56 protein-coding genes and 2 pseudogenes (1 of these 58 only partly in view) are annotated in these 56811 nt (G+C 65.6%); 39 read left to right on the top strand and 19 right to left on the bottom strand.

Going from position 1 to position 56811, the window contains the following annotated elements; genetic code table 11:
• Positions 1-383 carry the 5' portion of a MerR family transcriptional regulator gene (locus PX554_RS24750; protein ID WP_004212867.1) on the bottom strand. It extends 34 nt beyond the left edge of the window, so 383 of the gene's 417 nt are visible here — the first part of the coding sequence; its start codon is at positions 381-383; the stop codon falls past the left edge of the window.
• Positions 384-461: 78 nt separating this feature from the next.
• Here PX554_RS24750 and PX554_RS24745 point away from each other — a divergent pair, with 78 nt between their 5' ends.
• From PX554_RS24745 to PX554_RS24685, 13 genes are all read left to right on the top strand, one after another.
• The gene (locus tag PX554_RS24745) at positions 462-1088 is read left to right on the top strand and encodes a cation efflux transmembrane domain-containing protein (RefSeq protein WP_004212870.1); all 627 of its coding nucleotides are present in this window, start codon (positions 462-464) and stop codon (positions 1086-1088) included.
• On the top strand, positions 1088-3055 hold the full coding sequence (locus PX554_RS24740) for a cytochrome c/FTR1 family iron permease (RefSeq protein ID WP_004212871.1): 1968 nt from the start codon (positions 1088-1090) through the stop codon (positions 3053-3055). Before PX554_RS24745 ends, PX554_RS24740 begins: the two co-directional genes overlap by 1 nt.
• A gap of 73 nt (positions 3056-3128) precedes the next feature.
• On the top strand, positions 3129-3425 hold the full coding sequence (locus tag PX554_RS24735) for a hypothetical protein (protein ID WP_275504797.1): 297 nt from the start codon (positions 3129-3131) through the stop codon (positions 3423-3425).
• 60 nt (positions 3426-3485) lie between these two features.
• Positions 3486-4763, top strand: a complete 1278-nt coding sequence (locus PX554_RS24730) for a TolC family protein (RefSeq protein WP_013039111.1) — start codon at positions 3486-3488, stop codon at positions 4761-4763.
• Positions 4763-5941: an efflux RND transporter periplasmic adaptor subunit gene (locus PX554_RS24725; protein WP_004212877.1), complete on the top strand. Its 1179-nt coding sequence runs from the start codon at positions 4763-4765 to the stop codon at positions 5939-5941. Before PX554_RS24730 ends, PX554_RS24725 begins: the two co-directional genes overlap by 1 nt.
• 3 nt (positions 5942-5944) lie before the next feature.
• Positions 5945-9190: an efflux RND transporter permease subunit gene (locus PX554_RS24720; protein ID WP_004212878.1), complete on the top strand. Its 3246-nt coding sequence runs from the start codon at positions 5945-5947 to the stop codon at positions 9188-9190.
• Between the two features lie 53 nt (positions 9191-9243).
• The gene (locus PX554_RS24715; RefSeq protein ID WP_013849881.1) at positions 9244-9732 is read left to right on the top strand and encodes an SRPBCC domain-containing protein; all 489 of its coding nucleotides are present in this window, start codon (positions 9244-9246) and stop codon (positions 9730-9732) included.
• Entirely contained in the window at positions 9729-10106 is a 378-nt protein-coding gene (locus PX554_RS24710; RefSeq protein ID WP_009824022.1) for a hypothetical protein, read from the top strand. The genes PX554_RS24715 and PX554_RS24710 overlap by 4 nt, the downstream gene beginning before the upstream one ends.
• 47 nt (positions 10107-10153) lie before the next feature.
• The gene (locus tag PX554_RS24705) at positions 10154-10567 is read left to right on the top strand and encodes a hypothetical protein (RefSeq protein WP_004212881.1); all 414 of its coding nucleotides are present in this window, start codon (positions 10154-10156) and stop codon (positions 10565-10567) included.
• A 3-nt stretch (positions 10568-10570) separates the two neighbouring features.
• The gene (locus PX554_RS24700) at positions 10571-11257 is read left to right on the top strand and encodes a ZIP family metal transporter (protein WP_004212882.1); all 687 of its coding nucleotides are present in this window, start codon (positions 10571-10573) and stop codon (positions 11255-11257) included.
• Entirely contained in the window at positions 11254-11862 is a 609-nt protein-coding gene (locus PX554_RS24695; protein WP_004212885.1) for a cation efflux transmembrane domain-containing protein, read from the top strand. Before PX554_RS24700 ends, PX554_RS24695 begins: the two co-directional genes overlap by 4 nt.
• Complete coding sequence (locus tag PX554_RS24690) at positions 11859-14360, top strand: heavy metal translocating P-type ATPase (protein WP_004212886.1); 2502 nt, start codon at positions 11859-11861, stop codon at positions 14358-14360. The genes PX554_RS24695 and PX554_RS24690 overlap by 4 nt, the downstream gene beginning before the upstream one ends.
• On the top strand, positions 14357-15106 hold the full coding sequence (locus PX554_RS24685) for an HAD-IIB family hydrolase (RefSeq protein ID WP_004212890.1): 750 nt from the start codon (positions 14357-14359) through the stop codon (positions 15104-15106). Before PX554_RS24690 ends, PX554_RS24685 begins: the two co-directional genes overlap by 4 nt.
• A 196-nt stretch (positions 15107-15302) precedes the next feature.
• Here the strand turns inward: PX554_RS24685 and PX554_RS24680 are convergent.
• Positions 15303-17588 (bottom strand): annotated as a pseudogene (locus PX554_RS24680) (Tn3 family transposase); the annotation flags it as partial.
• On the opposite strand from PX554_RS24680, the gene PX554_RS24675 reads away from it, so the two are divergent.
• Positions 17538-17897 carry a GNAT family N-acetyltransferase gene (locus PX554_RS24675; RefSeq protein WP_338061624.1) on the top strand — a complete coding sequence of 120 codons (360 nt, stop codon included), beginning with the start codon at positions 17538-17540 and terminating at the stop codon, positions 17895-17897. The pseudogene PX554_RS24680 and the gene PX554_RS24675 sit on opposite strands and share 51 nt — an antisense overlap.
• Before the next feature lie 66 nt (positions 17898-17963).
• On the opposite strand, the gene PX554_RS24670 is transcribed toward PX554_RS24675, so the two are convergent.
• The 7 genes from PX554_RS24670 to PX554_RS24640 form a co-directional block, all read right to left on the bottom strand.
• Complete coding sequence (locus tag PX554_RS24670) at positions 17964-19259, bottom strand: hypothetical protein (RefSeq protein ID WP_013039108.1); 1296 nt, start codon at positions 19257-19259, stop codon at positions 17964-17966.
• Between the two features lie 248 nt (positions 19260-19507).
• Positions 19508-19912: a copper-binding protein gene (locus PX554_RS24665; protein ID WP_007406376.1), complete on the bottom strand. Its 405-nt coding sequence runs from the start codon at positions 19910-19912 to the stop codon at positions 19508-19510.
• Entirely contained in the window at positions 19909-23052 is a 3144-nt protein-coding gene (locus tag PX554_RS24660) for an efflux RND transporter permease subunit (RefSeq protein ID WP_007406408.1), read from the bottom strand. Before PX554_RS24660 ends, PX554_RS24665 begins: the two co-directional genes overlap by 4 nt.
• The gene (locus tag PX554_RS24655) at positions 23049-24539 is read right to left on the bottom strand and encodes an efflux RND transporter periplasmic adaptor subunit (RefSeq protein WP_007406384.1); all 1491 of its coding nucleotides are present in this window, start codon (positions 24537-24539) and stop codon (positions 23049-23051) included. Before PX554_RS24655 ends, PX554_RS24660 begins: the two co-directional genes overlap by 4 nt.
• Positions 24536-25798: a TolC family protein gene (locus PX554_RS24650; RefSeq protein WP_013039107.1), complete on the bottom strand. Its 1263-nt coding sequence runs from the start codon at positions 25796-25798 to the stop codon at positions 24536-24538. Before PX554_RS24650 ends, PX554_RS24655 begins: the two co-directional genes overlap by 4 nt.
• A 63-nt stretch (positions 25799-25861) precedes the next feature.
• A complete protein-coding gene (locus tag PX554_RS24645) occupies positions 25862-26119 on the bottom strand; it encodes a hypothetical protein (protein WP_007683334.1) in 258 nt (85 codons plus the stop codon).
• A 77-nt stretch (positions 26120-26196) separates the two neighbouring features.
• Positions 26197-26559: a hypothetical protein gene (locus PX554_RS24640; protein ID WP_007406428.1), complete on the bottom strand. Its 363-nt coding sequence runs from the start codon at positions 26557-26559 to the stop codon at positions 26197-26199.
• Positions 26560-26820: 261 nt separating this feature from the next.
• Here PX554_RS24640 and PX554_RS24635 point away from each other — a divergent pair, with 261 nt between their 5' ends.
• The 20 genes and pseudogenes from PX554_RS24635 to PX554_RS24540 form a co-directional block, all read left to right on the top strand.
• Positions 26821-27159, top strand: coding sequence for a hypothetical protein (locus PX554_RS24635; RefSeq protein ID WP_007406371.1), 339 nt, complete (start codon positions 26821-26823; stop codon positions 27157-27159).
• Positions 27160-27299: 140 nt separating this feature from the next.
• A complete protein-coding gene (locus PX554_RS24630) occupies positions 27300-27779 on the top strand; it encodes a heavy metal-responsive transcriptional regulator (RefSeq protein WP_007406417.1) in 480 nt (159 codons plus the stop codon).
• Positions 27776-27997: a hypothetical protein gene (locus tag PX554_RS24625; protein ID WP_007406426.1), complete on the top strand. Its 222-nt coding sequence runs from the start codon at positions 27776-27778 to the stop codon at positions 27995-27997. Before PX554_RS24630 ends, PX554_RS24625 begins: the two co-directional genes overlap by 4 nt.
• 59 nt (positions 27998-28056) lie before the next feature.
• A complete protein-coding gene (locus PX554_RS24620) occupies positions 28057-28377 on the top strand; it encodes a hypothetical protein (protein ID WP_007406382.1) in 321 nt (106 codons plus the stop codon).
• A 23-nt stretch (positions 28378-28400) separates the two neighbouring features.
• Positions 28401-30311 carry a 2Fe-2S iron-sulfur cluster-binding protein gene (locus PX554_RS24615; protein WP_013039106.1) on the top strand — a complete coding sequence of 637 codons (1911 nt, stop codon included), beginning with the start codon at positions 28401-28403 and terminating at the stop codon, positions 30309-30311.
• On the top strand, positions 30311-31039 hold the full coding sequence (locus PX554_RS24610) for a hypothetical protein (RefSeq protein ID WP_007406424.1): 729 nt from the start codon (positions 30311-30313) through the stop codon (positions 31037-31039). Before PX554_RS24615 ends, PX554_RS24610 begins: the two co-directional genes overlap by 1 nt.
• On the top strand, positions 31036-31758 hold the full coding sequence (locus PX554_RS24605; RefSeq protein WP_007406380.1) for a hypothetical protein: 723 nt from the start codon (positions 31036-31038) through the stop codon (positions 31756-31758). The genes PX554_RS24610 and PX554_RS24605 overlap by 4 nt, the downstream gene beginning before the upstream one ends.
• Positions 31745-32188 carry a DUF1622 domain-containing protein gene (locus PX554_RS24600; RefSeq protein ID WP_007683337.1) on the top strand — a complete coding sequence of 148 codons (444 nt, stop codon included), beginning with the start codon at positions 31745-31747 and terminating at the stop codon, positions 32186-32188. Before PX554_RS24605 ends, PX554_RS24600 begins: the two co-directional genes overlap by 14 nt.
• Before the next feature lie 14 nt (positions 32189-32202).
• Complete coding sequence (locus PX554_RS24595) at positions 32203-32643, top strand: four-helix bundle copper-binding protein (RefSeq protein ID WP_007683338.1); 441 nt, start codon at positions 32203-32205, stop codon at positions 32641-32643.
• A complete protein-coding gene (locus tag PX554_RS24590; protein WP_275504791.1) occupies positions 32580-33065 on the top strand; it encodes a hypothetical protein in 486 nt (161 codons plus the stop codon). The genes PX554_RS24595 and PX554_RS24590 overlap by 64 nt, the downstream gene beginning before the upstream one ends.
• A gap of 333 nt (positions 33066-33398) precedes the next feature.
• Positions 33399-33800, top strand: a complete 402-nt coding sequence (locus PX554_RS24585) for a hypothetical protein (protein WP_013849877.1) — start codon at positions 33399-33401, stop codon at positions 33798-33800.
• A gap of 442 nt (positions 33801-34242) precedes the next feature.
• Positions 34243-35763, top strand: a complete 1521-nt coding sequence (locus tag PX554_RS24580; protein WP_007683341.1) for an aldehyde dehydrogenase family protein — start codon at positions 34243-34245, stop codon at positions 35761-35763.
• Positions 35764-35789: 26 nt separating this feature from the next.
• The gene (gene adhP / locus PX554_RS24575; RefSeq protein WP_275504790.1) at positions 35790-36815 is read left to right on the top strand and encodes an alcohol dehydrogenase AdhP; all 1026 of its coding nucleotides are present in this window, start codon (positions 35790-35792) and stop codon (positions 36813-36815) included.
• 25 nt (positions 36816-36840) lie between these two features.
• A complete protein-coding gene (locus PX554_RS24570) occupies positions 36841-38547 on the top strand; it encodes a copper resistance system multicopper oxidase (protein ID WP_007683343.1) in 1707 nt (568 codons plus the stop codon).
• Complete coding sequence (locus PX554_RS24565) at positions 38544-39530, top strand: copper resistance protein B (RefSeq protein ID WP_009823975.1); 987 nt, start codon at positions 38544-38546, stop codon at positions 39528-39530. The genes PX554_RS24570 and PX554_RS24565 overlap by 4 nt, the downstream gene beginning before the upstream one ends.
• Positions 39524-40765, top strand: a complete 1242-nt coding sequence (locus PX554_RS24560) for an MFS transporter (protein ID WP_007683345.1) — start codon at positions 39524-39526, stop codon at positions 40763-40765. The genes PX554_RS24565 and PX554_RS24560 overlap by 7 nt, the downstream gene beginning before the upstream one ends.
• Before the next feature lie 79 nt (positions 40766-40844).
• Positions 40845-41282 (top strand): DUF411 domain-containing protein, encoded by a 438-nt coding sequence (locus PX554_RS24555; protein WP_007683347.1) that lies wholly within the window; start codon positions 40845-40847, stop codon positions 41280-41282.
• Between the two features lie 384 nt (positions 41283-41666).
• Complete coding sequence (locus PX554_RS24550; RefSeq protein ID WP_004212689.1) at positions 41667-41930, top strand: type II toxin-antitoxin system RelB/DinJ family antitoxin; 264 nt, start codon at positions 41667-41669, stop codon at positions 41928-41930.
• The gene (locus PX554_RS24545; RefSeq protein WP_004212690.1) at positions 41917-42198 is read left to right on the top strand and encodes a type II toxin-antitoxin system YafQ family toxin; all 282 of its coding nucleotides are present in this window, start codon (positions 41917-41919) and stop codon (positions 42196-42198) included. The genes PX554_RS24550 and PX554_RS24545 overlap by 14 nt, the downstream gene beginning before the upstream one ends.
• A gap of 401 nt (positions 42199-42599) precedes the next feature.
• Positions 42600-42914: pseudogene (locus tag PX554_RS24540) on the top strand (CorA family divalent cation transporter); the annotation flags it as partial.
• 62 nt (positions 42915-42976) lie between these two features.
• On the opposite strand, the gene PX554_RS24535 reads toward PX554_RS24540, so the two are convergent.
• From PX554_RS24535 to PX554_RS24495, 9 genes are all read right to left on the bottom strand, one after another.
• Positions 42977-43384 (bottom strand): response regulator, encoded by a 408-nt coding sequence (locus PX554_RS24535; RefSeq protein ID WP_007683354.1) that lies wholly within the window; start codon positions 43382-43384, stop codon positions 42977-42979.
• Between the two features lie 81 nt (positions 43385-43465).
• The gene (locus tag PX554_RS24530) at positions 43466-44089 is read right to left on the bottom strand and encodes a response regulator transcription factor (protein WP_007683357.1); all 624 of its coding nucleotides are present in this window, start codon (positions 44087-44089) and stop codon (positions 43466-43468) included.
• Complete coding sequence (locus PX554_RS24525) at positions 44079-45614, bottom strand: two-component system sensor histidine kinase NtrB (protein ID WP_007683359.1); 1536 nt, start codon at positions 45612-45614, stop codon at positions 44079-44081. Before PX554_RS24525 ends, PX554_RS24530 begins: the two co-directional genes overlap by 11 nt.
• Before the next feature lie 58 nt (positions 45615-45672).
• A complete protein-coding gene (locus tag PX554_RS24520; RefSeq protein WP_007683361.1) occupies positions 45673-46146 on the bottom strand; it encodes a DUF305 domain-containing protein in 474 nt (157 codons plus the stop codon).
• A 90-nt stretch (positions 46147-46236) separates the two neighbouring features.
• On the bottom strand, positions 46237-47385 hold the full coding sequence (locus PX554_RS24515; protein WP_007683363.1) for a copper resistance protein B: 1149 nt from the start codon (positions 47383-47385) through the stop codon (positions 46237-46239).
• Entirely contained in the window at positions 47385-49310 is a 1926-nt protein-coding gene (locus tag PX554_RS24510; protein WP_007683365.1) for a copper resistance system multicopper oxidase, read from the bottom strand. Before PX554_RS24510 ends, PX554_RS24515 begins: the two co-directional genes overlap by 1 nt.
• Before the next feature lie 66 nt (positions 49311-49376).
• Positions 49377-49943, bottom strand: coding sequence for an RNA polymerase sigma factor (locus tag PX554_RS24505; protein WP_007683367.1), 567 nt, complete (start codon positions 49941-49943; stop codon positions 49377-49379).
• Complete coding sequence (locus PX554_RS24500; protein ID WP_007683368.1) at positions 49940-50380, bottom strand: periplasmic heavy metal sensor; 441 nt, start codon at positions 50378-50380, stop codon at positions 49940-49942. Before PX554_RS24500 ends, PX554_RS24505 begins: the two co-directional genes overlap by 4 nt.
• On the bottom strand, positions 50380-50652 hold the full coding sequence (locus PX554_RS24495) for a hypothetical protein (protein ID WP_007683370.1): 273 nt from the start codon (positions 50650-50652) through the stop codon (positions 50380-50382). Before PX554_RS24495 ends, PX554_RS24500 begins: the two co-directional genes overlap by 1 nt.
• A gap of 133 nt (positions 50653-50785) precedes the next feature.
• Between PX554_RS24495 and copC the strand changes: the two genes are divergently transcribed.
• The 5 genes from copC to cueR all read left to right on the top strand — a co-directional run bounded on the left by copC (position 50786) and on the right by cueR (position 55683).
• On the top strand, positions 50786-51163 hold the full coding sequence (gene copC / locus PX554_RS24490) for a copper homeostasis periplasmic binding protein CopC (RefSeq protein WP_007683372.1): 378 nt from the start codon (positions 50786-50788) through the stop codon (positions 51161-51163).
• 4 nt (positions 51164-51167) lie between these two features.
• A complete protein-coding gene (copD, locus tag PX554_RS24485) occupies positions 51168-52112 on the top strand; it encodes a copper homeostasis membrane protein CopD (RefSeq protein WP_020820523.1) in 945 nt (314 codons plus the stop codon).
• A 36-nt stretch (positions 52113-52148) separates the two neighbouring features.
• Positions 52149-52823 carry a class I SAM-dependent methyltransferase gene (locus PX554_RS24480; RefSeq protein WP_020820524.1) on the top strand — a complete coding sequence of 225 codons (675 nt, stop codon included), beginning with the start codon at positions 52149-52151 and terminating at the stop codon, positions 52821-52823.
• A 107-nt stretch (positions 52824-52930) separates the two neighbouring features.
• A complete protein-coding gene (locus PX554_RS24475) occupies positions 52931-55288 on the top strand; it encodes a heavy metal translocating P-type ATPase (RefSeq protein ID WP_020820525.1) in 2358 nt (785 codons plus the stop codon).
• On the top strand, positions 55285-55683 hold the full coding sequence (gene cueR / locus PX554_RS24470; RefSeq protein ID WP_020820526.1) for a Cu(I)-responsive transcriptional regulator: 399 nt from the start codon (positions 55285-55287) through the stop codon (positions 55681-55683). The genes PX554_RS24475 and cueR overlap by 4 nt, the downstream gene beginning before the upstream one ends.
• Before the next feature lie 26 nt (positions 55684-55709).
• Here the strand turns inward: cueR and PX554_RS24465 are convergent, their stop codons facing one another.
• Positions 55710-56345 carry a response regulator transcription factor gene (locus tag PX554_RS24465; protein WP_020820527.1) on the bottom strand — a complete coding sequence of 212 codons (636 nt, stop codon included), beginning with the start codon at positions 56343-56345 and terminating at the stop codon, positions 55710-55712.
• Positions 56346-56811 lie beyond the last annotated feature (466 nt).

The raw sequence follows: 56811 nt of genomic DNA, 5'->3' as shown, positions 1-56811 counted from the left end.
GCCTTCATGATCCGACAATCGGCCATGCGCGCCTTGGTGCAGCTCTGGCTGAGCATTGCCAACTCATCCCGCAACACCGCGAGTTGCGCCAGTCTCTCCTCCACATCCTTGAGGTGCTGAGCAGCGATAGCTGAGGCGGCACCACAATCCTGGTCCGGGTTCTGCGCCAGCCCCATCAACGAACGGATCTCGTCGACGGAGAAGCCAAGCCGGCGACCGTTGCGGATGAAGTGCAAACGCTCAATGTCACTGGCATCGTAGGTTCTGCGACCCGACGCCGTGCGAGGGGCGGATCGGAGCAACCCGATCGACTCATAAAAGCGGATCGTCGTCACCTTCGTCGAGGTCTCGCTGGCGAGCTGCCCAATCATCACCGGCTTCATCATGCCATCCTTGCTTATGCGAACGTGTCGCACATTTCGCTTGCTTCTACAGCGACTGGAGGTGGTAAGGAAGGCCGCATGAATGCTTCTACCGAAAGCTGCGGGTGCCACGGGGAGCCCGCGCGCGCGCAAACCGATCCGGCCTATCGCCGTGCGCTGCTGACCGTCGTGGTGCTCAACCTCGGCTTCGGAGTCGCCGAGCTGTTCGGCGGGTTCATCGCCGATAGCCAAGCGCTGAAAGCGGATTCCCTCGATTTTCTCGGGGACGGGTCGATCAGCCTTATCGGTCTTCTCGCGCTTGCCTGGTCCGCACGGGCGAGGGCAAAGGTCGCGCTGACGCAGGGGTTGTTTCTCGGTGCGCTTGGCGTGGGCGTAATCGGTTTCGCGATTTGGCGCGCCCTGAACGCAACCGCGCCCGATGCCGAACTGATGGGCACAATCGGCGTTGTCGCGCTCGCGATCAATGTCGTGTCCGCCTTGGTGCTTGCGCGTTTCCGGGAAGGGGACGCCAATGTTCGCGCGATCTGGCTGTTCAGCCGCAACGACGCGCTCGCCAACGTGGCGGTGATCGCCGCGGCCGGTCTGGTGGCGTGGACAGGAAGCGCCTGGCCGGACCTCGCCGTCGCCGGCCTCATCGCCCTCCTGTTCCTCCACTCCGCTTATGAAATCGTCACTGGCGCTCGGCGCGAATTGGGAGAGCGGTAGTGCGTCTGCTCGCGTTGATCCGGGCAATGCTCTCGTTGCGGCTGCTCTCCGCGCTCGCGGCGCTGCTGATCCCTGCTGCGGCAATCGCCGAACCCGGCGACGTGCAAACCGCATGGCGGCTGCTCGACTATATGGCCGTCGATTATGGCGGCGCGGTCGCCAACGGTCGGATCAAGAGCACGTCGGAATATGCCGAGATGACGGAGTTCGCCGCGTCGGTCTCGACACGGCTTCAGGGCCTGCCGGCGAAGCCGGAGCGTCAAGCCCTCATCCAGCGGGCTGCCAACCTCCAGGCGGTGATCGCGGAAAAGGGACCGACTGAACAGGTGGCAACATTGGCGCACGGGCTCGCGGCCGATCTGTTGCGCGCCTACCCGGTGCCGCTCGCGCCCGATAAGGCTCCGAACCTCGTCTCCAGCGATGCACTGTTCCGACAATCCTGCGCGTCCTGCCACGGGATGACGGGCAACGGCCGTGGCCCTGACGCCGCCAAGCTCGCTACGCCCCCGATTGCTTTCACCGATGCCGAGCGCGCGCGCCAGCGCAGCGTGTTCGCGCTCTATCAGGTGGTGACGCAAGGCATCGACGGGACCGCGATGCAGAGCTTCGCCGATCTGCCCAACGATCAGCGCTGGGCGTTAGCATTCCGAGCCGGGAGCTTCGCCTTCACGGATGCGCAGGCGCGCGAAGGCGAGCGGCTTTGGAAATCCGACCCGACCCTTCGCCGGCGCATTCCGGACCTGAAAACCCTGGTCGCGCTCACCCCGGCCGCGCTCGGCGCGGCGATCGGCGACGCCAAGGCTGACCCAGTGCTCGCGTTCCTGCGTCGTCATCCCGAACAGGTGATACAACAGGCTCCCGGCTCGCTCGCGGTCGCCCGCGCCAAACTCGCCGAAAGCGTGGCGGCTGCGCGGCGCGGCGATGCGCGCATGGCGAAAGAGCTGGCGCTGTCGGCCTATCTCGATGGGTTCGAGCCGATCGAGCCAACACTCACCGCGCGCGACGCGACGCTGATGGGTCGAATCGAGGGCGCGATGGGGGAGTTCCGCGCCTCGATCGACCGGGGCGCGTCGCCCGATGATCTCGCGGAGAAGGTCGCAGTACTGGGCGGCCTTTTCGACGATGCGGAAGCGGCGCTCGCGCCTGATGCCGCCACCGAAGCGTCCACGTTCCTGGGCGCGTTCACGATCCTGCTGCGTGAAGGGCTCGAAGCCCTGCTCATCGTTGTCGCCATGATCGCGTTCCTGCGTAAAGCCGAGCGCGGCGAGGCGCTGCGGTACGTGCATGGCGGCTGGGTCAGCGCGATCATCGCGGGCGGGATCACCTGGGCGGTCGCCACCTATGCGATCGGGATCAGCGGTGCGAGCCGGGAGCTGACGGAAGGGTTTGGCTCGCTGTTCGCCGCGGTCGTGCTGCTCTCGGTCGGGATTTGGATGCACGGCAAGGCGCAGGCCGATCAGTGGCAGCGCTATATTCGCGAGAAGATGTCGCGGGCGCTCTCGGGCGGGTCGGGCTGGTTCCTGTTCGGGCTGGCGTTCGTCGTAGTTTATCGCGAGGTCTTCGAGACGATCCTGTTCTATGCCGCGCTTTCGGCGCAAGGTGACAACGGGATGCTTCTCGCGGGGGCCGGGTCGGCGATTGGACTGCTCAGCCTGATCGCTTGGGCCATGCTTCGCTACAGTCGCAAGCTGCCGATCGCGCAGTTCTTCCGCTATAGCTCCTGGCTCATGGCGGTCCTGACCGTCGTGCTGGCGGGTAAAGGCGTCGCCGCGCTCCAGGAAGCCGGCCTTATCAACATCGCACCGCTCGCGGACGTGCCACGGCTGTCGATGCTCGGCGTGTTTCCCACTTGGCAATCGGTGCTGGCGCAACTCCTGATGGCGGTCGCCATTGCGGTCGGGTTCGCCTGGAACGGGCGCGACCGATCCCGCTCGGGTTCCGGCTCAGTGACCCTTGGTTCGAATTAGTGCAATGACATGAAAACCCTTCCGTGATAGAGGCAAGCTAGTGCGAGCCTTTTTGCCTTTCCTGACATGCCTGATGCTGGTCCTGACCAGCTTCTCCGGCATGGCCCATGCCGCCGATCTGGCGGGGGGAAGCATCGCGGGCGTTGAGTTCACGGTCCATACCGCCGGTGACATCGATCAGGTGCCATCGGACTCGGACAAGAATGTCCCGCATCATCACAATTATTGTCACGGACACGACGTCGGCGCGCCTGCGCGCACGACGATGGAATATACCCCCGTCCTCACAGTGCCCAAGCCGACAATCTCCGCCTCTGCGTCGCTCGACGGCCGCACCGGCATGGTCGATTTGAGGCCCCCCCAAGCCTGACGTCCGATTTGGGCGTGCGTTGGCGCGCCCCTGTCGATCATCGTCAGGAGTCCTATTTTCATGAATCGTATCCTCGCGGCCATGCTGGCCGCAGCGTCTTGCGCCACGATGGCGCAGGCGCAGGTCGGACCGTCCGCGCCTGTTGCGCAGGATGCGCCGGTCTACACGCTTGACCAAGCGGTCAGTGCAGCGGGCGGTTCGGCCCCTGCTGCGGAAGCGGCGACAGCTGGAATCGACGCGGCCCGTGCAGGTCGCACAGTCGCCGGCTTGCGGCCCAATCCGGTGGTTCAAGGCCAAGTCGAGAATGTCATCGGCTCCGGGCCGTATCGGGGGGTCCGCAGCGCGGAAACCACGGTCGGCTTTGCGATCCCGATCGAGCTAGGCGGCAAGCGCGGCGCCCGCGTCGCGGTCGCCAATGCGCAATTGTCCCGGGCCGAGATCCAGGCCGCGATCATCGCGGCGGATGTCCGGCTTCAGGTAACGCAGCTCTATGTCGAAGCGGTCGCGGCCGATCGCCGGGTAATGACAGCCCGCGATCAGGCCCGGATCGCCAGCGATGCGCTGCGGGCCGCGAGCGTTCGCGTGCAGGCAGGGCGGGCATCGCCACTCGAGCAACAGCGCGCGGATGTCGCGCGTATCAATGCCGACGCCAATGTGGAGCGGCAGCTTCGCTTGGCCGAGGCGGCCCGCGCCAATCTGGCGCGTCGGATCGGACGGCCGATCGACGGCCTGCTCGATGACACGCTGCTCGATCGCCTTCCCGATGTGAACGTCTATGGGCCGTTGGCACCGGTCAACACGACCGGCACACTCGCGCTGGCGGCAGCCAACGCGGATTTCTCCATTGCCGAAGCCGGCGTGCGGCTCGCGCGCGCCAATCGCGTGCCTGACCTGAACGTCGGGCCGTCGATCCGCCGCCTGGAAGCGACCAACGACATGGCGGCGGTGTTCAGCGTGTCGATCCCGATCCCGGTGTTCAACAATGGTCGCGCCGCGATTGCGCAGGCGACCGCGCAGCGGACCCAGGCGGATGCGCAGCGCCGCGTGACCGCGCTCGACATCGAACAGGCGATCACGGACGCGCAGGCGCAGGCGGCCAATGCCGCAACGACGGCTCGTGCGGCGTCGGGGCCGGCGCTGGCGGCTGCACAGGAGGCCGCCCGCATCGCGCGGATCGGCTATCGCGAGGGCAAGTTCGGCCAGCTCGAATTGCTCGATGCTGAACGCACGCTCGCCGAAACGCGGGTCGCCGCGATCGACGCGCTTGCCAATTACCAGAATGCCCGCGCGCAAGTGGAGCGACTGACCGCTCGTGCGCCCAATGGGGGGAATCAGTGATGAAGAGCTTTTATCTCGCGGGCGCGGCGTCGCTCGCCCTGCTCTTGGCTGCCTGCGGCGGCAAGGATGGCGGAAACGAGGCAACTGCCGAAGGCGCAGCTGCCAATGAGACGGCAGCGGGCACGGAAAAGGGCGGTGCTGAAGGCGGTCATGCCGGTGAAGGCGTCGTCACATTGGGTGCCGACCAGATCGCCACAGCGGGCGTCCAGGTCGGACGGCCGATCATCGGCGGGGCCGGGACGATCGAGCTGCCCGCGATCATCGAGGGCGACCCACAGGGAACGCAGGTCGTCTCGGCCGCAATTGCGGGACGCGTGGTCGCGCTCACCCGTAACCTCGGCCAATCGGTCGGACGCGGCCAGACCATTGCGGTCATCGAAAGCCGCGAGGCGGCGCAGATCAAGGGCGAGGTCGAGGCGGCGCGGGCGCGGCTTCAGCTCGCTAATTCGAACCTCGCGCGCGAACAGCGGCTGTTCGCGCAGAGAGTCTCCCCTGAACAGGATCTGATCGCCGCCCGCACAGCGGCGACGGAGGCGCGGATCGCCCTGACGCAGGCGCAGAGCATGGTTTCGGCGGCGGGTGTCGGCGGCGGCGGGCTCAACCGGCTCGGCATTGCCGCGCCGATCTCGGGCCAGATCATTGCGCGCCCCGTGACGCTGGGACAAACGGTCGCGGCGGATGCCGAACTCTATCGCATCGCCAACCTGAGCCAGGTGTCGATCGCGCTTAATCTCAAGCCCGAGGATGCGGGCCGGGTGCGTCCCGGCAATACGGTGCTGGTGAAGGCGGCAGGCCGTCAGGCGACCGCCCGCGTGACCTTCGTGTCGCCGGCGCTTGATCCGCAGACGCGGCTCGTGCCTGCGCTCGCCACCCTCGACAATCGCGGTGGCGAATGGCGGGTCGGCGAGCCTGTGACGGCAGCCGTGCAGCTCACGGGCAGCGGCGGGAGCGGGGCGGTCCGCGTGCCGACGACGGCGGTCCAGAGTTTCGAGGGCAAGTCGGTCGTGTTCGTGCGCACGCCCACCGGCTTCAAGGCGACCCCGGTCCAGCTCGGCGATGCGTCGGGCGACACGGTGATCGTCCGGTCGGGCCTGACCGGCAACGAACAGATCGCCACCACCGGAAGTTTCACGCTCAAGGCCGAGATCGGCAAGGGCGAAGCGAGCCACGAGGATTAAGCCATGATCGCCCGTATCGTAACCTGGGCGGTCGAGAAGCGCTGGCTAGTCCTGCTCCTCACCGTCATCGTCGCCGCCATCGGCGCCTTTTCCCTCTACCGGCTACCGATCGACGCGGTGCCGGACATCACCAACAATCAGGTCCAGATCAACGTCCGCGCGCCTGCCCTCTCGCCCGAGCTGGTCGAGAAGCAGGTGTCGTTTCCAATCGAAACCGCGCTCGCCGGCACCCCCGGCCTGGAATATACGCGCTCGTTGAGCCGCAACGGCTTCGCGCAGATCACGGCGGTCTTTTCGGACGCGACGGACATCTATTTCGCCCGCCAGCAGGTGGGCGAGCGTCTGCGGGGCGTGCAAGAGAATCTGCCCGACGGCGTGAACCCTGAAATGGGTCCGATCGCGACAGGCCTGGGCGAGGTGTACATGTACACCGTTCGTCTCGATCATCGCGAGGACGACAAGCACAAGCCCGGTGAACCGGGCCAACAGCCCGATGGCAGCTACATCACGCCAGAGGGCGAGCGACTGACGACCGAAGAGGACAAGGCGACCTACCTGCGCACCGCGCAGGACTGGATCGTGACGCCGCTTCTGAAGACCACACCGGGCCTCGCCGGTGTCGACTCGATTGGCGGTTACGCCAAGCAGTTCCTCGTCGTGCCCGACGTGCAGAAGCTGGCCTCGCTCGGCATCACGCTGACGGACCTGGGAAATGCGCTGGAGCGCAATAACACCAGCGTCGGCGGTGGCTTCGTCAATCGCAATGGCGAAGGTCTGGCTGTTCGCTCGGATGCGCTCGTTCGCAATGCCAGCGAGTTGGCCAGGACCGTGATCGCGACACGTAACGGCGTGCCGATCACGGTCGAACAAGTTGCGACTGTGAAGACGGGTCAGGCGATCCGCATGGGTTCGGCATCGGAGAACGGTACCGAAGTCGTCGTCGGCACGGCGATCATGCGGATCGGCGAGAACAGCCGCATCGTGTCGACCGCGGTCGCTGAGAAACTGAAGACGATCAACGCTTCGCTGCCTCCTGACGTCGTAATTCAGCCGGTGCTGAACCGCACCGAGCTGGTCAATTCGACGATCAAGACGGTCGCGAAAAACCTGTCCGAAGGCGCGGTGCTGGTCATCGTCGTGCTCTTCCTGCTGCTCGGCAACTTCCGTGCGGCCCTGATCGCGGCGTTGGTCATCCCGATCACCATGATGCTGACAGGCTTTGGTATGCTGCGCGCTGGGGTCTCGGCCAATCTGATGAGCCTTGGGGCTTTGGACTTCGGTCTGATCGTCGACGGCGCCGTCATCATTGTCGAAAACGCGCTGCGCCGGCTTGCCGAGCAACAGCATCATGAAGGCCGATTGCTCAGCGTCAAGGAACGGCTCGCGACCGTGGCAGCCGCTGCGCGTGAGATGATCCGTCCCTCTGTGTACGGGCAGGCAATCATCATCCTCGTCTACGTACCGCTGCTCACGCTGACCGGCGTGGAGGGTAAAACGTTCGGACCGATGGCGCTGACCGTCATCATCGCGCTCGCCTTCGCCTTCATCCTCTCTCTCACCTTCGTGCCGGCGATGATTGCGATCTGGCTGTCGAAGAAGGTCGAGGAGAAGGACGGCCGCATCATCACGTGGCTGAAGAAGCGCTACGAACCCGGTCTCGACCGGGCCATGAAGCGCCCGACGCTGACGATCGGTGCGGGTGTGGGAAGCCTTGTGGTGGCGGCGCTTGCTTTCACTACGCTCGGCTCGGTGTTCCTGCCGCAGCTCGACGAAGGCGATTTGCTGATCCAGTCGCTCCGCATTCCGGCAACGTCGGTCCAGCAGAGCCAGGCGATGCAGGTGCCGATCGAGCGGATGATGTCGAAGCAGCCGGAGGTGCAATTCGTCTATTCCAAGACGGGCACCGCCGAGCTGGCGGCCGACCCGATGCCGCCGAACGCGACCGACATGTTCGTCATCCTGAAGCCGCGCAAGGATTGGCCGGATCCTGAGCTTCCCAAGGAGGAGCTGGTCAGCCGGATCGAGGGTAATCTCGCGAAGATTCCGGGAAATGCCTACGAGATCACCCAGCCCATCCAGATGCGCTTCAACGAGCTGATCGCCGGCGTGCGCGGCGACATCGCGGTGAAGGTGTTCGGGGACGACTTCAACCAGATGAACCGGACGGCCGAGCAAATCGCGGCGGTGCTGCGCAGAACGCAAGGCGCAGCGGACGTGAAGGTGGAGCAGACGACCGGTCTTCCCATGCTCGACATTCGCGTCAACCGCGACGCGATGGCGCGGTTGGGCGTTACGGCTCAGGATGTGCAGGACACCGTGACTGCGACGATCGGCGGGCGAACATCGGGCCAGATCTTCGAGGGCGACCGTCGCTTCCCCGTGGTGATCCGCCTGTCGGAGGCGCAGCGTGCCGACATCGGCCTGCTCCAACAGGTGCAGGTGCCGGTGGCAGGCGGCGGCTATGTACCGCTGTCCAGCGTCGCCGAGATCAAGGTGGTCGATGGTCCGAACCAGATCAGCCGCGAGAACGGCAAGCGGCGCGTGGTGGTGCAAGCCAACGTGCGTGGCCGCGACGTCGGATCCGTCGTGGCGGATGCGCAGGCGGCGATCGGCAGCCAACTCCGGCTGCCTGCCGGCACCTATCTCGAATGGGGCGGCCAGTTCGAGAACCTCCAATCGGCAAGCGAACGGCTGAAGCTGGTCATTCCGGCTTGCTTCATTTTGATCCTGCTGCTCCTCTACGGGGCGTTGGGATCGGTCCGCGACGCCGCGATCGTGTTCACCGGCGTGCCTTTCGCGCTGGTGGGCGGCGTCCTGTTGCTGTTCCTGCGGGGCATGGACTTCTCGATCTCGGCGGCAGTGGGCTTCATCGCCCTCTCGGGCATCGCGGTCCTCAACGGCCTCGTCATGGTCAGCTCGATCCAAGATCTGATCCGATCAGGGATGAGCCGCGAGGAAGCCGCGCATGTTGGCGCGATGCAGCGTCTGCGACCCGTCATCATGACCGCGCTAGTCGCCAGCCTCGGCTTCGTGCCGATGGCGCTGGGCGAAGGCGCCGGCGCAGAGGTTCAAAAGCCTTTGGCGACGGTCGTCATCGGCGGTCTGATCTCGGCGACGCTTCTTACGCTGTTCGTGCTGCCGACACTCTATGCCCGGTTCGGGCAGAAAGTGATCGAGAAACCCGAGCACTACAATGAGGAGCATGAAGGGGACGACCACGGTCAGACCTTCGTGAACAACTTGGCCTGATGGATGGGCGGGGCGATCCGCGATCGCCCCGCCCATCTCTGGGAGATGGGGATATGCCTCGCACCATAACCAGCTCGATGCTTCACGGCGGGCCACTGCGCATCTGGTCGGCACTCACCGATCCGGATCATCGCCGGGCGTGGAGTCCGCTCGTATTTCTCGATGATCCGTCCCGGCTCGGCGACACAGAATGCACCTTTGCGATCCAGGGCATCACCCGGCCAATTCGGACGCCAGCACGGATTGATCGATTCGATAAACCGCACGCCTTCGCTTGGTCCTGCGGCATCCCCTATCTGTTCACGCTCGAAGAGCGGTACGAGCTGGCGGGGGACGATGGCGGCACCAGGCTAACGCATAGCTGCACGCTGCGCGGGGCGCTCTCCCTGCCGTTCGCGGCGATGATGTTGCGCCGCCTGCGATCCCTGATGGTCGAATCTGACGATCGCCTCGCAACCTATCTCCGCTGGCGGGTAGGTCAGCCTGCCCGGGCTATCAATCGTCAGCGCGTCCCCTTCCGCTGCAGGAGGAAGGCGCGATGATGATGCACTGTAAGCGGGTGCTGCCCGCCGTCATCCTCGTTGTCGGGCTCGCGGCGTGCTCGGAAAGAAAGCCGCCAGCCCCGCCAACGGAGCAGCAGATCCATTCGTCCGACAGCGCCGTGGCGACCGGGGAAATGGGGCGGCATAGATATCGCTGTTCCGACGGGGAACCGCTGTTCGTCGATTACAAGGACAACGGCCTGCAGATCGATTTGCGGCGCTCCAACGGGGGACCGCCGATGATGCTGACCGCGCCAGCGCAGGGCCTGCAATATGTCGGCGAAACAGCCACCGCGACCTTCAAGGGGTCGCAGCTCACCATCGTGGAAGGCGATGGCCGTACCCGGATCTGCGAGCAGGAAGGCACGCGATGAACTGCCCTGCCTTCGAACGCCACAGGGCGCTTCGTCGGAAGAGACCGATGTCTGACACGTCGATTTCAAATGTGACAACCTTGTGCGGCCTGAATCGGGCCGGTCTGGCGATCGCGCGCCTCGGCGTCGTTCTCGTCTCCGGGGCGGTTATAGGGGCGTGTAATCCAGCGCCGACCCAGCCTACCGAGCCGGCGCATGAAAAGCATCTGACGTCGAAACTAATCGCGCAGCGCATCATGTACTGCGACGACGGCACACGCGCCGATGTCGACTTCATCGATGACGGCTTGAAAATGGCCGTCACCTGGCTGCCGAAGGGCAGGACCGAGATCCTGCGCGCGCAGCGAACCGGTGACGAGTTTCGCGGCGACCATTCGCGGGCTGTCGTGGCGGGCGGATCGATCGCGTTCACGCGACGCGGGAAGATCCGCGTCTGCCACCGAACCCCGGAGGAGTCCTAGGAAATGCAGGCACTGCTCTATACGCTTGCGCCTGTGCTGGCGGTCGTGCTCGGCGCGATTGTCGCGAGCCGCACCAAGTTGAAACCTGGCCTCGTGGCGGGCCTACAGCATCTCGCTGCCGGCGTCGTGTTCGCGGCGGCAGCGACCGAAATCCTGCCGCAGGTCAAGCATGAGGCATCGCCCAGCGCGACGTTGATCGGCGGGGCGGCGGGCGTCGCGACCATGCTGGGGCTCAAGGCTCTTGAGGCCCGCTTCAAGGGGCCGATGGCGCTACTCGCCGCGATCGGCATCGACATTCTGGTCGACGGCCTGGTGCTCGGCCTCGCTTTCGTGGCGGGCGAGAAGGCAGGTCTCCTGCTGACGATCGCGCTCACTCTGGAAGTGTTATTTCTGGGACTGACGCTGACCGACGAGCTGGCGGAAACCTATCGCTCGCGCTTGCGCATCATCGTGATCGTCTCGGCATTGGCCCTGCTGCTGCCGATCGGCGCGCTCGCTGCCGTGCCGGTCGCCGCGCTGTCGCCGGTGATGATCGCCGGCTTCCTCAGCTTCGGGCTGATGGCGCTGCTCTACCTCGTCACGGAGGAGTTGCTGGTCGAGGCGCACGAGAAACCCGACACCCCGCTCATCAGCTCGATGTTTTTCGTCGGCTTCCTGGCCCTGCTGACACTTGAGGAGATGATGGGATGATCCCGGGCAACGACAACAATGGCGGGCAGGAGCGCCGCACACTGTGGATCGTCCTGCTGCTGAACGCGGCGATCGCTGCGGGCTTCTTCGTTTCCGGCTTCTTCGCGGACTCGAGCGCGCTGATCGCCAACGGCGTCGACAACCTGTCCGATACGGCTGTGTATGCGCTGAGCCTTGTGGCGCTCACCCGGGGCCAGACATGGAAGACACGCGCCGCGGTCGCTTCGGGCGTCATGCTGCTGATCTTCGCGGGCGGCATCTTGATCGATGTCGGACGGCGCTACGTGCAGGGCAGCGAGCCCATCGGACCTACCATGATGGTCATGTCCGCGATCGCCGGCGTCGTGAATTACCTCTGCCTGCGGCTGCTCCAGCGCCTCAAGGATCCGGACGTCAATCTCCGGGCCGCAACCACCTTCAGCTTCAACGACTTCATTTCCAACGGCGGCATCCTGATCGCCGGCGTGCTGGTGCTGTGGTTGGGTACCAATTGGCCGGACCTGCTGGTCGGCTTCGCCACCGCCATCATCGCCATCAAGGGCGGTGTCGAAATCCTGCGCGACGCGCGCGCCGAAACCAAGAAAAGCGAAAGGAGGTCGTCATGAACGACAAGCTCGAACTCGACATTCCAGTGTTGTTGCCGGACCTTCCTGACGCGGCCGATGCCTGCCTGGACCGTCTCGTATCAACCCTGTCAAAGCGCGAAGGTGTCGAGCGGGCGCATGTGATCTGTCTCGACGGCAACACGCCAGCGGCGCTGTGCATCCATTTCGATGCCGCCAAGCTGCCGCTGCCACGGTTGCGCGAAATGGTGCGCGCCGCAGGTGCCGAAATCACCGAGCGCTACGGCCATGCGATCTGGCAGGTGACGGGGATCAACCACGAACGTCGGGCGCGCACGGTCAGCGATGCGCTGTGCGCCTTGCCCGGCGTGGTCCAGGCAAGCGCCAGCACCAGCGGGTCTGTCCGGGTCGAATATGATCGCCGCGAAACCACCGAAGAGGAGGTGCGCGCTGCGCTTCGCAAGCTGAAGGTGAGGGTGGGCAAGCGGGTCGCTGCCGATGAACATGCCGGCCACGACCACGGCCCCGGGGGCCACGGCGCGGGCGAAGAGAAGCACGGCCCCGGCGATGGCCACGACCATAGCCACGCCGAATTTCTCGGCCCCAATACCGAGCTGATCTTCGCGCTCGCCTGTGGCGCGCTGCTGGGGATCGGCTACGCGATCGAGAGGCTGGTCGCTGGCGCGCCCGAATGGCTGCCGACCGCCTGCTATATCGCAGCCTATTTCTTCGGCGGATTCTTCACGCTGCGCGAGGCGATCGACAACCTCCGGATGAAGAAGTTCGAGATCGACACGCTGATGTTGGTCGCTGCGGCCGGCGCCGCTGCGCTGGGCGCATGGGCCGAAGGTGCGCTGCTGCTGTTCCTGTTCAGCCTCGGCCATGCGCTTGAGCATTATGCAATGGGCCGCGCCAAGAAGGCGATCGAGGCGCTGGCGAAGCTCGCGCCCGAAACCGCGACCGTGCGACGCGGCGGGCAGACCAGCGAAATCCCGGTCGAGCAGATGGTCGTCGGGGACATTGCCATCGTCCGCCCGAACGAGCGCCTGCCTGCCGACGGCTTCGTCATCAAGGGCACCAGCGCGATCAACCAGGCCCCGGTCACGGGTGAAAGCATCCCGGTCGACAAGGTGCCGGTCGCAGATGCCGCAGCGGCACGCGCCAAGCCCGATGCAGTCGACGCGGAAAGCCGGGTTTTTGCTGGTACGATCAACGGCGGCGGCGCGATCGAGATCGAGGTGACACGCCGTTCCAATGAAAGCGCGCTTGCCAAGGTCGTGAAGATGGTGAGCGAAGCGGAGACGCAGAAGTCGCCGACGCAGCGCTTCACCGACCGGTTCGAACGGATCTTCGTGCCCGCCGTCCTGGTCCTGTCAGTGCTCCTGCTGTTCGCATGGGTGGTCGTCGACGAGCCGTTCCGCGACAGCTTCTATCGCGCGATGGCGGTGCTGGTGGCGGCAAGCCCGTGCGCGCTCGCGATCGCAACGCCGAGCGCGGTCCTGTCGGGCGTTGCCCGTGCAGCGCGGGGCGGCGTGCTCGTGAAGGGCGGTGCACCGCTCGAAAACCTCGGGTCGCTCAAAGCGATCGCTTTCGACAAGACGGGCACGCTGACCGAAGGTCGTCCGCGCATCACTGATGTCGTGCCCGTCGATGGCGCCGATGAAGGCGAGTTGCTGGCGCTGGCTGTCGCCGTCGAAGCGTTGAGCGACCATCCCCTGGCCCAAGCGATCGTCAAGGACGGCCGCGAACGTCTGAACGATCGTGCCGTGCCGACTGCCGGCGACCTCAAGAGCCTGACCGGTCGGGGCGTCACCGCGAGCGTGGATGGCGAGACGGTGTGGATCGGCAAGGCCGAGATGTTCGGAAGTGAGGGCATTCCGGCGCTGGGGCAGGGCGCGCAGGACGCAATCGCGAAGCTGCGCGAGAACGGCCGCACGACAATGGTGGTCCGCAAGGGGGACCGCGACCTGGGCGCGATCGGCCTGATGGACACGCCTCGCGAAGCTGCCAAGACCGCGTTGCGTCGGCTGCACGAGATGGGCGTGTCGCGGATGATAATGATCTCCGGCGATCACCAGAAAGTCGCCGAAGCGATCGCCGACGAAGTCGGGATCGACGAAGCGTGGGGCGACCTCATGCCCGAAGACAAGGTTGCCGCGATCAAGAAGCTCGCCGGCGAAGACAAGGTCGCGATGGTGGGCGACGGCGTGAACGATGCGCCGGCGATGGCAAGCGCCACGGTCGGCATCGCGATGGGCGCGGCGGGGTCGGACGTTGCGCTGGAGACAGCCGACGTGGCGCTGATGGCCGACGATCTGGCGCACCTGCCATTCGCAGTCGGTCTTAGCCGCCATACCCGTGGAATCATCCGGCAGAACGTCTTCGTCAGCCTGGGTGTCGTCGCCTTCCTGGTGCCTGCTACCATCCTCGGCCTCGGCATTGGGCCAGCGGTGGCGGTTCATGAGGGATCGACGCTGCTCGTCGTCATCAATGCGCTCAGGCTGCTCGCCTACCGCGATCCGGCAGGGAAGGCGGCATGAAGTGGCTGATCGCCTTCGACCTCGACGGCACGCTTGCCGAGAGCAAGCGGCCGTTATCGGAGGATATGGCCGCAATCCTCGCCCGATTGCTCGCCATCACGGATGTGGCGGTGATCTCGGGCGGGGACTGGCCGCAGTTCGAAAAGCAGATCGCCTCGCGCCTTCCTGCCGGCGTCGCGCTCGACCGTCTCTGGTTGATGCCGACCACAGGCACGAAACTCTATCGGTTCATCAATGGCGCTTGGCGCGCGGTCTATGCCGAACTGTTCGACGACGCGGAGAAGGCGAAGATCCGCACGGCCTTCGATCAGGCGCTGACCGATGCCGGTCTCGCCGACGAACGTATCTGGGGCGAACGGATCGAGGACCGGGGCAGCCAGATCACCTTTTCGGGCCTGGGGCAGGCAGCGCCGCTGAAGGAAAAGGAAGCGTGGGATCCTGACCGAAAGAAGAGGACCGCGTTGCAGGCCACGTTGCGCGCGAAGCTGCCGGAGCTCTCGATCAATCTCGGTGGCACGACATCGATCGACGTGACCAGAGCAGGGATCGACAAGGGCTATGGCCTGAAGCGCCTGAGTGCCGAGAGCGGTGTCCCGCTCGACGGGATGCTGTTCATTGGGGATGCGATATTCCCCGGTGGGAATGACTATCCCGCTGCTGAAATCGGCCTCGACACAGTGAGGGTGCGCGACGTCGCGGAAACCACCGCCGTCGTGACCGCCATCATCGCGTGTCTGCACCGATAGGATCAAGATACATGGTCGGCTCCATCGCGGAATGCCGCATTGTCAAAGCTCTGGCTTCTGTCGCTTAGGGCAGCGCTTCCTAAAACGAAAAGAAGGCAATGTGCGCGTCTCCGCGAACAAAGCCTCCAGCGATCAATCTAAGAGATTCCGCCGCGCTTCTCAATCGTAGGGGGCGTTTGCGGGAGGGGGCGGAATCCTACGCTAAGGATTTGGGCCAGCGATATTCCCCGGTTAGATTGATGTGTTCCCATCCCAACGGCGAGACGTGGGCGAGTAGATCAGGCGCGATATGGGTACCGCTGGCGGCCCGGGTATTGACGACCTCGCCGAGCTTCATGGTGTTCCAGAATATGATGATGGCGGCGAGCAGGTTCATTCCGGCGATGCGATAGTGCTGGCCTTCGCCGGATCGATCCCGGATTTCACCTCGGCGGTGGAAGCTGATGGCGCGCTTTAGGGCGTGGTGGGCCTCACCCTTGTTGAGGCCGATCTGAGCCTGGCGCTGGAGGCCGGCATCAAGAATCCAGTCGATCATGAACAGGGTTCGCTCGATGCGGCCCACCTCTCGCAATGCGAGGGCCAGCTCATTCTGGCGCGGGTAAGAGGCGAGCTTGCGAAGAATCTGGCTGGGGGCGACGATCCCCGCTGCGATCGTCGCCATGATGCGCAGGATGTCGGGCCAGTTGCGCTCGATGAGCGGTTCATTGATCTTACCTCCGACCAGCGCTCGCACATTGGCCGGCGTCGCGTTGGGCGTGAAGGCATAGAGTCTTTTCTGAGGGAGATCGCGGATACGGGGGGCGAACCTGTAGCCGAGCAAGGCGCAGGCGGCGAACACATGATCGGTGAAGCCGCCCGTGTCGGCAAAATGCTGGCGAACGCGGCGGCCCGCGTCATTCATGAGCAGCCCGTCCAGGATATAGGGAGCCTCGCTGACCGTTGCCGGGATCACCTGGGTTGCGAACGGCGCATATTGATCGGACACATGGCTGTATCCCTTGAGGCCCGGGACGTTGCCATATTTCGCGTTGATCAGATTCATCGCCTCGCCCTGCTCGGTAGCAAGGAAGAACTGCCCGTCGCTGGATGCCGATTGCCCTTGTCCCCAGAAGGCGGCCATGGGCAGGGCGGCGTGGGCCTCCACGATCATGGCGAGCGCCCGATCATAGGCGCTGCCTTCGACATGCCAGCGCGCGATCCGCAGCAATTCCCAGAAGCTGTGCGTGTTGGTCGCCGCCGCCATCTTGCGCAAACCGAGATTGACGCCTTCCGCCAGCAACACGTTCATCAGGCCGATCCGGTCGCTGCAGGGCGCGCCGGTGCGCAGATGCGTGAACGCCTCGGAAAATCCGGTTCGCTCATCGACTTCCAGCAACAGATCGGTGATCCTCGCGGGCGGGAGCTGTTGATAGAGATCGAGCACGAGATCCTCGGCCCCTTCGGGCGTGTCGGCCCTCAGCTTGTCGATGTGCAGCTTGCCGTTCTCGATGATGCCGCCTGGGATCGTGCCGGTTCGCGCCGCGCGGCCAAACTCCTTCAGCCGTGTATCCAGTCGAGCCCTGCGCTCGGCCAGCCATTCGCCGGGTCGCAGCGGCACGGCGAGCCGCGCGGTCTGCTCTATCGCCTGTGGCGGGACCAGAAGCTGCTTGAGGTCGCCATAGCGGCGCGATCCCGCCAACCATATGTCACCGGACCGGAAGGCGTCGCGGATGTGGAACAGCACCGCGATTTCCCAAAGCCGGTGGTCGCCGCTGGGCTCAGCGCAAAGATGACGATGCCATTTCGAGTTGGGACGTAGAAAATCCACCGGCGGATCGACCTTGATCCCGTTACGCAGCATCGCAACGGCCGCCAGAAGAGGCGTGGCGATCGGCGCCGCCTGCATGTCGAGCAGGCGCAGCATCCTGGGCGCGTAGAGGCGGAAACGGTGATAGCCGTCCAGCACACGGCTGAGCGGGTCGGCCGCGAGCACGTTGGTCAGCGCGGAGGCCGTGGCGACAAGGGTTCTGAACCGTTCCCAGCCAGGCCCGGTGGCGATTATCCCGTCCAGGGCCGTGCCATCGTCCTGCGCTCCAAGCAAAGCACCACCGATTTCGGCAAAGGACTTCAGCGTGTCCCGAACGGCCGCCTTTTCGTCGGCGATCCTGGTGTTGCAAAGGCGTTCGGAGGCCCGATAGAGACGGCCTACGATGCGATCGTGGGTCTCCACGATGACATCGGCCAGCGATGACCGCCATTCCAGGGTGCAGACAGCGAGGATCGCAAGCCGCCTGTCTTCGGGCAGATCACGCATGCCGTCGGCGTAATAGCGCTCGCCCTGCCGGCGAAGCCGGGTCACACGATGCGCCGGCACGCCGTCCAGCAAATCCGCCGGAAGATCGAACCTTTGAAGATATTCCAGTCGATCCATCAGCCGGTTAGCGGCTGCTGAATTTGCGCCAACCTCGAACTGTCGCAGCCATACGAAGCGCGTGACGCGACCATCCTCCGCGATTATCCGCGTGATGGCACATGGTATCTCGGCTTCATGATCGTAGATGCCGCACAGCGTGGTCGTGGAGTCGGACGCTCAATTTACTCGACGGTCGAAAGCTGGGCCGCTGCGAGAGGTGCCACAGAGATTCGGTTGGCCGTGCTGGAAGCGAATGAAGCGGCAGAGCGATTTTGGCGTTCTCTCGGCTTCATTGAGTATCGGCGCGTTGGGCCAGACACCTTCAAAATGCGTAGCCATCGCCGGATAGAACTGAGCCGTCGCCTTTCTGGCGCGACCGTAGAAGGCAGCAACAAGTAAGATCTCGCGCCGGCTATCTGGGCGAGCTTGGCGTAGGATTCCGCCCCCTCCCGCAAACGCCCCCTTTCAGGGAAGGGGGCTTGAGATCGCCTTGATGGCCTTCAATCCCGTTCCAAAACGAGCGATCGCGTCCCTGTTTCTCTCCAGCTCGCCATAGGGCAGATAGGCGAAGTCGAGATCGGCAATACGGCTGAAAGCCGGGCGACGGAGTTGCGCGCGAACGTCCTGCTCGCGCGCATTCGGTGCGACCAGGAATAGCCCGGCGGCAGCGTGCAGATCGCTCCCCGACAGCGCCAGATCGAGCATGCGCACGATCCCCGAGTAGATCGAGGTCGAATGTTCAACCTCGAACGCGGCGGCGACGCCGTCGCCACCCTTCGCCAGCCACAACACGTCGATGAGGCGGATCGAGTCCGCTCCGGGAGAGGTCGCAATGGCGTCTGGAAGGCGCTCGAGGCATCCCTGTCCAAGCGGGCAGCCAGCGTGAAGTCGACCGCGGTCATTGGCGGCGATCCACACATCGTAACCGAGGGCATGGCCGAGGTCGCGCAGCCAGGCCTGGATTTCGGCGTGCGTGCGATCGGTTTCGCCCTGCGCGGCGGCTGTCTTGTCGAGCCGGCTTGCCTCCGCTCTGGCATGTTCCAATCTGCCGAGCCAGTCGTCGGCCGCCGTTGCGTCATCCTCCAGCGGTGGCGCGGGATAGCGGCCCGAGCCAATGTCGAACAACAGTCCGCCGATCGCGCCGAGATCGTTGGAGAGCAACTCGCGGTAACGGTCGTTGAGGTCGAGGATGCCGGCGCGCATGGCGAGAAAATGATCCCATGACCCGAGCTTCACCTTGGCGCCGGTGACGGCATTGTAGCCCTTGACGATCGCGGTATTGAAGGGCGGCACCAGCGTCGGGTGAAGGAAATAGAGCAGGTTGGCCGCCGCCGGCCCCAGCCCCTTGATCTTGAGCGCGTCTATGCTGCGGATGTGGCTGATGATCTCCTCGGCGGTATCGCAGCACGAGCAATTGTCGAGCAGGCGACCGAACGCCCGCTGGTTGTCCGGGCTTTCGTAGATGTCTGGAATGCGCAGCTTGGGCTTCCACAGCCAGGCATGGTCGGCGCCCTTGAAGATCTGCCGCTGTTCGGCGATCGAGTGGACAACCGTTTCCAGTGACGAGCCGCGATAGGCGACGCCGAACCGCCCACTTTCGATTTCTGCGACCACCTGCTGCAGCCCGCGACGGATGGAGCGGAAGTTTTTCAGCCGTTCGTCCCACAGAAACCAGGAGCGATAGGTGGCGCCGGGATCGTCTCGCCAACGACGGACAAGCTCGCTCACGAGATCATGATGTGTCGCGGGTAACAAGGTCATACTGGCTGGGTCATCTAAACTGGGCTCCTTGCCGTTCAGGCTATCGCGAGCAAGGGCGGCTTGCACGTTCAATGTGCGATCCGCGAAGCGTGCTCAAATTGTCGGTGATCGCGCAGGGAAACGCCGCTGGCATTGGGCGTTGCCGGTCGCAACCGTCGACCGGGCGCACAGCCAGGCAGACGGCCGGCACGGGCGTCGCCGCCCGGGAGCGGCGCCGCAACCAGCTTTTTCCGGTCGAACTTAGCGGATCACTGCTTTGCGATCGCGGTGACCTCGCCATCGCTGCCCTTGAGCGAGAGGTCGAAATCGACCTTGTCGCCGACCTTGACCGCATCGGTGATCGACGGCGCGGCCTTGAACGCCATCGTCATCGCGGGCCACTTGGCCTCCGGGATCGGACCATGATCGAGCGTGATCGTGCCTGCCGCCTTGTCGATCGCGGTGACGGTGCCATGGCCCTTGGCCTTGATCGCGGCGTTCGCGTCAGGCGCCATCGACATGTTGCCCATGTCGCCGCTCATGGTCGCGGCGGGCGCCGCCTCGTTGGTCTCAGTCGCAACGGGGGCCTCCGCCTTCTTGCCGCACGCGGCAGTCAGGGCGGCGAGGCCGAGGGCAATGGTCAGTCGTGCATGGTTCATCGTCTTCTCCTTCATGATGAAACGGGTTGAGGGATGGGATCGGTCTTGGGCCGGCGCAACAGCAGGTAGGCGGCGGGCAGGACGAACATTGAGAGCAAGGGCGCGGTCAGCATGCCGCCGATCATCGGCGCGGCAATCCGGCTCATGACCTCCGAACCCGCGCCTGATCCCAGCAGGATCGGCAGCAGGCCGGCCAGGATCACCGCCACCGTCATCGCCTTGGGACGGACGCGCAGCAGCGCGCCTTCGCGCACGGCGGCCTCGACCTCGGCAGCGTCCGGATGTGCGCCGCGCTCGGCCAGCGCGTTCTTGAGATAGATCAGCATCACCACCCCGAACTCGGCGGAGACGCCGGCGAGCGCGATGAACCCGACCCCGGTGGCGATCGACTGGTTGAACCCCAGCAGATAAAGCGTCCAGATGCCGCCGGTCAGCGCAAACGGCAGCGTCCCCATGATCAGCGCCGCCTCGTCGAAGCGGCCGAAGATGAGGTAGAGCAGCACGAAGATGATCAGCAGCGTCGCGGGCACGACCAGCTTCAAGCGGTCGACCGCGCGCTCGAGATATTCGAACTGGCCAGAGTAAGCGATGCTGACCCCAGGCGAGAGCCTGACCTGTTTCGCCACCGCACGCTGCAGATCGCCGACCACCGAGGCAAGATCGCGCCCGCGCACATCGACGTAGACCCAGGTCGAAGGCCGGGCATTCTCGGTCTTGAGCATCGGCGGTCCCTCGGCGATCGAGACGTTTGCCACGGTGCCCAAGGTGATCTGCTGGCCCGCGGGCGTCAGGATCGGTAGCGCCCGCAGCCTTTCGAGGCTGTCGCGCAATTCGCGCGGATAGCGCACGCTGATCGGATAGCGGGCGAGGCCCTCGACCGTCTCGCCGATCGTCTCGCCGCCGATCGCGCCGGAGACGATGGCCTGGACGTCGGCGATGTTGAGCCCGAACCGCGCGGCGGCGGCGCGGTCTATGTCGACATCGACATAGCGTCCGCCGGTCAGCCGCTCGGCGAGCGCCGAGCTGACGCCGGGCACGCTCCTGGCCACGGTCTCGACATCATGCGCGATGCGGTCGAGCTCGGCGAGGTCACTGCCCGACACCTTGACCCCGATCGGGCTCTTGATGCCCGTCGCGAGCATGTCGATGCGGTTGCGGATCGGCGGCACCCAGATATTGGCGAGACCCGGAAGCTTCACCCGGCGATCGAGCTCGTCGACAAGGCGTTCGGGCGTCATGCCCGACCGCCACTGGTCGCGGGGCTTGAATTGGATCGTCGTCTCGAACATTTCGAGCGGCGCGGGATCGGTCGCGGTCTCGGCGCGGCCGGCCTTGCCGAACACGCTTTCGACTTCGGGCACGGTCTTGATCAGGCGGTCGGTCTGCTGGAGCAGCTCACTCGCCTTGGCGGCCGAGAGGCCCGGCAGCGCCGAGGGCATGTAGAGCAGGTCGCCCTCGTCGAGATTGGGCATGAACTCGCCGCCGAGCCGGCTGAGCGGCCAGGCCGTGGTGGCGAACACCAGAGCCGCGATCAGCAGCACTGCCTTGGGCCGCTTCATCGTCCAGTCGATCGCGGGCCGGTAGATATTGGTGAGCCAGCGATTGACCGGATTGGCCTGCTCGGCCGGAATGCGGCCCCGGATCAGCCAGCCCATCAGGATCGGCACCAGGGTCACCGACAGGATCGCGGCCGCGCCCATCGCATAGGTCTTGGTGAAGGCGAGCGGCGCGAACAGCCGGCCTTCCTGCGCCTCCAGGGTGAAGACCGGAATGAACGACAGCGTGATGATCAGCAGGCTGAAGAACAGCGCCGGCCCGACCTCGGCCGCCGCCTCGGTGACGACGATCCAGCGCATCTCGCCATCGAGATGTCTGTCCGGGTGATCCTGCTCCCAGCGTTCGATCCTCTTGTGGGCGTTCTCGATCATGACGACCGCCGCATCCACCATCGCGCCGATGGCGATGGCGATGCCGCCCAGCGACATGATGTTGGCGTTCACCCCCTGGAACCGCATTACGACGAACGCGGCCAGCACACCGAGCGGCAAGGTCAGGATCGCGACCAGCGCCGAGCGGACGTGCCAGAGGAACAGGGCGCAGACCAATGCGACGACGATGAACTCCTCGACCAGCTTGCGGGTGAGGTTCTCGACCGCGCGATCGATCAGCTGCGAGCGGTCATAGACCGTGACCACCTCGACGCCCGGCGGCAGGCTTTTCCTGAGATCGGCGAGCTTGTCCTTGACCGCCGCGATGGTCTCACGGGCGTTCTTGCCTGACCGAAGAATAACGACGCCGCCGGCGACCTCGCCTTCGCCGTTCAGTTCGGCGATGCCGCGCCGCATCTCGGGGCCGACCTGGATCGTGGCGACATCGCCGAGCCGGACGGGCACGCCGCCCGCCGCAGTCTTGAGCGGGATTGCCCGGAAATCGTCGAGCGTTTTCAGATAGCCCGAGGCGCGGACCATATATTCGGCCTCGGCCATTTCCAGCACCGAGCCGCCGGCTTCCTGATTGGCTTGGCTGATCGCCTGCACTGCCTGGGCGTGGGTTACGCCGTAGGCCGCGAGCTTCACCGGATCGAGCAGCACCTGGTACTGCTTGACCATGCCGCCGATGCTGGCGACTTCGGCCACGCCGGTCACGGTCTTCAGCTCGTAGCGCAGGAACCAGTCCTGCAACCCGCGAAGCTGCGAGAGATCGTGCCGGCCGGTGCGGTCGACCAGCGCATATTCATAGACCCAGCCGACCCCGGTCGCGTCCGGCCCGAGCGCGCTGCGGGCGCTGGCCGGCAACCGACCCTGGACCTGGTTGAGATATTCGAGCACGCGGCTGCGCGCCCAGTAGAGATCGGTGCCGTCCTCGAAGATCACATAGACGAAGCTGTCGCCGAAGAAGCTATAGCCGCGCACCGTCTTGGCGCCGGGCACCGACAGCATGGTGGTGGTGAGCGGATAGGTGATCTGGTTCTCGACGATCTGCGGCGCCTGACCCGGATAGGAAGTGCGGATCACGACCTGCACGTCGGAAAGATCGGGCAGCGCGTCGATCGGGGTCGAGCGCACCGCCCACAGGCCCGCGCCGACCAGCGCGAGCATGCCGAGCACGACGAAGAAGCGGTTCCTCACCGACCAGCGGATGAGATGGGCGATCACTGGCCCGCCACCTTCGCCATATGCCGCAGCGTCGGTCCCGCCGGGGGCCGGTCGAACCCGAACCGGACCCGGTCACCCGCCTTGAAGCCGCGCGCGATGCCCGGATTGGCGAGCGCGAAGGTCATCGTCATCGCCGGCCAGTCGAGCGCGGGAACGGGCTCGTGGCTGAGCGTCACCGAATTGGCCGTGATCCGCTCGATCTTGCCCGTCGTCTCGTACAGCGTGGCTTTCGACGCCGGCGCGGCGATGGTCGCCGATGCCGCACCGCCGCCGATCGGCCGCGCCTCGATTCCCGACAGGCTCGCCTCGGAATCGATCAGGAACTGCCCCGAGACGACGACGTTCTCGCCGGGCGACAGGCCGGCAAGGATCTCGGTCTCGCCGCCTGCCTCGCGGCCGATGCGGACCTCGGCGGGATGATAGCGCCCGTCGCCTGCGGCCAGCATGACGAGCGTGCGCCTGCCCGTGCGGATCACCGCTTCGCTCGGCACCAGCAGCGCCGGCTTGGCATCGCCGCCAAGCGCGACGCTGGCGAACATGCCCGGCCGCAACCGGCCGTCCCGGTTGGGCAGCTCGATCCGCACGGTGAGCGTGCGGCTGTCGGCCTGCGTGGTCGGCAGGATCGCGATCACCCGGCCGGCGAAGCGCTCGCCGGGGAAGCCCGCCAGCGTGGTGCTGGCATTCTGGCCGACCCGGACATCGCCCGCGCGCGCTTCGGGCACCGCGGCATTGAGCCAGACGGTGCCGAGCCCGCTTACCTGGGCGAGCGTCTGGCCCATGGCGAGCGTCACGCCGGCACGGGCGTCGAGCGTCTGGATCGTGCCCGAGATCGGCGTCGTGATCGTCACCACGCCGTTCGGGCGTCCGCTCCGCTCGACGCTGGCGATGAGGCCGTCGGACATGCCCATCAGCCGCAGTCGCTGGCGCGCGGCCGCGGTGAGGTCGGGCTTGCCGAGCCGCCTGACGCTCAGATATTCGGTCTGCGCGCCGCCCCATTCGGGCAGGAGCAGGTCCGCGATCGGCGCGCCGGCGCGGACCACGTCCCCGGGCGCTCGCGCATAGACGCGGCTCACGAACCCGCCCGAACGCGCCTGGATGACGGCGACGTCGCGCTGGTTGAAGTCGATCGTGCCGGTGACCTCGAGGGCCGAGGCAAGGCTGCCCATCTTCGCCGCGACGACCCGCAATCCCAGGCTCTGCCGCGCGGCGGGATCGACGGCGACCGTGGGGGCCGCGCCGGCGCTTCCTCCGTCCGCGTATCGCGGCACGAGCTGCATATCCATGAAGGGCGACTTGCCGGGCTTGTCGAACTTCTGGTTGGGGAACATCGGATCGTACCAGTAAAGGACTTTGCCTGCCCCGGCGGGCGTGGTCGCCTCCGATTGCGGTGCCTGGCGATGGCCAGCCCAATAGCCTGTGCCGCCGGCCAGCAGCGCGACAGCCAGGATCGATGCGCCCCAGCGCAGCGCGGATTTATCGAGCGTCATGGCCGCTCCTCCCCATAGGTGATAGTGATGCGGACCGCGTCGCGCGCGACGTCGGCTTCGCGGTTGAGCGCCTCGACCTCGGCCTCCGCGAGCCCGAGCGTCGTGAGCAGCGCGGCGCCAAGGTCGAGCTTGCCGGCGCCATAGCTGTCGCGGTCGAGCTCGGCGCGGTGCCTGGCGAGTGGCACCAGCGTCTCGCGGGCATTGCGCAACCGGGAGAGATGCATGGCATGGTCTGCGAGATCGGCGTCGAGCTGCGCCACCAGCTCGCGGCGGATCGCCTCGCGGTCGAACCGACCCCCTTGCGCAAGGCTCTCGCTTGCAGCGATCCTGGGGTTCTGGCGCTTGCCGGCGAACAGCGGCAGGTCGATCGACACGCCGACCGAGGCCATGTCGCCGTACATGGGATCGCGCCGGCCATAGGTGACGCCGACCTTCCAGTCGGGGCGCTTGTCGGCGCGCGCGAGACGCACGTCCGCTTCGGCGACTGCGATCCGCGCGTCCTGCGCGCGCAGGGCGGGAAGCGCATCGATCCCGGCCCGCAGCCGGATCGGATCGACATCGAGCATCGGCGGGTCGCCCGTCGCCTGCGGGTCGGGGTCGCCGGTATAGCGCGCGAGCCGGGCCCGCGCCTGCGCCACCACCGCAGCCATCTCGGCGCGGCGATCGGCGATGGCGGCGCGGAGCTGGTCGGGCTCGAGCGCCTGGCTCGGGCGCGCGCTGCCCGACGCCAGGCGTGCGGTCACGGTCTTCTGCAGGTCGTCGAGGCTGGCATCGAGCAGGTCGAGCTGCCGGAGCCGGCGTTCTCCATAATAGAGATCGACCCAGGCGAGGGCGGTCTCGAGCCGCACGTTGCGGCCTTCGACCAGCTCGCCCGCCTCGGCGATACCGATATCGGCCGCGGCGCGCGCGGCGCGTGCATGGCGCTTGGCGAGATTGGGGAAGGTCTGGCTGAACCCGATCGTCGCCATAGTGAAATCGTCGCGCGTGAAGCTGCCGGCATTGGGGCCGCTCACCGGGAAGTTCTGCAGGCCCAGGTCGAGCGTCGGATCGGGCAGGCGATCGGCCGCGACCGCCGAAGAGCGGGCGCCGGCTGTCGCCGCCGCGCGCGCCTTGAGGCTTGGCGCGTTGGCGGCAGCGAGCCTCACTGCCTGCTCGTAGGTGAGCGGGCCGGCCGACACCGGCACGGCCCAGGCGCTCGCAAGCGTCGCACCGATAGAGAGCAACAGGCGTCGCACAGCGCGCCTCGGCATCATGATCATGGATATCATCCCCTCATGACAGAGGCGGCGCGCCAAGATGTGACGCGCCGCTCCGGAGCGGGTTTAGCCCTTGTCCGACCTGACTGCGCCGCGCATGCAGTCGGCGGCGCTTGCCTGCATCATCGCGCAATCGCAGCTGGCCATGTCCCGGCTGTCGGGCACCCATATGCGGACACGCGCAGGGCCAGTCGCCCGCGGACCATATTGCGGCGCCGACCGCCATTCCCAATGGCCTTGCGGCGTGCGGCTCGCGTCGGTTGCAAGCGCAGGCGCGGCGAGACTGAGGGCCGCCACAAGGGCGGCCGGAAGCAGTTTGATCATCACGAAAACCTTTGACTGAAAAGAAGGAAACCGGGCGCGCACGCATCGATCGATGCGCGCAGCCCGTGCTCGTTCAATCAGGCAAGGCTGGTGGGAGGATCCGGCTCGGGCGCAACCGCCTTGCCGGTCAATATCGTGTCGGTCGTCCAGAAGCTGGGCGCGTCGTAGAGACGCGCAGGCGCAACGCCGCCTGCCAGGTCCGCTGCGACCAGCGGGATCACGCACCCCATCGCGGCGATGCAATCGAGCGTCAGGCCCTTGCAGGGCTTTTCGCTGGGCGCAGGCTGCTGCTTGGCCATCATCGCCATGCAGTCCGCATCCATGCCCTTGGCCAGCGGCGCGCCTGCCGCCTGCGGCACGCTGTGCGCGGCCGCCATCTGGGCTCCGAAGAGACCGGACAGCGCTCCGATGACGAGCAGGAGGGCGAGCAGGCGTTTCACGGGCCTCGATATCTAGCGGGTTTCGCGGGCGCAGCCAACCAAAGTCTCGCGCCGCGCGGATTTTGAAGTGCTGACGGCTGATTCCGTCAACTCCGCGTCAATAAAGATCCGGCCCGGGGAAGAAGATCGGCTGCGGCCTCTACGTATATCGAGGCTGGACCCGGGACCGTAGTCCCAAGCCTGAAGAGACGCTCTTCCCCTCGGCAAAGTCCGGGCGGTGGCTTACCATCCAAGGAGGTGAATATGGTCAGAAAAACTCTCATGGTCGCGCTTGCCGGCATTTCGATGCTTGCTGCCGTCCCCGCTATGGCCCAGGGCATCGGGCACAGCCTGTTCATGCGCGGCTCGATCGTCGACACGGGCAGCAACGGCACGGTCGTCTGCATCGGCAAGGCCGATGGCGCCGAGGTCGGCCAGAAGCTCGAGGTCTATCGCGTCGTGACCCATCCGGGTCCGTCCAAGGGCGTGGCGCCGACCTATCACCGCCAGCTCGTCGGCCATGTGACGATCGACCATATCTTTGACGATCACTTCGCGCACGTGTCCGTCGCCGACGGCACGCCTGCCAGGCACGACATCGTCGAGCTTCGCAAGAACTGACAAGCCGGTGGCCCGGCGGCACGGGCTGCCCTGCGACGCGTCGGGGCAGCGGGCCGCCGGCGACGAGGAGACCGTTCGGGGTCAAAGCGAAACCGCTTGACCCTGGACCATGGTCCAACCGGCATGATCGAGCGGATGACATGGGCAATTTCAAGATCGGCGAACTGGCCGCGGCCGCAGGCGTGGGGCGGGATACGATCCGCTATTATGAGCGGATGGGCCTGCTGCGCGAGCCCGCGCGCACGGCAGCGGGCTACAGGCTCTACGACGCGACCGACCTCGAGCGCGTCAATTTCATCCGCTCGGCGCAGGAGCTTGGTTTCACACTCGAACAGGCCCGGCAGCTGCTGGCACTCAGGGCGTCGGACACCGCGCATGCCCAGGCCGTGCTCGATATCACGCTTGCCAAGATCGCGGACGCCGAAGCCCGGCTCGAGCGCCTGTCGGATATCCGCGACATGCTGCGGATGCTCGCCGACGAATGCCCGGGCGAAGTGCCGGTCTCCGATTGCCCGATCCTCGCCTTCCTGACGGCGCGGCGGAAAGACCAGCAGCATAACAAGAAACATCAGGCAGCGCAGGACGAACGATCACCACGAGCGAAAGGGGTTTTGTCATGAAGAAAATGCGTTTGATCGCCGTCCTCACGCCGGCGCTGCTTCTAGGCGCCTGTGTGACCACGCGGCCGACCTCGGCGCAGGTCGAGAGTTGCCGGGCGATGGAGGGCAATATGGGTCTCCAGACGCCGCATGATCATGGCGAGATGAAGGGGCAGGGGCGCAACCCGATGAACCTCTCGCACGACCGGTGTCTCCGGATTCTGCGCAGCGCGCAATGAGCCGGTCCGGACGCCAGGGATGGCGCCCGGACACAGTTTTCAAGCCAAGGAGCAAAGCCATGATCGACCATGCGAAGAAAGCCCTTCCACTTGTCGGCGGAAGCCTGTTGCTGGCGCTCGCGCTTTCGGGCTGCGACCGCCAGGCCGACCAGACGGTGCCGCCCGCGGCGAACAGCGTCGCCGCCACCCCGGTCCTGACCGACAGCGGCAACGCTGCAGACGCGGCGCCGATGGACGCGATGAGCAACCAGGCCGAGATGGAGCGGCATCACCGTCAGGCGATGGACCATGACGCGATGCGCGCCGGGGCCGGCAACCAGACCGCGCCGGCACCCGATCCCGCGCCGGGCAATGCGGCGATGCCGATGAAGGATATGTAGGCTCGCACACTAAGGGGATGAGGATGTCCAGGCGGATCAGCCTTCGACGCTTGAGCCTCGGCTGCGCAATCGCTCTCAGCCTGTCCGCGAGCGCGGGCGCGCAGGAGGGCGAGGATCATGCCGCGCATCATGGCGCAGGCATGCCGGCCGGCGGGGGCATGTCCGCACCGGCAGAGCCGGGGTCGTCGGACATGGCGAAGATGATGAACCCCATGATGGATCGCATGATCAATGGGGAAGGGGAGAATGAGCACGGCCACGAATCGCGCCGGACCGGCTTCATCTCGCAGCTGCTCGCCTTTCCCGCGCTTGACGAAGCGGCAAGGCAGCGGGTCGCTGCGCAGGCCGGCGAACGGGTAAGCACGGGTCTGGCGATGATCAACGCCGCCTCGGCCGACGGCGCGCGTGCGACCACGGTCTCGGCCCGGCTCGATGCGGCGCGGCGCCTGCGCGAGGGAACCGACCTGTTCCGCTCCGGCACCGCCGCGCAGGGCGCGATCGGGGGCTTGCAGCCGCCCCGGGAGGTCGGGCTTGCCTGGCTGCGCGATCAGCTCGACATCGACCAGGCCGCGCCCGGCCATGCCGATCACTGGTTCGGCATCTCGCCCTCGCACCTCCTTCTCATGCTGTTCCTGGGGCTGGTGAGCGCCACGCTTATCGCGCTGCAGATCTTCCGCCTGCGGCGGATCGGGGCGATCGCCGGCGGTGTCGCCACCGCCAAGGTTCCAGCAAAGCCGGAGCCGAAGGCTGCCCCTCCCGCTACCAGGGTTGCGCCCGCGCCTGCACCCGTTGCCGACAGCGCCGGGCTCGCGCCGAGCAATGCGGCCGCACCCGCTGGGGCGTCGCTGCGCAAGCCCAAAAGCTGGGCGGGGCAGCTGCGCGTGGTCCAGATCGTGCGAGAGACGCCGAGCGTGCTGACCTTCCGGCTCGCGGACCCGACCGCCGACCGGCTGCCGTTCGACTTCCTGCCGGGCCAGTTCCTGCAGGTCGAGGTAGAGCCCGAAGCGGGCAAGACCGCGCGCCGTTCCTACACGATCGCCTCTTCGCCGACCCAGCGGGCCTATGTCGAACTGACGGTCAAGCGCGAGGAGCAGGGCGTGGTCTCGCGATACCTGCACGACAAGGTCGTCGCCGACGATCTGCTGAAGGTCAGCGGACCGTTCGGCGCCTTCACCTTCACGGGAACGGATGCCCAGAGCATCGTGCTGATCGCGGGCGGGGTCGGCATCACCCCGATGATGTCGGTGCTGCGCTATCTCACCGACACCGCGTGGAAGGGTGATATCTTCTTCTTCTACGGCGCACGGTCGACCGAGGAATTCGTGTTCCGCGACGAGCTCGAGCGGCTCGAACGCCGTTTTCCCAACCTCCATGTCGTCGCCGCGATGCAGCGCGCGCCCGGCACCGTCTGGATGGGCCCCGAAGGGCCGATCACGCGCGAGATGATCCTGGCCGCGGTGCCGGAGATCGCGAGCCGGCGCATCCATATGTGCGGCCCGCCGGCGATGATGGGCGCGATGCGCGGCGTGCTGGCGGAACTCGGCGTCCCCGACGCGCAGCTGCACACCGAGGCGTTCGGTCCGGCCTCGCTGCCGGCCGACCACGAGGATCTCGAGGTCAAGCCCGCGCCCCCGCCAGCGGATAAGCCGGCCCCGAGCGCCGAGGTGGCGCCGAGCACGGTGACCTTCTCCGTGTCGGGGGTGTCGGCGGCCTTGCCCGCGGACGAGACCGTGCTGGAGGCGGCCGAGGGCGCGGGCGTCGAGATCCCCTATGCATGCCGTGCGGGCACATGCGGCGCCTGCGTGGTCAAGCTGCTGCAGGGCGAAGTGACGATGGAGGTCGAATCCGGCCTTGCGCCCGCCGACAAGGCGCAAGGCTATGTGCTCGCGTGCCAGGCGAAGGGGACGGGCACGCCGCTCGTGGTCGAAGCCTGATGCGCGAACGCAGCGACATTGCCGTGGGCCTGCTGGTCGCGTTCCTGCTGCTGTTCCCGTTCGGCTATCTCGTGCATGTGTCGCCCCGCTTTCCGGGTAGCCTGGCCGGCGGGATCATCGGGATCGCAGCGCTCGTGCTGATGCTGCTGACGCTTCCTTATGTCGCGGCCAAGCACATCGCCTGGGTCGACAAGGCGCTCTCCCGGGTCGTCAGCAAGCCAACCCTGCTCGCCATCCACATCTATGCCGGCGTGCTGGCGCCGATCCTGGGTCTGGTCCACGCCGCGCACAAGCTCGAAAGCCCGGTCGGCCTGCTTCTGACCGTCCTCCTGCTGATGACGGTCATCACCGGCTTCATCGGCCGCTACCTGCTTGCCCAGCTTGGTCGGGCGCTGCGCGGACGCAGGTCAGAACTGGCCTCGCTTCGCGCCGCCTTCCTCGAGGAGCCGGCGGCGCCGACGCAGGCCGATACCGCAGCCCCGCCGCTGTCGGGCTGGAAGCGCTATCTGTTCGTCGCCGGGGATGCGTCCGCGGGCCAGCGCCCCCAGGACAAGGCGGGGATCGCCGCAGCGCTGGCCGATACCGAATTCGCGATCCGTGCCGAAGAGGCAACCAACACCCTGTTCGCGCGGTGGCGGTTCCTGCACATCCTGCTGGGCTGTCTCATCTTCGCGCTGCTCGCGCTCCACGTCGGCGCGGCGATCTATTACGGGCTGCGCTGGCTATGAGCTGGCAGCGTCTTTCCTACGCCGTCTTCATCGCAGCCCTGCTGGTGATGGTCGCCGCGGTCGCGATCCGGATGCGATCGGACGCGCCGAGGGATGCCGGCCTGGTGGCGCAGCTCGTCTCGCCCGGCCCGCTCTCGAGCGCGCACCAGTCCTTTGCCGGCCAATGCACGGCCTGCCACACGCCGGGCAAGGGCGTCGAAACCCGGACCTGTCTCACCTGCCATGCGGGCACCGATTTCGGGACGAAGCAGTCGACGCAGTTCCACGCGAAAGCGACGCAGTGCACCTCCTGCCACGTCGAACATGAGGGAGAGCGCGGCATCATCCGCATGGATCACGCCGCGTTGCTCGACATGGCGAAGTGGCGGCAGCCTTTGGCGGGCATGTCGACAAACACTCGAAGCCTGACCCCCGAGACCGCGCTCAATTGCGCGAGCTGCCATGCGTTCCGCGATCCGCACCAGGGCCTGTTCGGCACCGACTGCGCGAGCTGCCACAAGACCGACAGCTGGAAGATCGCCAATTACCGCCATCCATCGGTCAATTCGACGCAGTGCGCCGAGTGCCATAAGGCGCCGCCCAGTCACTTCATGGAGCATTTCAGCATGGTCTCGCAGCGCGCAGCCGGATCGAAGGCGCGCGTCGACCAATGCTATGCCTGTCACGCCACCGACAGCTTCAACAATATCCGCAAGCGAGGCTGGTATGATCACCATTGAGGCCGACTGGCTGAGCGCCTTCTTCCGGCTCGCCGTGATCGGCCTGGAACTGGCGGGCACGCTGACCATCCTGGTCGGCGCGGGGCTCGCAACCTTTCTGTTTGCGCGGCGGGCGAGGGCGGGCGACCGAACCGAGGCCTATAGCACGTTCCGCTCGGCGCTCGGCCGCAGCATCCTGCTCGGCCTGGAATTTCTGGTCGCCGGCGACATCGTCAAGTCGCTGGTGATCAACCCGACGCTCGACGATCTCATCGTGCTGGCCGGGCTTGTGCTGGTGCGGACCTTCCTGAGCATCTCGCTCGGGGTCGAGATCAACGGTCACTGGCCCTGGGAGGAAACCCGGATGGCGCGGGAGAAGGCGCGTGCGGCGTCGGATGGGTCGCCGGCGACGGCTGAGGCCGCCGGATGCGGCACACCGCGCAAGGGATAGCCGATGGAGGGTGCATGATGATCGAGAGACGCGAATTGCTGATGGCGGGCGCCGGCCTTGCCGCCGCCGGAACGCTGGCTGCGCCGGCGGCGGGGCAGCAGCATCGAATGGAAGGGATGGCGATGTCGATGACGGACTGCATCGACGATTGCCTGGCTTCACACCGCATGTGCCTCGAAACCGCCGCCTGGCTGACGAAGCAAAGCAGCGCGCTGGCGAGCGCGTCGTTGATCGCCATGCTGAACGACTGTGCGGAACTGTGCCAGGCGACAGCCAACTCGATGCTGCGGGAATCGGCTCTGCACCGCATCCTGTGCCGCGCCTGCGCCGATGCTTGCGAGCGCTGCGCCGAGGAATGCGGGCGTCATAGCGAGGACCAGCGGATCGCGCGTTGCTCGGCCACCTGCAAGAAATGCGCGGCGAGCTGCCGAATGATGGCGGACATGACCGGCTGACCACCCGCTTCGCATATTACGTATACTGCCGGGTCAGGACCGATACCATCTCAAGGGCAAGCTCCCGGAGGAGCGAGAAACGACCGGATCTGAAGCCGGTCGAACGGAAACCAGACTTGAAGGAATCGATAGTGCGCAAGAAAACGGTAGTTATCACTTCGCTCGCAGCCCTCGGCCTCCTTGCCCTCGGTGCCGGGCCTGTTCTCGCCGATGGCATGCCGTCGGACATGCCGGATCTCGAGGAGACGCTCAAGGCCAAGCCTGCGCCGGCTCAGTCCGGCACGGCCCATATGGAGGGCATGCGGCACGGCAAGGACCAGATGCACGGTGAGATGATGCGAGGCCACCGGATGGCCATGCGGGAATCGGGGAGCCAGGAGGGGGCTTCTGACATGTCGCATCGGTCGGGCGGGGGGTGCTGAACCAAAAGCCCATCAGAGGTCGGTTGATCAAAGCCTCACCATACAAGGCGTTGGTATCGTTTGACCGGGCCGCAACGTTGGTCCGCCGTTTCCCCGGCGGGCCAATTGCGTTTCAGAATAAAGGTCTGCACGAGCTTTAATGCGATGCAGTCATGAATCCGCTGGACCCTTGGACCATGGTTTCGCCCGCAAGATCGCGGGCCTGCCAGTCCTGATCCAGTGCGGATTCGTAACTTACGTATTCAGACCAAAGGGCCAAGCCCGCATGAGGGGTCGGTATGGTCGCGGTCGCAAACGGCGATCGGGCAAGGACTCATCATGCGGAGAACCACAATGCGAAAGACGAAACTTCTAGTCGGCGCGATCGGCTGCCTGGCGACCCTGAACTTCGCTGGCGCGGGTCTGGCGCAATCGGCACCCGCCGCGCCCCAGCACGCCCCTGCGCAGCCGAAGCCATCCACCGCCCATGCCCATCAGCAGGGGATGGATCATGGAGGGCAGCAGATGCACGACCAAATGATGCAGGATCACCAAGCCGGCATGCAGAAGCCGCAAGGCCAGCAGGGCGCTGCGGGCATGGCCGGAATGTCTGGTGGCTCGTCGCAGGGGAGCGGTTCGAGCAAGGCTGGCAAGCCCAAGAGCGGTTGCTGCAAGATGCCGATGAAAAAGGCAAAGCCGGCCGCCAAGAAGAAACCGGCCACGCCTATGGCCGACAAGCCGATGAGCGACATGTGAGGTTTCCAGCCCCGAGAACAGACCCCTGGGGCTGAGGGCCCGCCGCTGCCCCCGCGGCGGGCCTGTTCTTCAAGAGGTGTTCCAAGTTTCTAGGATTTCATAACGAGAAGCAGGCGTCCACCGCGAGAGAGAGGAGCCCGCGATGCGTAAAGCTCCAGGAGTTGGCACCGAGCTGCGGGTCCGCGCTTACGATTAAGAGGTCCGACCAAGCATGGCCGGATCAACTTCAGTGACCTCTGCGCCGCGATTGAATGGCGAGAGCCATTGCCTGCTTAGGCGACGAGATAATCTATGAGCTGATGAGAAAATCATCGGCTTCTTTTGCGTGTCCAGCCTGGCGCTTCGTAAAAACTCTGCCTGATTTTTGTCTGCGGAACTTACTTATAGGCCGTCTCATCAGAAGGCCTACTTCATCAGGAATCGGTAAAGATGGAGACAGGCGATGTTCGAGAAGGCGATCGGGACCATCAATGCTGCGGCGTCCTTCCGACACCGCTATGATAATTTCATCGGTGGTCGATGGAGCGCTCCAGCGAGCGGCGAGTATTTCGCGGACACGAGCCCGATCAATGGCGCCCAGATCGCCGAGTTTGCGCTGTCGACGCCGGAAGATGTCGAGCGCGCGCTCGATGCGGCGCACGCCGCCAAGGATCAATGGGCAAGGATCTCGCCCGCCGACCGCGCCAGGATTCTCAATCGCGTCGCCGACCGGCTCGAGGATAATATGGAGTTGCTGGCGCTTGCCGAGACGATCGACAACGGCAAGCCGATCCGCGAGACGCGCGCTGCCGACGTTCCGCTCGCGATCGACCATTTCCGCTATTTCGCCGGCTGCATCCGGGCCGAGGAAGGCGGGATCTCGACGATCGATGCCGACACCATCGCCTATCATTTTCGCGAGCCGCTTGGCGTCGTCGGCCAGATCATCCCGTGGAACTTCCCGCTGCTGATGGCGGCGTGGAAGATCGCCCCGGCGCTGGCGGCGGGCAACTGCACCGTCATCAAGCCCGCATCCCAGACGCCGCTCACCTTGCTGATGTTCGCCGAGCTCACCGCCGACATCCTGCCGCCCGGCGTGCTCAATGTCGTCACCGGCCCGGGACGGACCGTCGGCCAGGCGATCGCCGCCAATCCGCGCATCGCCAAGGTCTCGTTCACCGGCGAGACCGTCACCGGCAAGCAGATCATGCATGCGGCCGCCGACCATCTGATCCCCCAGACGATGGAGCTTGGCGGCAAGTCGCCCAACATCTTCATGGCGGACGTGCTCGACGAGGACGATGCCTTCTTCGACAAGGCGCTCGAAGGCTTCACGCTGTTCGCGTTCAACAAGGGCGAGGTCTGCACCTGCCCGTCGCGCGCGCTGATCCATGAGTCGATCTTCGATCGCTTCATCGAGCGCGCCGTGGCGCGCGTCGCCGCGATCCGCCAGGGCGATCCGCTCGACCCCTCGGTCCAGGTCGGCGCGCAGGCGTCGGAGGACCAGCTCCACAAGATCCTGGGCTATATCGATATCGGCAAGGCCGAGGGCGCGCAGTGTCTGGTCGGTGGCGCCAAGGCGCTGCCGGGCGGTGCGCTCGACCAGGGCTATTTCGTACAGCCGACCGTGTTCGTGGGTCAGAACCACATGCGCATCTTCCAGGAGGAGATCTTCGGTCCCGTCCTGGCGGTCACCACCTTCAAGACGGTCGAGGAGGCGATCGCACTTGCCAACGACACCGCCTACGGTCTTGGCGCGGGCGTCTGGACCCGGAGCGGCAACACCGCCTACCGTCTGGGCCGCGCGATCGAGGCCGGGCGGGTCTGGACCAACTGCTATCACCAGTACCCCGCCCATGCCGCCTTCGGCGGATACAAGGCGTCGGGCTTCGGGCGTGAAAATCACCGGATGATGCTCGACCATTATCAGCAGACCAAGAACCTGCTCGTCTCCTATGACGAGCACGCGCTCGGCCTGTTCTGACCCCTCGCTCAAAAGGAGAAACGGACATGGCGAAAACCATGAAGGCGGCGGTCGTCCGCGAATTCGGCAAGCCCCTGGTCATCGAGGACGCGCCGATCCCGACGGTCGGCCCCGGGCAGATCCTGGTCAAGATTGCGGCAACCGGCGTGTGCCATACCGACCTGCACGCGGCAGAAGGGGACTGGCCGGTCAAACCCAACCCGCCCTTCATTCCTGGCCATGAAGGCGTCGGGCATGTCGCCGCCGTCGGTGCGGGCGTCACCCATGTGAAGGAAGGCGACCGGGTCGGCGTGCCCTGGCTCTACACCGCCTTCGGGCATTGCGTGCATTGCCTGGGTGGCTGGGAGACGCTTTGCCACGAACAGCAGAACACCGGCTATTCGGTCAATGGCAGCTTTGCCGAATATGTCCTCGCCGATCCCAACTATGTTGGTCACCTTCCCGACAATGTCGACTTCCTCGACATTGCGCCGATCCTCTGCGCGGGCGTCACCGTCTACAAGGGATTGAAGGCCACCGAGGCCCGACCCGGCGAGTGGGTGGTCGTCTCAGGGATCGGCGGGCTCGGCCACATGGCGGTGCAATATGCCCGTGCCATGGGTCTCAATGTGGCCGCGGTCGACATCGACGATAGCAAGCTCGACCTCGCTACACGCCTTGGCGCCACACTGACGGTCAACGCGCACAGCGAGGACCCTTCGGCAGCGCTCAAGAAGGCGATAGGCGGCGCGCACGGAGCGCTCGTCACCGCCGTTTCGCCCAAGGCGTTCCAGCAGGCGCTCGGCATGGTCCGGCGCGGCGGCACGGTCGCGCTCAATGGTCTGCCGCCGGGCGACTTCCCGCTGTCGATCTTCGACACCGTGCTGAACGGCATTACCGTGCGAGGCTCGATCGTCGGCACGCGGCTCGATCTGCTCGAGGCACTGGCGTTCGCCGGCGACGGCAAGGTCAAGGCCACGGTCCATGCAGACAAGCTGGAGAACATCAACGACGTCTTCTCCCGCATGCACCATGGCGACATCGAGGGCCGGATCGTCCTCGACCTCGCCTGAACCCGACTTCGCGAAAGTACAGTTCATGTCTCCCTTACATATCCGGCCGATCGCACGGCGCCGTTTCGTCCAGGGGCTGGCGATCGGCGGCGCGGTTGCCGGCTTCGCCCCGGCGCTTCTCGCGCGATCCGCCCCAGTCTCGCCCGCCGAGCTTAGCGGGACCGAGTTCGACCTCGAGATCGCCGAGCTGCCAGTCAACTTCACCGGCAAACGCCGTATCGCGACCGCCGTGAACGGCAGCGTGCCCGCGCCGGTCCTGCGCCTGCGCGAAGGCGACACGGTCACGCTCCGTGTGCGCAACGGCCTCAAGGAGATGTCGAGCATCCATTGGCACGGCATCATCGTGCCGGCGGAGATGGACGGCGTGCCCGGCATCAGCTTTGCCGGCATCGCGCCGGGCGAGACCTTCACCTATCGCTTCGAGGTCCGCCAGAGCGGAACCTACTGGTATCACGCTCACACGCTCGCCGAGCAGACGGGACTCTATGGAGCGATCATCGTGGAGCCGAAACAGGCGCCGGCGGCGCGGGCGCCCGATCGCGACTATTGCATCGTGCTCAGCGACTGGTCGGACGAGCCGCCGCTGCAGATCTTCCTCAATCTCAAGAAGCAGAGCAGCTACTATAATTTTGCGCAGCCGACAGCCGGCGACTTCCTCAAGGATGTCGGCGCCATGGGCCTTGGGAAGGCGCTCGAGCGGCGGCGGATGTGGAACAGCTCGCGGATGAACCCGACCGACTACAGCGATGTCTCTGCCGCGACCTACACCTATCTGATGAACGGCGCGCCGCCCGCCGGCAACTGGACCGGTATCGCCGCGCCCGGCGAACGCGTGCGCCTGCGCTTCGTCGGCGCGGGGACGGCGACGTTCTTCGACGTGCGGATCCCGGGGGTCGAGCTGACGGTCGTATCGGCCGACGGGCAGCCGGTCGAGCCGGTCACGGTCGAGGAATTCCGGATCGGCCCGGGCGAGACCTATGACGTCGAGTTCACCATGCCCGAGGGCGGCGCCCGCACCATCTTCGCGCAGGCGATCGATCGGAGCGGCTATGCCCGCGGCACGATCGCACCGGCTCCGGGCATGGCGGCAGCCGTGCCGCCGCTCGATGCCCGGACCTGGCTCGAGCCGGTCGACATGATGGGCGCGATGGCGACGATGGGCGCAATGGGAGGCGACGCGCATGCCGGGCACGGCATGACCGAGATGCCGGCCAGGGCACAGCACGCCCGCACCGAATATGGCGCCAATACCGACATGCGCGTCGACTATCCCCGCACCAATCTGGACGATCCCGGCGCCGGGCTGCGCGGGCGCGGCTGGCGCGTGCTGACGCTGGCCGATCTGCGCACGCCGGGCGGCGATCCCGACCCGCGCGAGCCCGAGCGCGACATCGAGCTGCATCTGACGGGCAATATGGAACGGTTCATCTGGTCGCTCGACGGCATCAAGCTCAACGATTCCCGGCCGCTGCATTTCAAGCCGAACGAGCGGCTGCGCGTCACCTTCGTCAACGACACGATGATGGCGCATCCGATGCATCTGCACGGCATGTGGAGCGATGTCGAAGGCCCGGACGGCGCCTTCCAGGTCCGCAAGCATACGGTCGTGGTCCAGCCCGCCCAGCGGGTGAGCTTCCGCGTCACCGCCGACGCCATGGGCCGATGGGCCTTCCACTGCCATCTGCTCTATCACATGGCGGCCGGCATGTTCCGGGAGGTGGTGGTCGCATGATCCGGATTATCCCCTCGCGCGGCATTGCTCTTGGCGTTGCCCTCTTCCTGGCGCCGGCGATCACGGCTCCCGCCCTCGCGCAGGATGCCTTGCCCCCGTCGCCCGCCGCCACCCCTGCCCAAACGGCCACTCCCGATCCAAACTCACCTTCCGCGCAAGGCTCTCAGGAGCATGCGGGCATGGACATGCCGGGCATGGATATGACCGACACGAAGGCGTCCGGTAACGGCGCCACGATGGACATGGGCTCGATGCAGGGTGGCAAGGCCCCGCCGGACGCGCGCAACTCGGACGATTATGCCGACGGCTATCGCAACTCGACGCTGCCGGGCTATGAGATGGCCGACAAGCTCTCGATCCCCAAGATACTTGTGGATGAGCTCGAGTTCACCAGCGGCAACGAGGGTCAGGGCGTGGGCTGGACCGTGCTCGTCACCAAGGGTCAGGACAATGACAAGCTCTGGCTGCGCAGCCAGGGGCTCAAGAACTCCCGCGACCAACGTCTCGATCCGGAGAGCAGCGTCGAGGCGCTGTGGTGGCACAGCAAGAACCCGTTCTGGGGCACGCTGCTCGGGGTCAGGCAGGATCTCGGCAAGGGTGCGACCACCTGGCTCGCCGCCGGCGTCGAGGGACTGGCGCCCTATTGGTTCGACGTCCAGCTCACCGGCTATGTAGGAACCGATGGGCGTCTCGCGGCGCGCGCCAAGGCCTCCTATGAGGTCCTGTTCACCAATCGGTTGATCCTTACGCCGCAGGTGGAAACCAATATCTATTCGAAGCGGTCGAGCGATCGGCAGCTCGGCAGCGGCTTCAGCAATGTCGAGCTGAGCGGACGGTTGCGCTACGAGGTGTCGCGCAAGTTCGCGCCCTATATCGGCTTCGTCTGGGAGCGCGCATTTGACGGCACGGCCGATTTCCGTCGCCTGCGCAGGGAAGGGCCTTCCGAACACAGGCTGGTGATCGGCTTGCGCGCCTGGTGGTGATCCGCGGATGGCCACTCGAGGGATCGACCGCGAACGCGCCGCGTGACAAGGCTGGATCGCAAGCCAACGGTCGCTGGCCGGCCTCCTTTTTCGTCTTGTTGCTCGCGGCGGCTGCGGCGTCGGCGGGACAGACGGCCATTCTCGCCTTCCTTCCGGCACTGGTCGACCCGGCTCGTGGCGCGCTATCGTCAAGCGCTCATGATTTTCACGTCGCGAGCCTGACTGCGGTCCATCCCCTGGCAGCCTTGCTGGCGGCGCCGCTCTGGGGCTGGATCGCGGACCGGGTCGACTATCGGGCGATGTTGCGCGCAGCGCTGGTCATCCTCGCGCTGGTGACCGCGCCGATCGGCCTCGTCGGGTTGCCTGAGCTTTATGCATTGCGTCTGGTGGCGGGGATGGCGTCGGCCGCCATCATACCGTTGGGCTTGCTCTGCGCGAGCTTTGCCGCAAGCGGGCGCGCGGACCAGGCGCGCCGCTTCACCTGGCTGACCGCCTTCGTGTTTCTGGGCGATCTCGCCGGTCCGCTGGTGGCGGAGGTCTCGGCCGCGATCCTGCCCCGCGCTCCCCTCATGATCCTCGCTCTCGGCATCGGTGCCGTCGGGGCGGCGCTTTGCGCCGTGCGTCTGCCGCGCTGGTGTGCACCTTGCATCGATGGCGGAGACCTGCCCGCGCCTACGCTCGGCGCGACGTTGATCCTGCTTTTTATCACGATCGTCGCGGGCGGCGGGCTGGCGGCGATGCATGTCAATCTCCTGGTGACGCGGAGCGCCATTTCGCTGAGCCGCGAAGAGATCGCCTGGATGCTCAGTCTCTGCGGATTGGGCATGCTGGCGGCACAGATCTTCCATGCAAAGCTGGATTGGCTGGTCACTGTGCCGAGGCGGCTTGCCGGATTGACGCTGGGCCTGCTGGCTGTGGCACTTTTCATGTTTCCTGTCGCCGCGAGTATGGCCGAGCTCAGTGGGATCATCGTTGCTGCCGGCTGGAGCTCGGCAACCCTTCGATTGGTCACCAGCTTCTGGATCAGCGGCGGCGGGGCCCCTTCAGGCGTGAAGCTCGGTTTCCAGCATTCCGCCGCCAGCATCGGGCAGGCGCTCGCGCCGCTGGCGATAGCCATCGTCGCTCCCGGGGCGCAGCCGCTCGTTCTGTGGGGGATTGGTGGTCTATCGCTAGCGCTGCTTGTGTCCCTGCCGCTAGCCTGGAGGCCGCCCGCCATCGTAAAATCATCTGCGTGATGAGGGGAGGGGCGCATTGATGCGTATAGAAAAGAAGGGGCCTCTGCCCCATGCTTATCGTTCTTCCGGGAGTCATTTCATGAAGACCCGCCTATTCGTCGCCTTGCTGTTCCTCGCCATGCCCGGCGTAGCGCTTGCGGCCAGTGATATCGTCGTCCACCGGGATCCGGGATGTGGATGTTGCGAGAAGTGGGCGCAGGCCGTGCGCGCGAAGCTGGGACGCAAGGTCGTCATGCGTGACGATGCGTCGCGCAGCGAGCTTCAGCGCAAGGCCGGCATGCCCCGGACGCTGGCATCTTGCCACAGCGCGATCGTCGATGGCTATATGATCGAGGGCCATGTCCCGATATCCGACGTCAAGCGCTTGCTGGCGACCCGTCCTGCGGGCGTCAAAGGCATTGCGGTTGCGGGGATGCCGATCGGTTCGGAGGGCATGGAAGTGGCAGGCGCTGCCCGCCAACCCTATACGGTGGTGGCCTTCGGCAGCGCCGGTCAGCGAATTTTCGCCCGCCATTGATATCGCGCGGTTTGCAGCATCCTGCAGAATTGCCCGGTGGTAGAGGACCCCGCTGTCGAGTGTAGAACCTTGTGTCAAGCGAGCTGATGGCGTCCCTACCCCTACCTACACTGAAAAAGCAACGATTTGTCTTGTAAGTTGTTCGCGGTCGTCTCCCTGATTTGCCTGAATTTGGCCCAAAATGTGGGAACGATTGTGGGACCGTTTGCCCACCGAAAGTGTGAGAACGGCCCCAACATTCCCGATCAGGGCCCCGAACCGATGGCACTCACAGCATTGAAGGTGAAAAACGCGAAGCCCGGTCGCCATGTCGATAGCCGGGGCTTTGCCTGATTGCACTTTGCGTTCGCTTGCATTACATCGTCATGCAGAAAGGAAATCGACATGGCCGCAAACGCTCTTGTGCAGACCCGGATCGACGGAGCGGTGAAGGAGGAAGCCGCGACCGTGCTGGCTGCTATGGGGCTGACCGTCTCCGATGCCGTGCGCCTGATGCTGACCCGCGTTGCCCGCGACAAGGCCTTGCCGTTTGAACCGCTGGTGCCCAATGCCGAGACGATCGAGGCCATGAAGGAAGCGCGCGAGGGAAAGGGCAAGCGGTTCGCCACGGTGGTCGACCTGATGGCCGACCTCAATGCGGACGATTGAACGCTTCGGGCGGTTCAAGCGCGACTACAAGCGGGAGAAGAAGGGGCAGCACGCCAAGACGCTGGACGCTGACCTGATCCCGATCATCGAGGCGCTGGCATCCGACGAGCCGCTTGAACCGCGCCACCGCGACCATGCGCTGACCGGCGACTGGCGCGACCATCGCGATTGCCACATAAAGCCCGACCTCGTGCTGATTTACCGCAAGCCCGATGACGACACCTTGCAGCTTGTGCGCTTGGGATCGCACGCGGAATTGGGTTGGTGACGCCCGCGCATGGCGAGCTTATACGTTTGTCGGGTATGTCAGCCAGAGGCACGATTACGGGTTAGGTGTGATCAGCGAGCATCCGATGCCAACAAGCTTTTGCAGAAGACATCAATCGCAGAGATGCATTCGGCAGGCGCTGCTTGAAACAAAAATGAGGGCCATAAATCACTTTCACCCTCAAATTCTGACAAATTTGCCGTTAGTTCACGACTGGTGAGCGAGAAATGAGCCGATCGCGTTGGGCTTGAAGAGCCGACCGCTCGCTCCACCGTCGTGACCCCTACGTTGATGACCGGCGGATGCTGGCCCGGTAGACGATGCTGCCGAGAGCGACGACGACGCCCATGATGGCAAAAGATTCCATGCTCGAATGGCTCAAAAGCCAGATCGTGAGAAGGAAACCCTATTTCCGTGATTTGCTCGATCACATGCTCAGGGTTGAGAGCGCCATCACCGGCATCCGCGACATCCTGATCTCGGTGTTCGAGGCGAGTCACCTGCTCGAACAGCAGCGCCAGGGTGCGATCACGCGTCAGCTTGCCGCCTGGGCCGCGATCCTCGCGGTGCCTACCGCGATTGCCGGAATCTACGGCATGAATTTCGAGAATATGCCCGAACTGAAGACGCAATGGGGATATTTCGTCATCCTCGGCGTCATCGCTGCGGTCTGCATTGGGCTCTACATCCGGTTCAAACGTAGCCACTGGCTTTGACGGCGCAGATCGGCTTTCCACATCGCGCCGGGCTGAGGCTGCCGGGGGCCGGCCGCCATAACTCAATGCTTTCGCAGAACCTCGGCGCGGTGCCGGTCCAACGCATCGAGCAAAGCCCTGCCGATCAAAGGCTTTGCGAGAACGTGATCGAAGCCCGCCTCGGCGGCCCGCCAGGCCAGCAGCGTGTCGTGAAAGCCTGAGATCATGATGGCGCGTCCCGACCATCCGATCTCGCGAAGGTGACGCAGCATCGCGAATCCGTCGATGTCGGGCATGCGATAGTCGAGGATGACGCAGTCTGCCTCCTTCGCGCGGGGGTCGGCCAACAGCGCGTGGCCGGTCGTATATCCCCACACGGCATAGCCGCGCGATCTCAGCAGCAGCTGGAGGCCACGCCGCACGCCGGGATCGTCGTCGGAGACGAGGATGGTGTATCTGCCATCATGCTGAGTGGAACGGACCGATGGCATTGCGAGAAGCGGACACCCGTGTGACGATTGCACCATCGATCGCATATCGCGCCTCGTCCCGTCGCTACGTAGAGGTCGCAGTCACTTCGGCTTGCGGCCCATGCCCGCGGCAAAGGCGATCCGCAGGGCTTCGGACAAATTGCGGACCTCGAGCTTGGCCATCAGGCTCGCGCGATGGACCTCGACCGTTCGCGATGAACAGCCCAGGTCATAGGCGATCGTCTTATTGGGCAGGCCGTTCGCCAGCCCTTCCAGCACTTCACGCTCCCGGGGCGTCAGTGCAGCGACCCGCACGCCGGCTTCAGAGGTTTCCAGAGTGCGAAAGTCGACATCGTCGAGACGCGCGAACGCGCGGCTGACGGCGCCGAGCAGGGCCGCTTTCTCGAAGGGCTTCTCGAGAAAGTCGACCGCGCCGCCTTTCATGGCCTGCACCGCAACCGACACGTCGCCATGGCCGGTCAGGACGATGACCGGCATGTTGACCCCGCGTGCTGCCATGGCGGCCTGAACCTCGAGACCGTCCATCTCGGGCATGCGCACGTCAAGGATGACGCAGCCGACGGCCGCCGACTTCGCCTCCTTGAGAAACTCCACGCCCGAGGCATAGGTCACGACGTCGTAGCCCGCGGTCTTGAGCGCAAAGCTCGCCGCCTTGCGGATGCTCTCCTCGTCGTCGACCAGATGGATGACGCGTCTATCCCCCATGTTCCTCCTCCGCCCGCGCATGGATCAAGGTAAAATGAAAGCGGGTGCCGCCGCGGTCGGGGCGCTCCATCCAGATACGGCCGCCATGCGCTTCGATGATGGTCCGGCAGATCGAGAGGCCGAGGCCCATGCCGTCGGCCTTTGTCGAGTTGAACGCCGTGAAGAGCTGCTCGCGGATTCCGTCCGCGATGCCGGGACCGGTATCCTCCACGGTCACCTCGATCAGCCCGTCAGGGCGCAACCTGGTCGCCACCTTGAGGTCGCGAACCGGACACTCCGCCATCGCCTCGATGGCATTGCGCATCAGGTTGACCAGCACCTGCTGGATCTGCACCCTGTCGACGAGGACCAGCGTCGCGGCGGGATCGACCGCAAAGAAGCTGCGGATGCCGCGCTCGCGTGCACCGACCAGCGCGAGCTGGCTCGCCTCGGCGATGACCTGCGGCAGCTCGTGGAGGCTCTTGTCGACCTCGCCGCGGGCGACGAAATCGCGCAGGCGCCGGACGATATGGCCGGCCCGCAGCGTTTCCTGTGCCGCATCATCCATCACCGACCGTAGCGACACGAAGGGTTCGTCGTCCCGCTCGTCGAGCATGTCGCGGATCGTCTCGAGATAGAGCGCGACCGCGGCAAGCGGCTGGTTGAGCTCATGCGCGAGCGTCGAGGCCATCGTGCCCATCGCGCTCAGCCGAGAGACATGGACCAGCTCTGCCTGCAGTTCCTTGAGCCTGAGCTCATCCTGCTCCTTGGCGGTGAGATCCCGGATAAAGCCGGTGAACAACCGCTGCCCGTCTTCACCGGCCTCGCCGACCGACAGCTGCATCGGGAAGGTTGAGCCGTCGCGGCGCTGGCCGACCACGACGCGACCGAGGCCGATGATCCGGCGCTCGCCGGTCTGCAGATAATGCGCGAGATATTCGTCGTGACGGTCGCGATCGGGCTGGGGCATAAGGCAGGAGACGTTGCGGCCGACGAGCTCGGCTTCGCTGTAGCCGAACAGGCGTTGTGCCGCTGCGCTGAACGACGTGATGGCGCCGGTCTCGTCGATGATGATCATCGCATCCGGCACCGTCGCCAGAATCGATTGCAGATGCTGCTCGCGGGTCTCGATCGATGCGCGGACCGCCGCCTCGTCGGTGACATCGCGGCTGATGCAGGCGAAGCCGCGATGTGTGTCGCCTTCGAACAGTGCGGTGATCGTCAGGCGCGCCAGATATTCCGCGCCGTTCTCGCAGACCCGCCACGCTTCGCGCTCCAGCGTGCCCTCGTGAAGGGCGGCCGCCAGGTCTGCGCCTGGACGCCCCGCCGCAATCTCGTCGGGCGGGTAGAACAGGTCGTGGGGCTGTCCCAGGACGCGATCGAGCGGCCAGCATTCGGCACGCTCGCCTTCTTCATTATAGCTCAGCACCATCCCGGAAGGATCGAGCAGCGTCAGGACGTGGCCGCCAGCCTGTCGCAGGAACAGCGGCGCAAGCCGCGCCACCTCCCTGGCAATCTCGTCGGGCCCGCGCCTCGTGTAGACCATCGGCCGGCTCACACGCCCGGCCGGGCGCACGTATCCGGGCGTAGCCGGACCGTGCCACTCAGCGCCGCGCGAGTATGGCCTTCATCTCGTCGATTTCCTGCCGCTGCGAGCGCTTGATCGATTCGCAAAGCCGGATGACTTCGGGATCGCTCAGCTTTGCTTCCTGGCACATCAGGATCGCGCCGGAGTGGTGTGGGATCATCGAGCGCAGAAAGGCCGTGTCGCCGATCGTGGTCTGCGTGCGGATGAACGCGAAGCTGCCCAAGAAGGCGACCAGCGACGCGGCGATCAGCGCGATGTTGGCGGCCTTCGACGGGAACATGTGCCGCATGGCGAGGATCATGAGCACCACCATCGGTGAGACCATCATCAGCGTCATGTAGAGCATGTTGAGGTTGTTGTAGAAGCTGTCGAGCCCGTCGATCATGACGAACATCACCAGATACATGATGACGCCGCTGATGACGGTCTGGAAGGCCAGGCTCCAATAGGCGCCCATCTTCCGTGTGCTCATGTGGGACGAATGATCCATGGCGTATCTCCTTCGTTCGGCGCAGGCCGACCTGGGTCTCAGTGTAACGCCCCGCTCTCCTGTTCGCCCCCGCCATCAGCCGTCCCGATGCTAGAACCAGAAGCGGATGCCGGCGACGAAGCTGGTGGCATGGACGTCCTCGCCGGCAAGCCTCGACAGCCGCGCCGTGTCGCCGGCTTTGCGCAGATAAGAGACGCCGATATAGGGTGCGAACTGGCGGCTGAACTCATAGCGCAGGCGCGCGCCGAGCTCTATGTTGACCAGCCCCGAACCGATGTCGTTCTCCGGAATATCCTGCGCGGCGAAATTGACCTCGGCGCGCGGCTGCAAGATCAGGCGCTGGGTAATGCGCTGGTCGTAATAGCCCTCGACCCGGCCCAGAACATCGCCCTTGGTCGAGAGGAACAGCGCGCCTTCGACTTCGAACATGCCGGGAGCCAGGCCCTCGACGCCGACCGTCGCGTAAGTGCGGTCGGGCCCGCGGCCGAAGTCCTGGCGGATACCGCCCTGAAGATTGAAATAGGGGTCGATGGCCCGGCTATAGAGCACCTGCACCTCCGCGCTGTCGATGCCGCGGCCGAACTCGCCTTCGCCCTCGCTCTTGAGCCAGAGCCGGTTGATATCGCCGCCGTAAAAGCCTTCGCCATCCCAGCGATAGCCATCGCGACCGCTATGCGCTTGATACTCGAACAGGTTGAGCAGCACCTGCCCGAAATTGTTGCCGCCGCTGTCCTTCATCATGATGTCGCGTGAGCGCGCCATCTCGGCGCCGGGAAAATCACGATCGGCGAAGTGGTCGCTGGGGGGAGGCGGCGGGGGCGCATTGCCGGCCGGAAGCGCCGTGCCGGTCATTTGCATGCCGGGCATGGCGGTCTGGCCATGCTGCGAATGGTCCATCCCGGGCATGTCCGGCATCGCGCCGTCCTGATGCTGGGAGTGGTCCATGCCCGGCATGTCCGGCATCGCGGGAGACGCGGGTTGCGGCTGACCGGCCGCATCTCCCTGCGGCGCAGGACTGGCCTGGTGCTGCGAATGGTCCATCGCCGAGGTGGCGTCTGGCGCTGGTGTCTGAGCGCGCGGCCTGGCGGCGGCCTTGTCCTTCTTCTTCTCCTGCGCCGGCGGCACCTCGCCCGGCGGCGCCATGCCGGGCATGCCGTGCATTGAATGATCCTGGGCAAAGGCGGGCGCGGCAGCGAAAAGGGCGATCGCGCTCACCAGCGGCGTGAGGATGCGGGTCATTACGCGTCTCCCTTCGGACGGACGCTCACGACCCGCATCATCCCGGCATGCATGTGGTAGAGGAGATGACAGTGGAAGGCCCAGTCGCCGACCGCGTCGGCGGTGAAGTCCCAGGTCACCTTGCCGCCGGGCTGGACGATTACCGTATGCTTGCGTGGCGCATGATCGCCATGCCCCGTCACCAGCTCGAAAAAATGCCCGTGAATATGGATCGGATGCCCCATCATCGTGTCGTTGATGAGATTGACGCGCACCCGCTCGCCTTCGATGAAGGGGATCGGCTCGTGATGGTCCGACATTTTTTCGCCGTCGAACGACCACATGAACCGCTCCATGTTGCCGGTGAGGTGAATGTCGATGCTGCGGCTCGGCGCGCGCACGTCCGGATTGCGATCGAGCGCCATCAGGTCCCTGTAGACAAGCACCTTGTGGCCGACGTCGGCGAGGCCCTGGCCGGGCTCGCCGGTGCGGTCGACGGGCATCGGCGAGATGGTCTGGACGCTCGGGTCGCGCTTCACCTGCGGCGCGTTCGAGAAGTCTCGCATCTTCATCGACCCCATCGCGTGCCCGCCATGGTCCATGCCCGCCATCTGGCCATCGGCGCCCATCGCGCCGTGGTCCATCCCGCTCATCGCGGAATGATCCATCCCCGAATGATCCATGCCTGCCATGGCGCTATTGTCCATGGTCGCCATCGCTGCCGCCGCGCCGGTCGCGAGGCGCGCGGACGCGTTCTTCTCGGCCGTCGGATCGACGCCCCGCATAGCGCCGCCCGACATGTCCATGCCTTCCATGCCCGGCATCGAGGACATGTCCATGCCCATGTCCTTCATGTCGGCGAGCGGCCGTTTGCGTAAGGGGGGAACCTCGCCGGCCATGCCGGCGCGCGGCGCGAGCGTGGCACGCGCCATGCCCGAGCGGTCGATCGCCTCGCCGACAAGGGTGTAGGCCTTGTCATCGCCTGGGCTGACAACGACGTCGTAGGTCTCGGCAACACCAACCTGGAACTCGTCGACGGTGACCGGCACCACATTCTGCCCGTCGGCCTGGACGATGGTCAGCGGCAGGCCGGGGATGCGGACGTTGAAGGTGGTCATCGCCGACGCATTGATGACCCGCAGCCGCACCCGTTCGCCCGGGGTGAAGAGCGCGGTCCAGTTGTCCATCGGACCATGGCCGTTGACGAGATAGGTGTAGGTGGATCCGGTCACATCGGAGATGTCGGCCGGGTCCATCCGCATCTGGCCCCAGTCGAGCCGGTCCTTGAGCGGCTGATCCTTGCCCGACAGGAGCCCGGCCAGGGTCTGGCGCTGGAAATTGAAATGGCCGGGGTTGACCTTGAGGCGCCGGAAGATCGCCTGCGGCGAGAGCGCGCTGTGATCGGCGAGCACGATGACATGCTCGCGGTCATAGGCGACCGGATCGGCACCGGCGGGATCGATGATGATCGGGCCGTAATGGCCTTCCTGTTCCTGCAGGCCTGAATGGCTGTGGTACCAGTAGGTGCCGCTTTGCACGACGGAGAACTGGTAGAGGTAGTTCGAGCCCGGCTTGATGCCCGGAAAAGACACGCCCGGCACACCGTCCATATTGGCCGGCAGGATCAGCCCGTGCCAGTGGATCGAGCTGTCCTCCTCCAGCTGATTGATGACGTTGAGCCGCACGCGCTGGCCCTCGCGCAGCCGGATCAGCGGGGCGGGGACCGTGCCGTTGAGGCCGATTGCCCGGAACTTGCGCCCGTCGATGGTCATCGACTGCCGGGCGATGGTGAGCGTAATGTCTTCGCCCGACACGGTCGGCAGCGTCGGTCGCATCCCCGGCGAGATCGTCTGCGCCCAGGCCGGCAGCCAGGCTGACAATGCTGCGCCGCCGCCGGCGAGGGCCGCGCCGCGGAGGAACTGGCGGCGGTCGAGAGCAGAAATCATTCGGTTGTCTCAGCTTTAAGAAAGAGGGCGTACCTATTGGGAATACGCAGCATGGCCTCATCCCCCTCAAACTTTCTTTAATATTTCCGAAAGGCGTGCCCTAGCTCGATAGAGGCGCGTTTCGACCGCCTTCTGGCTGATCCCGAGAATTTCGGCGGTTTCAGCTTCCGATTTCTCGTCGATCGTACGCAAAATAAGCGTGTCCTTGAGGGAAGACGGCAGGGCAGCAATCGCTTTCATTGCTTGCGCGAGCTGCTGTTCGGCCCCGATCGCCTGATCGGGCAGCGGTGCGTCGTCGGCGACGCCGTCCGCCTCGCCGAGCGGTAGGGCTAGGGCAAAGAAATTTCGAACCGCTCGCCGACGCCGCCAGTCATGGCATTTGTTGATGACAATCCGGGACATCCAGACCTGGAAGGGTCGGGTTACGTCATAGCGGTTGAGTGCGGCAAAGGCCGCGACGAAGCTCGCCTGGGTGACATCCAATGCCTCATCCATAGATCCGACATGGCTGCGCACGAGCCGGTGAACCCAACCTTGATGCCGGCGGACCAGCTCGCCATAGGCCGCTTGCCGGCCTCCAAGCGCCAGAGCCGCGAGCTCCCCGTCCGAGCAGTCGGGGAGGCACGCGGTCATTCGGATTTGGCCGTCAGCGCTTTCACCACGGCGTCGTCGAATTTGTCCGTCTGATCCGGGCGCAGCACGGCCCGCATCGCGAAGATATGCTCAAGTGTTTCTTTCTGCAGCGCGCCCATGGCCTGGTGCGAGCGATCCACCGCAGTTGCGACTTGCGGGCCATAGCCATGCTCCGCTTCGATCGCTTCCGCGAGACGCGCATTGTCGGCGCGCAATTCGGCCTCCAGCGCTTGACGCCGGATCGCGTAGTTCTTCTCGATTGTCTCGAGTCGGCTGTGTTGCGCTGAATTCAGCTTCAGATCGCGATGGAGCAGCTCGTGCAGCTCATTTTCGACCGGGCGCACTGGAACCACATAGACGCGGCCAATGACAACGCCAGCGATCGCCGCGGCGAAGGTCACCAGGACGAGGAGCAGGAGCCGGCGGCGGTCGCGCATCACTGCGAGCTCAGCAGCGTCGAGGGCGCAAGCGCGAGCCGAGCATCGAAGGGCGATAGCGGTTTGGCATCAGCAGACCGTGTCGAAACTGCCGAGCCGGCAATTCCGATGAACAGCGCGGTTGCGGCCGCGATGCCGAACGTCATAGCGCCAAGGCTTGGTATGGCCCGGATGCGCGCTATTTCCGCCATGACCCGGCTTTCCAGGCCGCCGAGCCTGGGATCGAGAGGCGCATCGCGCAACCGCGAGAGCAGGTGGTCAAGTTCATCCATGGTGCTTCTCCGTCTTCATCCATCAATACGCACGATGGTCCAGGAACCCTTGCTGTAGATTGAAAAGAATAATTGCGAGGGGTGGGGGCTCGGGCTGCGTATTGTCTCATGGGATCTACAGGAGAATGTTCCAATGCGTTTCTTTTCGCCTCTCGCAGTTATCGCCGCCGTCGGCCTGAGTGTTTCTGCTCCGGCCTACGCGCATCCCAAGCTTGTGTCCTCGACGCCCGCCGCGAACGCCAGCGTCTCGGCGCCGTCGCGTATAACGCTCACCTTCAGTGAAGGTCTGATGCCGAAGCTGTCGGGCGCCGAGATCGTGATGACCGGCATGCCCGGCATGCCCAACCACCGCATGGCGGTAACCGGCTTCAAGACGTCCGTCGAAGGCGACAAGACGCTCGTGCTGACGCTCGCCAAGCCGCTCATGGCGGGCAGCTATCAGGTCGCCTGGCACGTCGTCTCGACCGACACGCACCGCATCCAGGGCAATCTCGCCTTTACCGTCAAGTGACGCCATGAACGACGTGGCACTCGTCGCCGTCCGCTGGGCGCTCTACGTCGATCTCGGCCTGTTGTTCGGCCTGCCGCTGTTCGCGCTCTATGCGCCCGGCGGCGGCCGGATGGTACAGCGGCATCTGCCGATGGTAGCAATGGTGGCCGGTCTCGCCTGTCTCGCCCTCCTGCTGTCGGCGCTGGGGTTCGCGTTGCAGGCAGCGGCCATGACCGGGCTGCCGCTCACCCAGCCTGATCTTTCCATGGTCGCAGAGCTGTTCAACGGCACGTCCATGGGAACGGCGCTGAAGGCGCGCCTCGTCGCGCTCCTCGTTCTTCTGCTCTCCATCCCCTTCTATCGCCGGCAATCCCGTCCTGCCTTCATCGCCTCCACTCTGGCAGGCGCGGTCGCACTCGCGACCCTCGCCTGGAGCGGGCATGGCGCGGCCGGCGAAGGCGAGGCGGGCTGGCTGCAACTGGGGGCCGATCTCATCCATCTGCTCGCCGCGGGCGCCTGGGTCGGCGCGCTTGCCGCATTCCTTGCGCTGGTTCTTACCAGGCTCGCAACCGATGATCTCGCCACTGAAGACATGGACCGGGTCATGCTCGCCGAGGAAGCGCTGCGGGGCTTCTCCCTCGTCGGCACGATCATCGTCGCCCTGCTGATCCTGACCGGGACGGTGAACGGCTGGTTCCTGGTCGGCCCGGGCAACATCGCGTCTCTCGGGCAGTCGACCTACGGCCTGCTGCTCATCGCCAAGCTGCTGCTCTTCGCCGGCATGCTGGGCCTGGCCGCGCTCAACCGTTATCGCCTGACCCCGGCACTTGCGCAGGCGATCGAGGAAGAGGACGCGCCACGGGCGCAGGCGCTGCTGCGCGCGAGCCTCGTCGTCGAAGGCGGTCTTGCGATCGTCATTCTCGGGCTGGTCGCCTGGCTGGGGACACTGTCGCCACCCATGTCGATGTAGCTTATCGTTTCGGACGCCTCGCGTTGGGAGAAGCCAATGCAATCCTACACCCCGCCGCTCGGGACCGGATCGACGAAAGACTATGATCGCGCGATCCGCCTGTGGACGCGGGAGAAGCGGTGGCGTGCCGCCATGCTCGCCGCCCTGGCGCCCAAAGCCGGTGAGACGGTCGTCGACGTCGGCTGTGGCACCGGCAGCTTCGCGCTGATGCTCAAGCAAGCCGAGCCCAGGACGCAGGTGATCGGTCTCGATCCCGATGCCGAGGCGCTCGACATCGCGCGGCACAAGGCCGCTGCGCGGCAGGCCGATATCGACTGGCGTCAGGGATTTGCCAGGGACGTGGCCCCGGGCACCGCCGACGCTGTCGTATCGAGTCTCGTGCTGCATCAGATGCCGGTCAGGGAGAAGGCGGCAACCCTGCGCGCCATGTTCGCCATGCTGCGCCCGGGTGGCCGCCTGGTGATCGCAGATTATGGCCGCCAGCACGGTCTCATGCGGCTCGCCTTTCGCCTGACCGTGCAGCGACTCGATGGCATCGATGATACCCGACCCAACGCCGACGGCGTGCTCCCCGGCCTGATCGCGGCGGCCGGCTTCAGGCATGTGGCCGAGACGTTTCGGCTCTTGACCATCACCGGCGCGATCGAATTGCTTACCGCGCATCGACCGGCGCAGGCCCAGGGCCTTACGGTTGCGAACGACCTTGGCTGATCCCGGCCGAGCGACCGGGTACGCCGATTTGGCCGCTTAGGCGATTACGTATTGACCCTGACACGGTGTCAGACCCTAGATCGTCAGGCGTCGAAAGGAGCAAGGCGATGAACGAGACACATGGAGCGGCGCATGGCGGCGGTTGCTGCGGCGGCCACGGCGGCGCGAAAGCGGCGACCGGCATCAAGGACCCGGTCTGTGGCATGACCGTCGATCCGGCGACCACCGCGCACCATGCCGATCATGGCGGTGAACGCTATCATTTCTGCAGCGCGGGCTGCCGGGCAAAGTTCATCGCCGATCCCGAGCGCTATCTCGGCCCGCCGGCACCGCCGTTCGCAGCGCCCGTGGGCACGATCTGGACCTGCCCTATGCATCCCGAGATCCGGCAGGACCATCCCGGGTCCTGTCCGATCTGCGGCATGGCGCTCGAACCCGCGACCGTGACCGCCGACAGCGGTCCCAGCCACGAGCTGGTCGATTTCACGCGGCGTTTCTGGGTTGGCCTGGTGCTGGCCCTGCCGGTGCTGATCCTCGAGATGGGGGCGCACCTGTTTCCTGTGATCCATCGCCTCGTGCCGATGTCGACCTCGGTATGGATCCAGTTCGTGCTGGCGACGCCTGTCGTGCTCTGGGCGGGCTGGCCGTTCTTCGAGCGTGGCTGGGCCTCGCTCAAGACCCGCAACCTCAACATGTTCACCCTGATCGCGATGGGGACGGGGGTCGCCTGGATCTACAGCGTCGTCGCGACGCTCGCGCCTCAGCTGTTCCCGCCTGCCTTCCGCGGCGAGGACGGCATGGTTGCCGTCTATTTCGAGGCCGCCGCGGTGATCACCGTTCTCGTGCTGCTCGGCCAGGTGCTCGAACTGCGCGCGCGTGAGCGGACCTCGGGCGCGATCAAGGCGCTGCTCAACCTCGCGCCCAAGACCGCGCGCCGGATCGCCGCCGACGGGAGCGAAGAGGAGATCAGTCTCGATCTGGTCGCGGTCGGCGACCGCCTGCGCGTGCGGCCGGGCGAGAAGGTGCCGGTCGACGGCGTAGTCGAGGACGGCCGCTCCTCGCTCGACGAGTCGATGGTCACCGGTGAATCCATGCCCGTCACCAAGGCCAAGGCCGACACGGTGATCGGCGGCACGCTCAACCAGACCGGTGCGCTGGTGATCGTCGCCGACAAGGTCGGACGCGACACCATGCTTGCGCGGATTGTCCAGATGGTCGCCGAGGCGCAGCGCTCGCGCGCGCCGATCCAGCGCATGGCCGATCAGGTGTCGGGCTGGTTCGTGCCCGTGGTCATCGCGGTTGCGGTGGTCGCGTTTATCGCCTGGGGTATCTGGGGCCCCGAGCCGCGCTTCGCCTATGGGCTGGTGGCGGCGGTCGCCGTGCTGATCATCGCCTGTCCCTGTGCACTGGGTCTCGCCACGCCGATGTCGATCATGGTGGGCGTCGGCCGCGGCGCCGGACTCGGCGTCCTTATCAAGAATGCCGAAGCGCTCGAGCATATGGAGAAGGTCGACACGCTCGTCGTCGACAAGACAGGCACGCTGACCGAAGGCCGCCCTGCCGTCACCCAGGTCGTGCCGGCGCCCGGCTTCGACGAAGCCGAGTTGCTGCGGCTTGCCGCCTCGGTCGAACGGGCTTCCGAACATCCGCTCGCGCTGGCGATCGTCGAGGCTGCGAAGGATCGCGCCATCGCCACGAGCGACGTCACCGACTTCGACTCGCCGACCGGGCGCGGCGCGCTCGGTACGGTCGAAGGGCGGCGCATCGTCCTCGGCAATGCGCGGTTCCTCGCCGACGAGGGCGTCGCCACCGAGGCGCTCGCCGGCCAGGCCGACGCACTGCGACGCGATGGCGCCACCGCAATCTTCATCGGAATCGACGGCACCGTCGGCGGTGCCTTCGCCATCGCCGATCCGGTGAAGGCCACGACGCCAGAAGCGCTCGCCGCGCTCAAGGCGGAGGGTATTCGCGTGGTCATGCTGACCGGCGACAACCGCACGACAGCGGAAGCGGTCGCCCGGCGCCTGGGCATCGACGAGGTCGAAGCCGAGGTGCTGCCCGATCAGAAAAGCGCCGTGGTCGCCAAGTTCAAGCGCGAGGGGCGGGTGGTCGCCATGGCCGGCGACGGTGTCAACGACGCCCCCGCGCTGGCCGCCGCCGATGTCGGCATCGCCATGGGCTCGGGCACCGACGTCGCCATCGAGAGCGCGGGCGTGACCCTGCTCAAGGGCGACCTCACCGGCATCGTCCGGGCGCGTAAGCTCAGCCAGGCGACCATGTCGAACATCCGCCAGAACCTCGTCTTCGCCTTCATCTACAATGTCGCGGGCGTGCCGGTGGCGGCGGGCGCGCTCTATCCGCTGTTCGGCATCCTGCTCTCGCCGATCATCGCGGCCGCCGCCATGGCGCTCTCCTCGGTCAGCGTGGTCACCAACGCGCTGCGACTCAACCGGAAGGCGCTGTGAACATCGGCGAGACGTCTCGGCGGAGCGGCGTCTCGGAGCGGATGATCCGCCATTATGAGAAGATAGGCCTCATCCCGGCGCCGCCGCGCCGGGGTGCGGGCTATCGCGACTATGACGAGCGCGATCTTCATCGCCTGCGGTTCATCGCCAATGCGCGCGATCTGGGGTTTCCGATCGAGGAGATCCGCACTCTGCTCGGCCTTTGGGCGGATACGGGTCGCGCGAGTGGCGAGGTGAAGCGGCTTGCGCTGGCCCGTGCCGAGGAATTCGAGCGCAAGGCGGCAGCGCTGACGGCGCTGCGCGACACGCTGGTCGATCTCGCCGAACGCTGCCACGGCGACGCGCGGCCGGATTGTCCGATCATTGCCGAACTCGCCACGGGCCGATCCGCATAACGTCCGATGTCGCAGGATGGTGAAGCCTAATGGCGATCGTCCTCAGGCGATCCGTTCAGGTCCACAGCAAACGCGATCCGTAGCAAGTCGGGCAAACTTTGGGCTCCCAGTTTGACCATCAGGCTGGCTCGATCCAGCTCGACCGTGCGCGGCGTGGTACCGAGTTCATCTGCGATAAAGCTATTGGGATAGCCTCGCGCAATCCCTCTAAGAACGGCCCGTTCGCGCTGCGTCAGTCTCGCGGCTTTCGACAGCGCGTCGGCCTGTTCTGCGGCACGCCCGGTTATATTCTCCAGCGAGCTGAAGGCGCGGTCGATCGCGCCAAGCAATGCGGCCTTTTCGACCGGTTTGGCGAGAAAGTCGGCAGCGCCCGCCTGCATTGCCTGCACGGCGAGCGTGGGATCGCCATTGCCGGTGAGCATGACGACAGGCATATCAATCCCGCGTCGCGTCAGCTCCACCTGGACCTGAAGGCCGTTCATGTCCGGCATGTGCATGTCGAGGATCACGCAGCCTTTCTTCGCGTCACCCGCGGCCGACAGAAACTCCGGCCCCGAAGCGTAGGCCTCGACGGCGAAGCCGGCGGTACGCAACGTGAATCGCAGTGCCTTTCGGATTGTCTCTTCGTCATCGACGATGTGAACGACGCGCTTGTTCCCCATACTCCTCGGATCGATCTGGAGTGCCGCGCCGCAAAGGCACCGCTATTGGGGAGGCCTCTTACGGGCAGGACCATGGTCCAAGGTCAAGGCCGAAATATTGCCGCAGCAGTTCCAACGGCGCAGGTGCTCGACATCGCCCCGATACGGCGGCTCTTACCACTGGAGTTCGGGCACCTCCGTCTGGTCTCCTGGAAGGGGGGCGCCCCAAAACGCGGCGGCCGAAAACGTACACGCCCTCAACGGGGCTGAACGCGCTACCTGCAAAAAGGGGCGTGAGGCCCAAAAGTGCGTCTGTCGGGCTCGACTTCAGAGCCGCAAAGCTCGGGCACCTGCTGGGGACATACGAGCCGTTCTAGGCCTCACCTCAAGATTTGTTCGCCAGACAACGCTCTCATGACTGCCATCTGCGCTGCAGAACGAGTTTATCCTGCCGCCAACCTTTCGGCTAGCGGTGAATTTGGCCTGG

Origin of the sequence: Sphingomonas pollutisoli (genome assembly GCF_029167165.1) — a bacterium.
In the GTDB taxonomy this organism is placed as follows: domain Bacteria; phylum Pseudomonadota; class Alphaproteobacteria; order Sphingomonadales; family Sphingomonadaceae; genus Sphingomonas; species Sphingomonas pollutisoli.
Note: the sequence above shows the minus strand (reverse complement) of the source record. Positions and strands in the feature narration are given on the sequence as shown.

Bases quoted from the DNA above. Each gene is read 5' to 3' on its own strand.
- PX554_RS24670 (WP_013039108.1), bottom strand. From the start codon at position 19,259: ATGACCTTGTTACCCGCGACACATCATGATCTCGTGAGCGAGCTTGTC.
- PX554_RS24495 (WP_007683370.1), bottom strand. From the start codon at position 50,652: ATGGATGAACTTGACCACCTGCTCTCGCGGTTGCGCGATGCGCCTCTC.
- PX554_RS24520 (WP_007683361.1), bottom strand. From the start codon at position 46,146: ATGGATCATTCGTCCCACATGAGCACACGGAAGATGGGCGCCTATTGG.
- PX554_RS24720 (WP_004212878.1), top strand. From the start codon at position 5,945: ATGATCGCCCGTATCGTAACCTGGGCGGTCGAGAAGCGCTGGCTAGTC.
- copC (WP_007683372.1), top strand. From the start codon at position 50,786: ATGCGTTTCTTTTCGCCTCTCGCAGTTATCGCCGCCGTCGGCCTGAGT.
- PX554_RS24610 (WP_007406424.1), top strand. From the start codon at position 30,311: ATGCGCGAACGCAGCGACATTGCCGTGGGCCTGCTGGTCGCGTTCCTG.
- PX554_RS24605 (WP_007406380.1), top strand. From the start codon at position 31,036: ATGAGCTGGCAGCGTCTTTCCTACGCCGTCTTCATCGCAGCCCTGCTG.
- PX554_RS24555 (WP_007683347.1), top strand. From the start codon at position 40,845: ATGAAGACCCGCCTATTCGTCGCCTTGCTGTTCCTCGCCATGCCCGGC.
- PX554_RS24630 (WP_007406417.1), top strand. From the start codon at position 27,300: ATGGGCAATTTCAAGATCGGCGAACTGGCCGCGGCCGCAGGCGTGGGG.
- PX554_RS24715 (WP_013849881.1), top strand. From the start codon at position 9,244: ATGCCTCGCACCATAACCAGCTCGATGCTTCACGGCGGGCCACTGCGC.
- PX554_RS24525 (WP_007683359.1), bottom strand. From the start codon at position 45,614: ATGGTCTACACGAGGCGCGGGCCCGACGAGATTGCCAGGGAGGTGGCG.
- PX554_RS24565 (WP_009823975.1), top strand. From the start codon at position 38,544: ATGATCCGGATTATCCCCTCGCGCGGCATTGCTCTTGGCGTTGCCCTC.
- PX554_RS24465 (WP_020820527.1), bottom strand. From the start codon at position 56,345: ATGGGGAACAAGCGCGTCGTTCACATCGTCGATGACGAAGAGACAATC.
- PX554_RS24700 (WP_004212882.1), top strand. From the start codon at position 10,571: ATGCAGGCACTGCTCTATACGCTTGCGCCTGTGCTGGCGGTCGTGCTC.
- PX554_RS24745 (WP_004212870.1), top strand. From the start codon at position 462: ATGAATGCTTCTACCGAAAGCTGCGGGTGCCACGGGGAGCCCGCGCGC.
- PX554_RS24635 (WP_007406371.1), top strand. From the start codon at position 26,821: ATGGTCGCGCTTGCCGGCATTTCGATGCTTGCTGCCGTCCCCGCTATG.
- PX554_RS24585 (WP_013849877.1), top strand. From the start codon at position 33,399: ATGCGAAAGACGAAACTTCTAGTCGGCGCGATCGGCTGCCTGGCGACC.
- PX554_RS24500 (WP_007683368.1), bottom strand. From the start codon at position 50,380: ATGCGCGACCGCCGCCGGCTCCTGCTCCTCGTCCTGGTGACCTTCGCC.
- PX554_RS24475 (WP_020820525.1), top strand. From the start codon at position 52,931: ATGAACGAGACACATGGAGCGGCGCATGGCGGCGGTTGCTGCGGCGGC.
- PX554_RS24650 (WP_013039107.1), bottom strand. From the start codon at position 25,798: ATGATCATGATGCCGAGGCGCGCTGTGCGACGCCTGTTGCTCTCTATC.
- PX554_RS24620 (WP_007406382.1), top strand. From the start codon at position 28,057: ATGATCGACCATGCGAAGAAAGCCCTTCCACTTGTCGGCGGAAGCCTG.
- copD (WP_020820523.1), top strand. From the start codon at position 51,168: ATGAACGACGTGGCACTCGTCGCCGTCCGCTGGGCGCTCTACGTCGAT.
- PX554_RS24580 (WP_007683341.1), top strand. From the start codon at position 34,243: ATGTTCGAGAAGGCGATCGGGACCATCAATGCTGCGGCGTCCTTCCGA.
- PX554_RS24710 (WP_009824022.1), top strand. From the start codon at position 9,729: ATGATGATGCACTGTAAGCGGGTGCTGCCCGCCGTCATCCTCGTTGTC.
- PX554_RS24535 (WP_007683354.1), bottom strand. From the start codon at position 43,384: ATGCCATCGGTCCGTTCCACTCAGCATGATGGCAGATACACCATCCTC.
- PX554_RS24695 (WP_004212885.1), top strand. From the start codon at position 11,254: ATGATCCCGGGCAACGACAACAATGGCGGGCAGGAGCGCCGCACACTG.
- PX554_RS24505 (WP_007683367.1), bottom strand. From the start codon at position 49,943: ATGACCGCGTGCCTCCCCGACTGCTCGGACGGGGAGCTCGCGGCTCTG.
- adhP (WP_275504790.1), top strand. From the start codon at position 35,790: ATGGCGAAAACCATGAAGGCGGCGGTCGTCCGCGAATTCGGCAAGCCC.
- PX554_RS24685 (WP_004212890.1), top strand. From the start codon at position 14,357: ATGAAGTGGCTGATCGCCTTCGACCTCGACGGCACGCTTGCCGAGAGC.
- PX554_RS24515 (WP_007683363.1), bottom strand. From the start codon at position 47,385: ATGACCCGCATCCTCACGCCGCTGGTGAGCGCGATCGCCCTTTTCGCT.
- PX554_RS24550 (WP_004212689.1), top strand. From the start codon at position 41,667: ATGGCCGCAAACGCTCTTGTGCAGACCCGGATCGACGGAGCGGTGAAG.
- PX554_RS24730 (WP_013039111.1), top strand. From the start codon at position 3,486: ATGAATCGTATCCTCGCGGCCATGCTGGCCGCAGCGTCTTGCGCCACG.
- PX554_RS24625 (WP_007406426.1), top strand. From the start codon at position 27,776: ATGAAGAAAATGCGTTTGATCGCCGTCCTCACGCCGGCGCTGCTTCTA.
- PX554_RS24480 (WP_020820524.1), top strand. From the start codon at position 52,149: ATGCAATCCTACACCCCGCCGCTCGGGACCGGATCGACGAAAGACTAT.
- PX554_RS24705 (WP_004212881.1), top strand. From the start codon at position 10,154: ATGTCTGACACGTCGATTTCAAATGTGACAACCTTGTGCGGCCTGAAT.
- PX554_RS24645 (WP_007683334.1), bottom strand. From the start codon at position 26,119: ATGATCAAACTGCTTCCGGCCGCCCTTGTGGCGGCCCTCAGTCTCGCC.
- PX554_RS24690 (WP_004212886.1), top strand. From the start codon at position 11,859: ATGAACGACAAGCTCGAACTCGACATTCCAGTGTTGTTGCCGGACCTT.
- PX554_RS24615 (WP_013039106.1), top strand. From the start codon at position 28,401: ATGTCCAGGCGGATCAGCCTTCGACGCTTGAGCCTCGGCTGCGCAATC.
- PX554_RS24735 (WP_275504797.1), top strand. From the start codon at position 3,129: ATGCTGGTCCTGACCAGCTTCTCCGGCATGGCCCATGCCGCCGATCTG.
- PX554_RS24545 (WP_004212690.1), top strand. From the start codon at position 41,917: ATGCGGACGATTGAACGCTTCGGGCGGTTCAAGCGCGACTACAAGCGG.
- PX554_RS24570 (WP_007683343.1), top strand. From the start codon at position 36,841: ATGTCTCCCTTACATATCCGGCCGATCGCACGGCGCCGTTTCGTCCAG.
- PX554_RS24600 (WP_007683337.1), top strand. From the start codon at position 31,745: ATGATCACCATTGAGGCCGACTGGCTGAGCGCCTTCTTCCGGCTCGCC.
- PX554_RS24510 (WP_007683365.1), bottom strand. From the start codon at position 49,310: ATGATTTCTGCTCTCGACCGCCGCCAGTTCCTCCGCGGCGCGGCCCTC.
- PX554_RS24725 (WP_004212877.1), top strand. From the start codon at position 4,763: ATGAAGAGCTTTTATCTCGCGGGCGCGGCGTCGCTCGCCCTGCTCTTG.
- PX554_RS24530 (WP_007683357.1), bottom strand. From the start codon at position 44,089: ATGGGGGATAGACGCGTCATCCATCTGGTCGACGACGAGGAGAGCATC.
- PX554_RS24665 (WP_007406376.1), bottom strand. From the start codon at position 19,912: ATGAAGGAGAAGACGATGAACCATGCACGACTGACCATTGCCCTCGGC.
- PX554_RS24595 (WP_007683338.1), top strand. From the start codon at position 32,203: ATGATGATCGAGAGACGCGAATTGCTGATGGCGGGCGCCGGCCTTGCC.
- PX554_RS24655 (WP_007406384.1), bottom strand. From the start codon at position 24,539: ATGACGCTCGATAAATCCGCGCTGCGCTGGGGCGCATCGATCCTGGCT.